Origin of the sequence: Brevibacterium sp. FME17 (assembly GCF_014897515.1) — a bacterium.
Classification (GTDB): domain Bacteria; phylum Actinomycetota; class Actinomycetes; order Actinomycetales; family Brevibacteriaceae; genus Brevibacterium.
In genome coordinates this window covers 346,029-401,307 of record NZ_JABUYD010000001.1, presented here as the reverse complement: position 1 = coordinate 401,307, position 55,279 = coordinate 346,029, and the positions used below count along the sequence as shown (strand labels likewise).

Sequence of the window (55,279 nt, the reverse complement as noted above, 5' to 3'; positions counted from 1 at the left end):
GCATACCTCACACCGGCTTGGCGCATCGTCTCGAATTCGTTGTATTTCCCGACTGCGGCGAAGCCGATGCGGTCGTAGATCTCGGCGATCTTATGCAGCGTCGGTGACGGGTTCTCCGCCAGCATGAGGATGCCTTCGTCGTAGCGCAGAACCACGACCGACCGGCCCCGGGCGATGCCTTTGCGGGCGAAGTCGGCGCGGTCCTTCATCAGCTGTTCGGGTGAGACGTAGAACGGTGCCTGGCTCATGTGAGTGCCTCATTCATGACGGTCATGCCTGTGCTTTCCTTCTCCGCCGGTCGACTACTGCGGTGGCCACCGACATCACGGAAGCGGAGGGGATCTCGACGACGCCGTGTTCCAGGTCGACGGTGAAGATCGTCGGTGCGATCTGCCGAACGAAATCGGGGCCGCCAGTGGCCGAATCATCATCGGAGGCATCGAAGAGTGCTTCAACGGCTACCGACACCGCGGCGTCGGAGTCGAGGTCGGGCTGCCATAGCTTCTTCAGCGCCCCACGGGCGTAGCCGGACCCGGAACCGATCGAATGGAATCGGTGCTCCTCATATTTTCCGCCGGTGACATCGAAACTGAAGATCTGCCCGGCCGGGGTCGCCTCGTCGACACCCGCGAAGAGCGGAACGACCGAGAGGCCCTGCATGGCCAGGTTCAGGTTTCCGCGCAGCATCGACGCCAAACGGTTGGCCTTGCCGCCCAGAGACAGGCGGGCGCCCTCGATCTTCTCGTAGTGTTCGAGTTCGAGTTGGTAGAGGCGGATGAGATCGAGCGCGAGCCCAGCGGTGCCGGCAATGCCGATGACCGAGAAATCGTCGGCAGATCGCACCTTCTCCATGGAGTGGGAGGCGATCATGCTCCCGATCGTGGCACGCCGGTCCCCTGCCATGAGGATGCCCGCGGCAGTGCGGAAACAGATGATCGTCGTCCCCTCCGGAACGTGATTCCCCAGGTCATGCCCGACCGTTGTCGGCAGCGACTCTGGAGCCTCGGCGCGGGCGAGTTCGACGAACGAGTTGCTCGTCGAACTCAGAAATGCAGGAGAGAATCCTGACATCTCATTGGCCGCCCTTCTGGACGAAGTTGCGCACGAACTCCTCTGCGTTGGATTCGAGGACTCCGTCGATCTCATCGAGGATCGAATCCACGTTCTGGGTGTTGATCTGTCCTTGCACAGCCTCCGGCGGTTCAACGGGTGGTTCTCCCCCGCCAGCCGAATGGTCTTTCTGAACCTGTTCCTGCGAACTCATTGCGCACCTCTTTCATCGTTCGTCTTTTTCAGTCTATCCACTCCCAGCGCCTGCAGCAGTCCCTGTGCGTCGTGCACTTGGGCCAGTCTGTCTGCGAGGAGTTCACGGTTGCCCTTGAGCGGTTCACTCATCGGAAGTCGCACGATTCCGTATTCGCCGGCGTCGAGGACTAGCGAGTCCCAGCTGGCTGCGACCAGTGAGTCCGAGAACCGGGTCACCGCCAAGGATCTGAGGTAGGCCCGGGTTCCGTCGGGCGCAGACACGACCGCGTTCTCCACCTCAGCTTCGGTGGTCATCCGGCGAATCCGTCCGGCCTTCTCAAGCTTGTAGAACAGGCCCTTCTCGGGGCGGACATCGTGATATTGGACGTCGATGAGCGCAAGCTTCGGGTGATCCCAGTCAAGGTTCTCCTTCTGCCGGTAGCCTTCGAGCAGGACCCATTTAGCGATCCAGTCGATGGAGTCCGAGAGGCTGCGTGGGTCGGTGGCCAAACCGTCGAGGAGTCTTTTCCATTCGCGCAGAACCTCGGTGGTGTCCGCGTCGTCTCCGACATGTTCGAGGCAGGCCGCGTAGTACGTGTTCTGGATCTCGAGTGCGGTCATCGTGGTGCCGTCGGACATGGGCAGTTTCGTGCTCAAGCTCAGGTCGTGGCTGACATCCCACAGTGCCTGCATCGGGTCGGCGAGTTCGAGTGTGGGCACGATACCCGCCTCGATGAGTCCGAGCACCAGAGAGGTGGAGCCGAATCGGACGAGGGTGGCCGGTTCGGCCATGGTGGCATCGCCGATGATGACGTGCAGTCGACGATATTTGGCAGGATCGGCGTGGGGTTCGTCTCGGGTGTTGACGATCGGTCGGCGCAGAGTGGTCTCGAGCCCGACCTCTGCTTCGAAGAAGTCAGCACGCGAGGAGATCTGGAAGCCGGCGGTCTCGCCTTCGCGTCCGATGCCCACTCGTCCGGATCCACAGAGGATCTGTCTGCTGACGAAGAAGGGGATCAGACCGGCGACGAGGTCATCGAAAGCAACACCGCGGTCGACGAGATAGTTCTCGTGGGTGCCGTAGGACGATCCCTTCGAATCGGTGTTGTTCTTGTAGAGGTTGACGGGTTCATCCGTTGTTTCCAGACTGCGCACCGAGGCCAAGGCCACCAGATCTCCAGCCCTGTCGTAGGTGACGAGATCGCGCGGAGTCAGCACTTCCGGTGATGAGTACTCGGGGTGGGCATGATCGACGTAGTAGCGGGCACCGTTCTCGGTCACGACGTTGGCCAGGTACTGTGCTTCCACAGATTCCTGGGGCATGTGGGTGAGCTGGGAGATGTCGGCGTCGGCGACGTTCATGAAGAAGCCGCGTGCATCGGCTAGGGGTGATTCGGTGGCGAAGTCCCAGAAGTTCTGTGACGACTTCAGTCCGCGTGGTCCTGCATAGGCGTCGACGACGCGCGCCGAGTCACGCATCGGGTTCGCTCCCGGATTGCCGGGCTGGCTCAGTCCGAACTCGGTTTCTGAACCCATGACACGGTGGACACTGAGCATCTGTACTCCCTCTAACGTTTAGACTCGGGGACGTGGCTGCAAAGAAATCTCATCTCCCGATCGCGTTGACCGTCGACCTCGTCCTGGTCGTCCTATTCACCATCATCGGTCATTACACACATTCTCATAATTTCGAACTCCAGGGTCTCATGACCACAGCGTGGCCGTTCCTGGCCGGGCTCGGCATCGCTTGGCTTCTCTCGGCGGTCTGGGACCGCCCGATCTCTCCTTTGGCCACGGGGACCGCGGTGTGGGCGATCACCGTCCTGCTCGGACTCGTGATTCGCGCTCTGACAGGTGAGGGCACCGCTGGACCATTCGTCATCGTCGCCGCGAGCCTCAACCTCATCACCTTGGTCGGTTGGCGCGTCATCGCCACAGCAGTGACCGGCGGCGGCAGCACTGCTCGTCGACGCCGCCGCTGAGCACCATCTCTGACTCAGGATGATTACTGTCTTACTCCGCTGATCGTAGCTCCTGAAGCCGACCGCGTACGGGGCGAATCAGACCAGGTCTGAATTGGGGTACACCTCGGCGATGTCCGATTCCAACGGAACCGCTGGGGCACCTCGCGTCGTGTCCAGGTGCATCATCCGCAGATGCGTCACTCGCTCCCCCTTGCGCCCGGAGATCCGTGCCCACTCGTCAGGGTTCGTCGTATTGGGCAGGTCCTCGTGCTCGCTGAACTCTTCGGCGATGGCCTCTTCGAAGTGCTGGGGCTGGAGTCCGCGTTCGCCGGTTTCCAGCAGCGACTTGATCGCACTCTTCTTGGCCCGGTCCACGATGTTATGAATCATGGCACCGGAGGCGAAGTCTGCAAAGTGGAGTACTTCCTTCGCTCCGTCGGCATAGGTGACCTCGACGAACTCGTTTTCCGGTGACAGCGCATACATGCGGTCGACACAGAATGAGATCAGAGATGACACCGCCTCGGCGGGGGTTTCATGACCGGTCAGCACACTCGGGTGCAGAGGCAGTTCGGCGGTGAGGTACTTCTCGAAGATGTCACGTGCCGCATCAGCATCAGGACGTTCGATGCGGATCTTCACATCGAGACGACCGGGACGCAGAATTGCGGGGTCGATGAGGTCTTCGCGGTTCGAAGCGCCGATGACGATGACGTTGTCGAGCTGCTCGACGCCGTCGATCTCGGTCAGCAGCTGCGGCACGATGGTCGTCTCCACGTCCGAGGATTTGCCGGTACCGCGGGTGCGGAACAGAGATTCCATCTCATCGAAGAAGACGACGACGGGGAACCCTGCTGAGGCTTTCTCCCTCGCACGGGCGAAGATGAGGCGGAGCTGACGTTCGGTCTCGCCGACGTACTTGTCCAGCAGCTCCGGTCCCTTGATGTTGAGGAAGTAGGTTCTGCGGGACTGACCTGCGCCGGTCCGGTCGGCCAGGGAGTTGGCCACGGCTTTCGCGATCAGAGTCTTGCCGCAGCCGGGAGGGCCGTAGAGCAGGATGCCCTTCGGCGGTTTGAGTCCGTGTTCGGTGTAGAGCTGCGGATGTTCGAAGGGCAGCTCCACTGCGTCCTTGATCTGACCGATCTGATCAGCCAGTCCACCGATGTCGGAGTAGGTGATGTCGGGGACCTCTTCGAGCAGCAGCGAAGAGACCTCGGGCTTCTCGACGACCTGGAGCGCATAGTGCGTGCGGGTATCGACGACCACGGCGTCACCGACGCGCAGACCGGCATCGACGAGGTCCTCGCCGAGGATGAAGACCTGCTCGTCATCGCCGGGTGCGCCGACGAGGATCCGGGTGTCGTCGACGAACTCGCGCACGTTGACGACCGAGCCGACCGGGGCGAAGGACCCAGTTCCGATGATGACGAGACCCTCGGAGAGAAGCACGTCGGTACCGGCACGCAGCTGTTTCGGCTCCACCTCGGGTCCGACGGCTACGCGCATGCGGCGGCCGCCGACGATGACGTCGGCGCTCAGCCCCGACTCTTCCACCGCGATGAGGGTGCCCCAGTTGTTGGGCGGCTCCGTCAGTCGACGGGCTTCTTCTTTGATCCTGTTCAGCTCGTCGCGAGCTGTGCGCAGGGTCTTCGACAGAGCTTCATTGCGTTTCCCGGCGCTGAAGAGCTGTTGGCGCAATGACGCTGTGTCCTCGCGCTGACGCTGTGCTTCGGGCGTGGTCTCGGTCATTGGTCCTCCTTCGACCCTGTGGTGTCCGACTCCTGTGTGTCCGACACTTCTGTGTTCGACTCTTGAGTGTTCGACTCTGAGGTCGGCAGTTCTTGATTCAAGCGTTTTCCCGCCTCGCGCATGACGCGGCGCAGCTTCTTTCCCTGCGCCACTCTGGCACCGACCGCTTCATCGGTGACTTCAGGCTTCGTCCAGGCATCAACGTCTTCAGTCGATGCCGGAGCGCCCTGAGGTCGTTTCTTCTTCTCCAACGGGGCCACTCCGGGAGCCATACGTCGAGACATGACAAGGAATCCGGTGTGGGCGATCATCCGGTGGTCGGGACGGACTGCGAGCCCATCGACGTGCCACCCTCTGACCATGGCCTCCATCGACTCAGGTTCGCTGAAGTTCTCCGTGGCGCGCAGGGCTTCGACGAAGCGGGAGAGCTGGGGAACGGTGGCGACGTATGCGATCACGACGCCGCCGGGTACCAGCGCCCGGCTGACGGCGTCCAACGTGTTCCATGGTGTGAGCATGTCGAGGACGACCCGGTCGACGCTGCCGGGGGCATGGGCCTGAGGCAGTTCGTCGGAGAGATCGCCTACGGTGACTGACCAGTTGTCCGGTCGACCGTTGAAGAAGTCTGCGATGTTGCCGGCCGCGATGGTAGCGAATTCCTCGCGGAGCTCGAAGGAATGCAGGGTGCCGGTGGGGCCGACTGCCCGCAGCAGAGCCATGGACAGGGCCCCGGAGCCGACTCCGGCTTCGACGACGGTTGCACCGGGGAAGATATCACCGAGGGTGACGATCAGACCGGAATCCTTGGGATAGACGACCGCAGCCCCGCGAGGCATAGACAGAACGAAGTCCTCGTACCGCGGGCGGAAGACCTGGAAGTCGATTCCTCCTGTGTTCGACACGATGATTCCCTCGGTGCGACCGATGATGGCATCGTGTTCGATGAGTCCCTTATGCGTGTGGAACAGCTCCCCCGGAGCCAGCACAATCGTGTGCATTCGGCCCTTGGGGTCTGTGAGCTGAATCTTCTCGCCGGATTTCAGTGCCCGGTCGGGTTCGGTATGGCTTGCCTCAGTCATGATGCGTCCACTCTACGCTGATGAGAAGTGCCTCAGCACACCTGGTTCACGCTGCGAGAAGCTCGTCGAAGAATTCCTGCAGATCGATCACGCCGACAAGAGTATTCTCGTCCATGACCAGGCTGAACTGCGCTTTGGGCCGGTGGGTCAGTGACTCGAGCAGGTGCGGGGCGGTGATGTCCCTCGGGACTCCGATCCATCCGGCCAGAGGCCTGGCGACCTCGCCTGCCGGGACCTGGTCCAGTGACTCGGCGAGACGCCCAGCCGCTGCATGCCTGTCGACGAGACCGTAGGGCAGGCCCTTCTGGTCGAGGACGACGATAAGGGTGCGTTCCTTCGCGTTGCCCAGTGTGTTCGCGTAGTCGAGAGTGTCGGCAAGATCTGCATCCCAGGTCGCGGCGATGGCCGGCTGGATGACCTGTGAGAGGTCGTAGGTCTCCATCTTCCGCGCCCGCTTCGCGTGGGTCGCGGCATCCCCGGCAGAGAACCAGAGCATGATGGCGATGAGGGACATCCAAGCGACCTGCAGCGGGTTGGGACGATCGCCTGCCAGCAGCGGGGTGATGACCGACCAGCCGATGAAGCCGACTGCGATGACGCGACCGACCCAGCTGGCGACGATAGTTCCCAGGTACTGCGAACCGGTCAATCGCCACATCAGGGCTTGCAGCGCCCACCCGCCGTCAAGCGGAATGCCCGGCAGCAGGTTGATGGCACCGAGTGCGACGTTGGCGAAGGTGACCGCAATGAGCAGGAGCCACGGCACCGAGGCTGGGGAGACTGCGCTCAGGCACCACCAGCCCAGCAACGCCAAAACGATGTTGACGATGGGACCGACGATGGAGATGACGAAGCTGGTGAGAGCGGCTTTGTCCCGCGGATTCTCGACCTGAGGTTCGAAACGGGTGAATCCACCCCAGATATTGAGCTCGATCGCGGCAACCTTGAGTCCATAGAACTGTCCGGCGACGCCGTGCGCCAGTTCGTGGAGGAAGACGGATCCGAATAGCAGCACCGCGTACGCGAACGCGACGAACCAGGCCCAGATGCCGAGATCGGGCCGAACCGTGTTCACCCAGGGAGCGAACAGGATCGTGATGACGATGGCGGCGAGGAACCATGACCATGCCAGGATCACCGGGGCGCCGAGAACTTTCCCCAGGCGTAAGCCCGAAGAGGCACCAGTCTGGTGATTTTTCACGGCCATCGAAGGAGTTCCTCTTGCTTGGGGTCGGGTGACTTCAGCCTAACAGCGACACGGTCATCGACGTGTTCTGACGCGTCGTGTCAGACCAAGTCGTTACAGTGGTGATATGGCCGAGCTGATCAGTCTGTCGCCCTCGCGGGCCAACGACTTCGCACAATGTCCCTTGAAATTTAGATTCCGCAGTATCGACAAGCTTCCGGAACCGCCTTCGCAGGCCGCCTTCCGAGGGACCGTCGTCCATTCTGTACTCGAGAAGCTCTTCGCCCTACCCGCTGCCCAGCGGACTCAGGATGTCGCCGAGTCACTGCTGCGTCCCAGCTGGGACGAACTCGTCGACAAAGACCCGGAAGTGCTCGCGATCTTCGACGAGGAGAGTGAGAAGGAGACATTCTTCACAACGGCCGGCAATCTGCTGCGCTCCTACTTCACGCTCGAATTCCCCGAGCACCTCGAACCGGATGAGACGGAGAAGTACGTCCGGACTCAACTCGACAATGGCCTGGAGCTGCGCGGCTTCATCGACCGCGTCGATGTCGCACCAGGTGGTGAGAAGCGTCTGGTCGATTACAAGACCGGCAAACAGCCCAAGCCCCAGTACGGGCGCGAGGCGAACTTCCAGATGGGCTTCTACGCCCTCGTCGAGTACCGCCTCACGGGTGAGCTCGTGCATACGCTCCAGCTCATGTACCTCGGCTCGCAGAGCATTCTGAAGTCACATCCCACGATGAGTGACATCGAACGCACTCAGTTCGAGATCGAATCGATTTGGAAAGACATCATCGCCTCCGCCGAGGCGGATCGTTGGCGTCCGAAGAAATCGCCCCTGTGCAACTGGTGCACCTTCAAACCGCTGTGTCCGGCCTGGGGCAACACTCCCCCGCCGACCCCCGAGATCACACGGATAGTCGGGACGTGAGTTCTCTCAGGTCAGCCACGGTTCGCCCTTCGAGGCTCGACCACAGGATCCGTCCGGGACGTTCCTCGAGCTGAACCAGGTGAGGAACGCCGATCGCAATCGTTCCCGCTGCCTCTGCGCTGGCAAGGCCGGGCTTCGAATCCTCGAGCGCCACGCAGGCTCTCGGTTCGAGGCCCAGCAGCGCCGCACCTTTGAGGTAGGGCTCGGGGTCAGGTTTTCCGGCGCTGACCTCGTCACCGGAGATGAGACCGACGAAGCTGTTCTCGGGACAGGCCGCAATGACCGCCTCGGCGAGTCGCCGGTAGGACATCGTGACCATCACGCACAGGATGCCGGCGGTAGCGATCGCGTCGAGGAACTCGAGAGCTCCAGGGCGAAACGGCACTGATTCCTCGATCTTCGCCACAACCTCGTCGAGAAGTGTGTCGACGATGACAGCGGCAGGAAGGTCGAGTCCGGCATCCTGCATCATCGCGGCTGAGGTGAGAAGGTCGTTGCCCACGAACTCCAAACCCTGCTCTTCGCTCCAGGCAATGCCGTGCGCGTTCATCAGTTCGGTCTCGGCCCTGATCCAATACGGTTCCGTATCAACCAGTGTTCCGTCCATGTCCCAGAGGACTGCGGCAGGATTCTTCATGATTCCAGCGTAATCTTGAAGCATGACTTTTCTTCCATCAGGGTCCGGGGCACTCGTGTTCATTGCCTTCGAGGGACAGGACGCGGATGCCTCCGAAGCCGCCAGTTCACTGGTCAAGGATCTCATCGAGTCATGGGGACTCAACGACAGTGAGATTTTGGACACCGACGGTTTCTACGAATTCAGATTCTCAGAACCTGAGATCGTCCGAGACGAAACTGGTCGAGCCACGATTGCTTGGCCGGGAATCGAGGTCCATCGGGGGCAACGCCTGAGCACTCCGGTCACCATCATCCAGGGACACGAGCCGGGACTGAAATGGCGCGAGTTCCTCTCGCTCATCCTGTCCCAGATCAGCTCCGACGACAGTGTGGTCCTCCTCGGTGGTCTGCATGCTGAGGTCCCTCACACACGCCCGTTGCCGGTCGTAGCGAACACAGAGAATACGGCGCTGGCCGCGGATCTCAATATCGACGTCAACGGCTATGCGGGTCCGATCGGCATCCTCGGCCTCCTCGGCGTCGCATGCCACAGGCGAGGACTGCAGACGATCAACCTGTGGGTCGGAGTACCCGACTATCTCACCGATTCGCCTTCGCCAAAGGCCGAACTGGCCCTGGCCTCAGCGGTGGAGAAGCACACGGGACTCGAGATCGACATCCCCATCCTCGAAGAGGAGAGCCGAGCCTGGGAGCTTGGTGCCGATGAGCTGGTCGCGCTCAACCCACATCTCGTTGAGCTGCTCAAGGGACTCGAGGAGCTCAATGACTCAACGGAACTGCCCGAAGCCAGCGGCGATGCGATCGCCGCTGAGTTCGAGCGGTATCTGCGCAAGCGCGGCCGAGACAAATAGCCTCAGTCGGCGATCAGGACGTCAGTCGCTCAGGAACATAGGCGTCAGGCGTGAAGGTTGATGCCCAACAGGGCATCAACGGCGTCTGCGACCCGATCTCCGCACACCGGAGCTGTCTCGGCTGCGGCTGAGTCCGCGTAGTGTTCGGCCCATTCATCGAGGATGCCCAGGGCGCGCGGGCTGTCGAGGTCATCGGCCAGAGACTCACGCAGCAGACCGATGATGTGTCCGCGCAGTCCTTCCCGACATTCGGCCTCGCACATTGCTGCATGTTTCCAGGCCTGCAAGCGCGCCGAGGCGGTTTCGAGCAGGTCGTCAGTGAAGACCCAGTCGCTGCGGTAGTGGTTGGACAGGAGCACTGTGCGAATTACCATCGGGTCCACGCCCTGTTCGCGCAGCTTGGAGACCAAGACGAGGTTGCCCTTGGACTTGCTCATCTTCTCACCCTGGTAACCGACCATACCCGTGTGCATATAGGTCCGGGCAAAGGGAGTCTGCTTCCATGCCGCAGCGTGAGCCGCGCTCATTTCGTGGTGTGGGAACACCAGATCGCTGCCACCGCCCTGAACGTCGACCGGCAGTCCTGCATAGTTGTTGGCGATGACGGTGCATTCGATGTGCCAGCCGGGGCGGCCTGGCCCGAGCTTCCCGCCATCCCAGGACGGTTCGCCCTCGCGTGCGGCCTTCCACAGCAGTGGGTCGATCTCATTGTCCTTGCCCGGTGTCTCCGGATCACCGCCGCGTTCGGCGGAGAGTTTGGCCATCGTGGCCCGGTCATCGTGGCTGACGCTGCCGAAGGGCGGGTGGATCGGGGTTGAGACCCGGTAGTACACGTCGCCGTTGTCGAGGGTGTAGGCGGCTCGCGAGTCCACGAGGGCCTCCACCGCTTCGACGATTTGATCGACTGTCTCAACGACGCCGATATAGTCCTGCGGCGGAATCACGCGCAATGAGCTCATGTCCTCGCGGAACAGTTCGATCTGAGATTCGGCAAGCTCACGCCAATCCACGCCCGTGGCGTTGGCTCTCTCCAGCAGAGGGTCGTCGACATCGGTCGTGTTCTGCACATAGGTGACATCGAGCCCCGCATCTCGCCACACCCGATTGAGCAGGTCGAAGGCAACATAAGTTGCCGCGTGACCAAGATGGGTGGCGTCGTACGGGGTGATTCCACATACATAGAGACCGGCCGCCTGGTCACGCCCTTTGAGATTGCGTGGGCTCCGAGTGCCGGTGTCGAAGACTGTCGGCACCTTTCCGGAGCTGGTGAGGCGGGGTAGCTGAGGTTCGGACCATGACTTCACGCAGACCAGCCTAACCGAGTCATAGCAGAACGGCACCTCATGTCTCCGGCGGGTCTGTTCCCGGGCTGCACCCGCCGTGTGCTAGATCGGCGGCCAAGGTATGACGGTCCGGTCCTGGGGCGGGTCGGGGAAGGTACCGGCCTCTCCCAGTTCATCGGCCCGGGCACGCAGGCTCTCGATCTCTGCCTCGTCCAAACACTCATCCAATGCGGCTCGCAGGTCTGCAGGCATTCGGGCCACCTCGTCGAGAGCGTCAAGCTCTTCGACCCGGAATGAGAGGTGAGAGAAACCCCACAGCACGGTGCGGACCTTCTCTTCGGCGTGGAATGTCAGTCCGTTGTCGATGCCGAAGGTGCCGATGCTGCTGGGGCCGGCGCCGGGCAGGTAGCTGCCGGTGATGATGTGGCCCGCCTTCCGGTCGGCGTTGTTCGCGAGGAGGTCGAAGAAGGCGATTGCCCGCAGGCCTTCCCTGGTGTCGTGAGACAGCACCAGATCTGTGCCGTCCTCGGTGCGCAGCGCGAACATCGGGGTGTGATCGGCGGGAATGGCATCGACACCGGTCAGAGCCACAGCGTCATCGTCCCCGGAATCTTCGACATAGGCCTGTAAGGATCCAAGCCCCGCTCCCAGGTCACCACGGAGAACTGTCGGTGGAACCACGTTGAGGTCAAGGTGGGCGCTGAGCCTATAGGACGCGACCTCACGCAACGACAGAGTGTGCGTTGGAAAATCCGCAAGAGGTCGTTCTCCCGAAACAGGTTTGTACACGGCCTTGAGATGCGTGTCGGCGTGATCGACGACCACGAGGCGGGTGTCGTTGCTGGCCCGCGGGATCGCTCCCATGACGGTGCAGGAGCCCAGTTCCAGGGCCTCTTCGGTGAACGCTGAGTGCATCACATGCGCGCGATGCCGTTGGCACGGGGGCACAGGTGCCCTTCGGGCTCCAGCGGCAGCGAACAGAATGGGCAGTCGCCACGACCGGCGGAGACGACCTGGTCAGCTCTGCGAGCGAACTCGCGAGAGCCGGCAGCGTCGAGGACGATGCGAAGCACCTCCCGCTCGACTTCGTCGTCATCGGGCTCAGCGGAGGTGCCTGTCTGAGCATCCTCCTCGGTGAGTTCGAAGCATTCGACAACCAGCTCGTGGGCGACGGTGTCCCAGCCCAAGCTCATGGTCCCCACCCGGAATTCGGGTTCGATCGGAACGTTGAGCCCCGCGTTGTCGATGCGTTCGTCGATCGCAGACTGGGGCACTCGCGCCGCGGGGTCTTTGACCATGACCATGTCGAGGAGCTCGGTGATGCGATCAGAGAGGATCTCCACCTGCTCCTTCTCCACCACCACTGTGGTCAGCGCGGTTCCAGATTTCGCTTGGAGGAGGAACGTTCGCTCGCCGGGCAGACCGATCGTGCCGACAACGAATCGTTCTGGGGTGGGGTGGTCGTACAAAGCTGCCATACCTTCAGCCTAGTTCAAAGACTTACATGTCCGTCTTCACTGGGATACATTTGAGTCATGAGCACTGATCCTCGTGAGGCCCTGGACGCATTCCTCGAAGCAGTGGGTGAGCACTTCGCTGCATCCGCACACCGCAATGGAGACCAAGACCCCCGTGTCGAAGCCGCATACATGGCCCTGGCCGACGCCTTCGAAATCTACGAAGACGCGATCTACACCGCGTTTGACGAGGTCACTCCGTTCGAGCTCTTCGACGATGTCGAAGACGCCAAGGAAGACGACGACGACAACGAACTCGACGGTGACTTCACCGTCGACGAGGACGACGAAGACGACTGAGCCTCCTTCACGACTGCTGAATCACGTCCGCCGAGCCCTCAGGAGATCTGGTCGAGCACCTCGGCGATCTCGGGTTCGAGTTCGACTTCGCTGCTGATCACCTGAGCCAGCTGCTCACTAGTGCGGGCGGAGACCAAGGACGAGGCGACTCCCCGGTGTCTGTTGAACGCCAGTGCGATGTCCGTCGTCGTCACTCCCAGCGCGGCCGCCGCCTTGCGCACTCCCGCCAGCACACGTGTCGATCGTTCGTCGAGGTAGGCACCGACATAGTCGGTGAGTTCTCCCGCGGCAAAGCGTGAATCCTGTGGGGTTCCGCGCCGATATTTGTCGCTCAGCACTCCCCTGCCCAGGCCGGCCCCGGCGATGAGTCCCACACCTGCGTAGTTCGCGGCTGGCAGCAGGTCGTTATCTGCCTCCCTGTTGAGCAGCGAGTATTCGGCGATGGCACAGGAGATGGGTACGCCTGCTCCACGCATCTCTGCCAGCTCCCAACCGGCATGGTGCGACACACCGACGTAGCGGATCTTGCCCAACATCAACAATGTATTGATCGCTGAGGCGGTCTCTGCCCGGTCCACATCGGCGTCGAAGACGTCGAGAATGAGCATGTCGATGTGGGAGCGTCCGGTGGCGCTCAACAGCGCATCCACCTGGTTGAGAATCCGAGCTCGCCCCAGACCCACCTCAATGTGGGATGACTCACTCATGGACACGCCCACGCGGGCAATCAACACGATCTGTTCAGGAAGTTTCAGCTGAGACAGCACCTGGGCCGCGTGCACCCCTGAGCTGGGAAGCTCTATGAGGTTCCCACCAGCACCGACGTATTCATCGACGAGTCGCTGTGCGACCGCTGCGTCGACCCGGTGTCCCCACTCAAATGTGCCGAGACCCACAGCGCTGACTTCAAGACCGGTGCTGGCGAGGCGTTGTTGCTTCATGATTGTTGAGGTTACCTGATTCGGCGACTACCGTGGTTTCGTTCCCACCCCACTTTCTCAAGGAGACGCATGTACGAATGGTTGGTCGCAGCTGTGCTGGGCATCGTTCAGGCACTGACAGAATTTCTGCCGATCTCATCCTCGGCGCACGTGCGCATCGTCGGTGAGTTCCTCTTGCCGGGTGACGATCCGGGCGCATTCTTCACCGCGATCATTCAGATCGGCACCGAAGCCGCCGTCGTCGTCTACTTCTGGCGCGACATCGTCTCCATCATCTCCAAATGGTTCAAGGCCCTGGCCGGCAAACACGATCGGAAGGACCCTGAAGTCCGTCTCGGCTGGCTGATCATCGTCGGTTCGATTCCGATCGTCATCCTCGGCCTGCTGTTTCAAGACGCCATTGAGGGTGCCCTGCGCAGCCTGTGGATCACCGCCACCATGCTCATCGTCTTCGGTCTCATCATCGGCCTCGCAGACTGGGTCGGAAAACGCGAACGCACACTTGAGGACATGACGTGGGGGCAGGGCATCATCTACGGCTTCGCTCAGGCCCTGGCCCTCATCCCCGGCGTCTCACGCTCCGGTGGCACCATTATGGCCGGGCGTTTCATGGGCTTCGACCGTCCTGCTGCCGCCCGCTACTCGTTCCTGCTCGCCATTCCTGCGGTCTTGGGATCGGGCTTCTACTCTGTCTTCCAGACGTTGGGCAGCGCGGACATGGTCATCGGCTGGGGACCGACGATCCTGGCCACCATCATCGCCTTCGGACTCGGTCTCCTCGTCATCCACTGGTTCCTCGGCTATGTGAAGACCAAATCGTTTGCGATCTTCGTCTGGTACCGCGTGGCCTTGGGCATCGTGCTCTACTTCCTGCTGGGCACCGGAGTCCTCGCAGCAACCTGATCGACGCTGGCTGACGCGGCTGGTTCTCGGCACTGCCGGGGCCAGCCCGGTCTCAGCGCAGCCTGCCTCAGCGCAGGTTGCCACCGCCGGGAACGCCGCCCTCGGACAGTCCGGCTGCGGTGACCGACATCGCGGTCATCACCGGCCGCGGCCCCGAGAAGTCGATGACGGTGAACGAGCCCGGAGCAACGCTGAGGCGCTGGAAATCATCGAGCGGCATGGCCAGCGCATCGGCGATGATCGCCTTGATGATGTCGCCGTGGGAGACGAGCATCGCCCACCGGCTGACCGGGCCCGTATCGTCGCTCTTCTGCGTGCGCTGGTCCGCTTCCGTGCGTTCTTCTGTGCGGAGCTCGCCGACTACGGTCCTCACGCGCGACACGGCACGGTCGGCCGCCTCGGCGATGGATTCCCCACCAGGGAAACGCGCCTGAGACGCCTCGTCGATGACGGTCTTCCACAGCTCTTCGCTGCCGAGGTCCTTCAGTCTGCGTCCGGTCCAGTCGCCATAGTCGAGTTCGATGAGGTCATCGACGGCGGCAGCGGAGTCGGCGGAAATCGCTGAGGCTGCGATCTGTGCGGTCTGTTCACACCGCAGCAGCGGCGAATGCAGCAGGCGCGCGAAATGCTGCTGCGGAAGCATCCGCAGGGTGTCGCGCAGGGCACTGACACCTTGGTCGGTCAGCGACACGCCGGGAGCGCGTCCGGCGAGGATCCCTGCCGTGTTCGCGCTGGAGACGCCGTGTCGGAGGAGAACGATGACGGGCATGCGATCAACACTAGCCCAGATCGTTTACAGTGGGCCTATGAAGCGTCAGCGTCCCAGCATGGCCTATGAGTTTCGCAAGGTCTCGTTCTCCAGAGAAACTCCGCGATCTATGAGTCTGCAGGAACTCAATGATGAGGCGGAGTACGGCAAATGGGAACTCGCCCGGACTCGAATCTCTGTTGGCGGCACCAAGACCGTCTGGCTGCGTCGGAAGATCATGCCCCTGACATTGAGCAGCTGACACCGACCCTGTGAAATCCCCTGCCGCACTTCTGCCTGTCCTCTTCGCCGGTCTCGTCACCATCGCGGCCGGCGGTGCCATGTCCCTCCAGGGCCGTGCCAACGGCCTGCTCGGTCCGATCCTGGGTCATTCTGTCTTCGCCGCGCTCGTTTCGTTCTTCATCGGTCTCATCCTCGTGGGCACGACCCTGCTGTGCTCCTCGCGCTCTCGGACCGGTGCCCTGACTCTGATCCGGATGGTCCGGACTCACGCGATGCCATGGTGGATGCTCCTCGGCGGGCTCAGCGGTGGTCTCGTCGTCATCGCTCAGGCGTCGACCGTGCCGATCATGGGCGTGGCGATGTTCACCATGGCATTCGTCTCCGGCCAGGTCACCGGTGGCCTCGCCGTCGACTCCACACGCCTACCACCGGGAGGCAGGCAGCGACTGACGGTCCTCCGAGTCTTCGGTGTCCTCATCGTCATCGCCGCCCTCGTCTACGGAGCCTCGGAGAGACTCAATCTGGGCGTCCCGCTCTGGGCGCTGCTGCTGCCCTTCGTCTCTGGTGCCCTGACCTCCGTCCAGCAGGCGTTCAATGGGCGGATCAAAGCCGCCACAGGCTCGGTCATCGTCGCCACCACTGTGAACTTCGCCGTCGGCTTCCTCGCCCTGCTCGCGGCTGCTGGGGTCATCATGGCATCCGGGGTGACCTGGACAGGATTTCCGACTGAGCCCACTCAGTGGTGGATGCTGCTCGGTGGGGCCTTCGGCGTCGTCTTCATCGGACTGACGGCGCTGACCGTGGCGAAGCTCGGCGTGCTGCTGCTCAGCCTGTTCTCCCTGTTCGGAAATCTACTCGGGGCGCTCCTGCTTGACCTCCTGCTGCCCATGCCCGGATCCCTGGTGAGCACCACGACGGTCATCAGCGCCGCCCTGGTGCTCCTCGGGATCGCGATTACGATTATGCCTTCATCAGGAAATCGCCCAGGACCCTCGCCCCGAACTTGAGAGCCGAGATCGGAACCCTCTCGTCGACGCCGTGGAACATGGCCGGAAAGTCGAGGTCTCCGGTCAGCTGCAGCGGTGCGAATCCGTAGCCGGTGATGCCCAGCTCAGCCATGGACTTGTTGTCAGTGCCGCCCGAGAGCGTGTACGGCAGCACCTTCGCGGTGGGATCGTCATCGAGCAGACTCTTCTGCATCTGCGCGACAAGTGGGGTGTCGAAGGGCGCCTCCAGGGCATCGCCCTCGTCATTGGCCTCGATGTCGATGCCTTCGCCCGCGAGTTCCTTGATCTTGAGCATCACGTCCTCGTGCTGACCCGGCAGGGTGCGGCAGTCGACGTATGCGGTGGCCGTTCCCGGGATGACGTTATGTTTGTAGCCGGCGTTGAGGAATGACGGATTCGAGGTGTTCTGCAGGGTCGGTGCCACAAACTTCTCAACCGACCCGAGTTCAGCCAGCAGCTCTCCGATCGTATCGGCCCGGAATTCGATGCCAGTGATCTCCGCGACTCCTTCGAGGAGCTGCCGGGTCGCGACCGGGATCTCCTGTGGCCAGGGATATTCGCCGATGCGGGCGATGGCGGCGGCCAGGCGCGTGACGGGGTTGTCGTCGTTGCGCTGGGAGCCATGACCCGCGGTGCCGTGGGCGATGAGGTTGAGCCAGGCGAGGCCCTTCTCAGCGGTCTGAACGAGGTACACGCGCTGGCCACGGACGTCGACGGAATAGCCGCCGACCTCGGAGATCGCCTCGGTGGCTCCGGCGAAGAGTTCTGGGTGGTTGCGCACCATGTAGCGGGCACCGTAGTTGCCGCCGGCCTCTTCATCGGCGAAGAAGGCGATGATGAGGTCTCGGCGCGGACTCAGACCCTGACGGAGCATGTCCCGGACCGCGGCGATGATCATCGCGTCCATATCCTTCATGTCAACGGCTCCGCGGCCCCAGAGCAGCCCGTCCTTGATCACGCCGGCAAAGGGGTCGACGCTCCAGTCCTCGGCCGCTGCGGGGACCACGTCGGTGTGGCCGTGGACGACGAGCGCATCGGCTTCGGGATCGGTTCCCTTGATGCGAGCGACCAGGGAGGCCCGTCCCGGTGCGGATTCGATGATGGTCGACGTCAGCCCCACCTCGTCGAACCAGGAGGCGATGAGGTCCGCTGCCGGCCGTTCGGGGTTGACCTTGTTGCCGCCCCAGTTCTGGGTGTCGATGCGGATGAGCTGCTGGCACAGCGAAGTGACCTCGGCCTCGGCGGCGCTGAAATCGTACACGGTGTCTCCCGTCGGATAGGTGCGAAGATGCTGACGTGATCTACGTTATAGCAACTGTGTCGCCGCGACCTGCGATGTCCGAATTCAGGGGTGAATGAGAAATGGCCTCCGGATCAGATCCGGAGGCCATTTCCTCTGTTGTGCGCGAAGGGGGACTTGAACCCCCACGCCCGATAAGTTGGGCACTAGCACCTCAAGCTAGCGCGTCTACCAATTCCGCCACTCGCGCTGGCAACAGAGATTACTTTACACGCGACTTTCGGCCGTGCAAAATCAGATCGGCCGATTGTGACACACGGCACTTACAGAATTCTCTGTAGCTCCGCGCATCACCGCGCGCAGGCTCATTCGGCCAGCTCAGACACCTCGGAGAGGATGTGCGGTTTGCCGGACTTGAGGTCGAAGACGGCGAACTTCGCGGCCTCATGCCGACGCCCCTCGGTGATGGCGAAGCCAACGGTCGACGGCAGCAGCACAGGTTTCGCGAACGCCACATCCCAGCGATAGGCATCGAGCCTCGTGTCGACCGCGGACAGGGAACGCGAGGCGCCGTACATACCGTGTGCGATGAGACGCGGGAAGCCGAAGCCCTTGGCCGCCAAGCCATTGAGGTGGATCGGGTTGTAATCTCCCGAAGCATGGGCATAGCGCTGGCCGATGATCGGATCGAGTCGCCACAGGGCAGTCGGGGTCGGAGCTGTGAACTCCTCCCGTTGCGGTTGCGGCTTCGCTTCAGCATTGGGCAGCTTCTTGCCCTTGGCCAGGTAGGTCGTGGTCTCGAGCATGCGCAGGGAACCGTCAACCTTCGCCTCGACGATGACCTCGATCGTGGTCCCTGCCGAATGTTGGAACGGACCAGCCAGCTCCACATGGAAATCGACACTGTCACCGACATACACGCGACCGAGTGTGTCAATCCTGTTGTGGATGTGGACCATGCCCATCATCGGCAACGGCACCTCGGGATCGCTGAGCAGCTGCATGCTCAGCGGGAAGGCGAGGACGTGCAGGTAGCCCGGATGGACGATATTGCCCAACCCGGCTTCGATGACACCGGTGAAACCGGCGTAGGCAGCGGCCTCGATGGGCATGCTGCGGTCCAGTGCTCGGTTGGGAAGGTCAGGGCTTGTGCGTGTGCCCAACGGCAGAGCCTTGAGCACAGCCTTGGCGTAGAGCGGCAGCATTGAATCCTTGGCCATCATGCACCGACCATGTTCTGGCCGCACACGCGCAGCGTCAGCCCGTTGATCCCTCGGGCTCCCGCCGAGGCGAGGAATCCGATGGTCTCGGCCACGTCGACCGGCTGTCCCCCCTGCTGGAGGCTGGAGAGCCTGCGGGCGACCTGCCGGGTCAGGGTCGGCATCTTGGCCGTCATATCGGTTTCGATGAACCCGGGAGCCACAGCATTGATCGTTCCTCCGCGTTTGGCGAAGTCCGACGCCGAGGCAGCGGTGAGTCCGACGACTCCGGCCTTCGAGGTCGCGTAGTTCGTCTGGCCGCGGTTGCCTGCGATGCCCGAGGTCGAGGCCAGTGAGACCACCTGTGCACCTTCGGCGAGCAGATCCTGAGCCTTCAAGTAAGCGTTGATCCTAGCCTGGGAGGCGATGTTGACGGCAATGACAGAGTCCCATCGGGAGGCATCCATATTCGCCAGCATCTTGTCTCGGGTGATTCCCGCATTGTGGACGAGGATATCCACGGGACCACCGACCGCCTCGGCGATCTTCTCAGCCGCCGTGTTCGTGGTGATGTCGAGTTGGAGGGATCGACCGCCGACCTCATTCATCACCTCGGCTAGGGCCTGTCCGGCCTGCGGCATGTCGACGCCGATGAGGTCTGCGCCGTCACGGGCCAGGTTGCGCGCAATCGCCGCTCCGATCCCGCGGGCGGCACCGGTCACGACTGCGGTTCGTCCGGCCAGCGGGCCAGCCTCACCAGTGGACAGGAACTCCTTCATCCCGATCGGAGTGCCGGCCTGAGTGGAGACGGTGATGAACTGTCCCGAAACATAGGCTGATTTGCCTGAGAGCAGGAACCACAGCGCGGTGGCCACAGAGGGAGCCTGCATGTCGACGCCGTCGAGGAGTATGCCGTTAGCGGTTGCTCCTCGGCGCATCTCGTGAGCCATGGACCGTGTCAGGCCGGTGATTCCCTGAGCGGCTGCAGCGAGCTCGGGACCCTGCTGCGACGGGTTGGGGGACGGTGAAACTGTAATGACGCGACCGCAGCGGGCCAGTGAGCGCAGAGCCGTTCCGATCTCGAGCACTGTCTCCGACAAGTCGCCGGGCGCTGTGACTTCGTCGAAGACTGCGATGATCGCGCGCAGGGACTCCCCCGCGTTGGCATGGCGGCGCACTTCGAGGCCGTTGCCCAACAGCAGGTCGGCCAGCTTCTGTGCTTCCGGTCCGGACCCGAGGACGAGGACCGGTTTGCGGCGATAGTCAGCTGGGGTCGAGTCGAAACGGTGCAGTTCGACGGGCTGGGGCAGGCCGAGTGTCTTTGCGACCTGCTTCAGTGGGCCGTTGACCAAGCCCAGGTAGGTGTCTTTCATGCTGCCTCCACAATCGCTGTGAGTCCCTGGCCGCCTGCTGCGCAGATCGAGACCAGTGACCTCTTCTTGCCAGTGAGCTTGAGGTACTTCGCGGTGGAGGCGATGATGCGTCCACCGGTCGCTGCGAACGGGTGTCCGGCGGCGAGGCTTGACCCCAGTGGGTTCAGCTTGGCCCGATCGATGGAGCCAAGTGCTCCGTCGAGGCCGGCCTTCTCACGGCAGAACTTCTCTGATTCCCATGCCGCCAGGTGGCTGAGCACGGTCGACGCGAATGCCTCATGGATCTCAAAGGCATCGAAGTCTTCGAAGGTGAGGCCGTTGCGGGCTAGAAGGCGTGGGACTGCGTAGGCCGGAGCCATGAGCAGACCCTCGGCACCGTCGACGAAGTCGACCGCTGCTGCTTCGGCATCGACGAGGCGAGCCAGGGGTGTGAAGCCGTGTTCGGCCGCCCAATCTTCGCTGCCGAGCAGGACGGAGGACGCTCCGTCTGTCAGCGGAGTCGAGTTGCCGGCAGTCATCGATGCCGGAGTATTCAGGTTCTTGCCAAACACGGGCGACAGCTTAGCCAGGGATTCGGCGGAGGAATCCGCCCGCATGTTGGTGTCGCGGCTGACTCCAAGGTACGGGGTCGAGAGGTCATCGAAGAATCCCTCGTCCCAGGCACGGGCGAGATTGTGGTGAGAGGCCAGGGCTAGTGCGTCCTGCGCCTCGCGGGTGATCTTCCACTCGGCGGTGGTGATCGCCTGGTGCTCACCCATGCTCATGCCAGTACGTGGCTCACCCGTCGACGGAGCCTGAGGCGCCAGGTAGGCCGGACGGATCTGTGCGGCGATCTTCGCCCGCTGAGCAATGGTCTTGGCTCGCGTGAGTTCGAGCAGAATCTCACGCATCGAGTCGTTGATGACGATCGGCGCATCCGACGCGGAGTCCACGCCAGACGCGATGCCGGACTCGAGCTGACCGGCATTGATCTTGTTGTTGAGGCTGACCACGGTCTCGAGACCGGTGGCACAGGCCTGCCCGACATCAAACGCGGGAGTCGTCGGCGACAGGGCGGAACCGAGAACCGCCTCACGAGTGAGGTTGAAATCCTTCGAATGTTTGAGGACTGCGCCGCCGGCGACTTCGCCGATGCTCTCACCGGCCAAGCCGAAGCGGGCCACGAGTCCGTCGAGGGCGCTCGTGAGCATATCGAGATTGCTCGCCTTGGAATATTGCTTGTTCGAACGAGCGAACGGAATACGGTTACCGCCAAGGATGACGGCACGCTGATTGGGAGTGGACATTTGCACCTCCGGTATGTGGATTTAACTGTTACCGACAGTACCTGATACCGTCTGTCACATGAAATCGCTCACAGATGGTCGGTCCACTCGGTGGCAGCAGCATCGCGACCTCAGGCGCCACGAGCTGCTGCGCGCCGTCCGGCACGTCGTTGATGAGCACGGAGACGAGCTGTCGATGGAGCAGATCTCCGAGCATTCGGGCACCACCAAGTCCGTGCTCTACAGATATTTCACGGATCGCGCGGGTCTGCAGGCGGCCATGGGCGAATGGGCGATGAATGTCATCTCCAAGTCACTCGATGACGCAACAGCAACCTCGGCACAGGACGCACTGACCAAAATGATCCGTGCGTTCGTCGCGCTCGCCGCAGAATCACCGAACATCTACCGATTCTGCGATACGGCAGTCAACCGCTTCGCACCGACGGAGACCGGCGGATTCTTCAATTCAATCGCCAGCCTCCTCGCCGATCGGCTTGTCCTTGAGGGTACTCAGGGACAGCTGTGGGCAGCAGGCGCAATCGGTTTCGTGCGTGCCGCGACCGAAAACTGGCTGGCCGATCCCAGCCGTCCCGATGAATTCGCCACCGCAATCAGTCAATGGCTCTGGGCCTCGTTGCCCGCAAAACTAGGAGTAGACGAATGAAGCTTTCCCTTGATCCACAGGCGATCAACGACGCCCTCGACGGCCGGTGGGCCGAGGCACGACGCCAGGGGCGCACCCTGGCACTCGACGAGATCACTCATGAGGATCCTGCCGATGACCTTGAAACCACACGGGCAAAGACGCTGACCGGTGTGGGCATCATGGCCGACACCGGTCTGACCATGACGAGCCTGCCCACATCACTGGGCGGCCTCAACCAACACGCGACTAACGTCGCCGGCTTCGAGGAGACCGTCACTGCCTCCCCCAGCCTCCAGATCAAGGCCGGGGTCCAGTTCGGGCTCTTCGGCGGAGCGATCCTTCACCTGGGCAACTCCGAACAGCACCAGGCCTGGCTGCTGGATGCTCAGAAGGGCAAACTTCTGGGCTCATTCGCGATGACGGAGATCGGCCACGGATCCGATGTCGCCGCGGTCGGAACCACCGCGACGTATTCGGCTGAGGACGAGGAATTCGTCATCAACACGCCCTTCCGCGCCGCAACCAAGGAATACATCGGCAACGCAGCGCGTGATGCACGCGCTGCCGTGGTCTTCGCCCAGCTCATCACCGCTGGAGTCAACCATGGTGTGCACGCGTTCTTCGTCCCGATCCGTGATGAAGACGGTGAAGTGCTGCCGGGTATCACCATCGAAGACGACGCTTTCAAGGGCGGACTCAAAGGCGTCGACAACGGACGGATCATCTTCGACGAGATCCGCATTCCACGATTCAACCTCCTCGACCGCTATGGTGCGGTGACCGCCGATGGCACGTATTCCTCCCCCATCGACTCCCCGGGACGCCGCTTCTTCACGATGCTCGGCACCCTGGTCCAGGGACGTGTCTCCCTCGACGGCGCCGCCATCGTCGCATCGAAGCTGGCACTCGACATCGCCGTTCGCTACGGTCTCGAGCGCAAGCAGTTCACCTCGGTCGATGACATCAACGAGACCACACTCTTGGATTACCAGCAGCACCAGCGTCGCCTGATGCCGGCCATCGCCTCCGTCTACGCCTCGGCCTTCGCACACGAGAAGCTGCTCACCTCATTCGAAGAGGTGTTCTCCGGCGCCGATGAGAGCGATGAGAATCGCGCGCTGCTCGAGACTCGGGCCGCAGCGTTCAAGGCCGACACCACCTGGATGGCCCTCGACGTCATCCAGGAAAGCCGCGAAGCCTGCGGCGGTGCCGGGTTCATGGCCGAGAACCGTCTTGTGGGACTGCGCGCAGACCTCGACGTCTACGCCACGTTCGAAGGTGACAACACTGTGCTCCTGCAGCTGGCAGGCAAGCGCCTCCTCGGCGACTATGCCAAAGAACTCGCACATATCGATGTCGGTGGGGCCGCCCGCTTCATCGGCACCCAGGCCGCCGAGCACACGCTCTACCGAACCGGCATCGCCAATGCGGGCCTCGCGATCTCCGACGTCTTCACACTGAACCTGAACGAGAAGCGGATCCGTTCCGGGAAGCTGCAGCGTTCGCTGCTGGAGACCAGGCTCGAGGTCATGCTCTCGAACCTCGCCCAAGCACTGCGTCCTGCCGCTAAGATGTCGCAGGCCGATGCGGCTGGAGTCTTCAACGACAACCAGCACGAGTTCATCGAGATGGCGCGCGCCTACGTCGAGCTGGAGAAGTGGAAGGCCCTCGACGAAACGATGAGGGAACAGACAGACCCGGACCAGAGCAAGCTCTTCCGCCGTCTGCGCGATACTTACGGCCTGACTCTCATCGAGAAGCACGTCGGCTGGCATCTTATGTACGGTCGTCTCCCGATGTTGCGTGCCCGCCAGCTCAACGAGACGCTCAACCGTCTGTGTGCGAAGCTGTCCGCCAACGCCTTGGACCTCGTGGACGCCTTCGGCTACGGCGATGATCACCGCCGCGCAACGATCGCGACCGGCATCGAGGCCGAGCGTCAGACCGAAGCTGCCGACTACTTCCGTCACTCCCGTGCACAGGAGAACTACCCTGTGGAGGAGAAACAGCTGCGCAAGGCCGCGAAAGCTGCGCAGAAGGCGGCCAACAAGGGCGGACGTAAGGCGAAAGCCAGCAAATAACTGATAGCTAGATAGATAGCCCAGAAGATGTGGGAGGGGCCGTGCAGCTTGATTGCTGCACGGCCCCTCCCACGTTCGTCTCGTCTGTGATTGTCTCGTCTGTGACTGTCTGACTAGCATCGGCCGCAGACTGGCTCGTGTGCGCCGGTCGCAGGCCAGCTGCATGGACTCAGGTGTCTGTTTGCCTGATCGCAGACGTCTGCCTGCGCTCAGGCGTTGAGGAAGTCCTTCAACGCCGCCGAAATCGCGGCAGTCTCTGTGAGGAAGCCGTCATGCCCGACGTCGGATTCGATGACGTGATGGGTCACGGCTCCGGGCAGACTCTGGGCGAGCAATTCGACCTGTGCGGGCGGAAACAGCCGATCCGAGGAGACCGAGACGACGAGGTTGTCGGTGCAGCTGTCGGCCAATGATGTCGCCAGGTCGTGTGAACGACCGATGCGCACATCGTGGTCGCGCAGGGCACGGGTGAGCACGACGTAGCTGTGTGGGTCGAACCGGGCGGTGAGCTTCTTCGCCTGGTGATCGAGATACGAGGTGACCTCGTAGTAATCAGGTGATCTGCGCCGTCGGGAGAACCGGTGGTTGAGCTCCGCATCATTGCGATAGGTCAGGTGCGCGATCTGCCGGGCAAGTCCCAGGCCCTGGGCAGGGAAAGCGCCGACCGCGGTGTAGTCACCGGAGTAGTAGTCGGGGTCGAGTTCGATGGCGCGTTCCTGCATCATCGCCCAGGCGATCTGGTCGGCTTCGGAGAAGGCTGGTGCGGCGATGATCGCGCATTTCTTCACCTTGCGTTTGTCGAGGAGAGAGAATTCGAGGGCTCTGGCTCCACCCATCGACCCGCCGATGACGGCATGCCAGGAGTCAATTCCGAGGATCTGTGCGAGATTGTGTTCCAAGCGGGCCATATCGCGGATCGTGACCGTAGGAAATCTGGACCCATAGGGCAATCCGTCGTCATAGACGGACTGGGGTCCAGTGGTACCCGAGCACCCGCCGAGAGAATTCGCACACACCACGAAGTATTCGTTCGTGTCGATCGCCTCGCCCGGGCCGACGACGCCCGCCCACCATTCGGTGACGCTGGTGTCGCCGGTCAGGGCGTGTTCGATCAGAACCGCGTTGCTGCGGTCCGAGTTGAGTGTGCCAAAGGTTTCGTAGGCGACCTCGACAGTTCCGAACGTGTGTCCGGATTCTGTGACGAAGCCCAGAATTCGCTCGACGGAAGTGCTCTGGGTAGTCATGTCAGGCGGCGGCCGATGCAATCGCTGCGGCAGCGGCGAAGCCCTTGTCGATGTCGGCGATGATGTCCTCGCTGCCTTCGAGCCCCACGGACAGACGCACGAGGGCCGGATTCACACCGGCAGCAGCCTGCGCATCTTCGCCGAGCTGCGAGTGAGTCGTCGATGCCGGGTGGATGACCAAGGAGCGGACGTCGCCGATGTTGGCCACGTGTGAGTGCAGTTCGAGCGCATCGACAAAGGCCACAGCGGCGTCGAAGCCGCCGATGATGTCGAAGGACAGGACCGAGCCGACTCCGTTGGGCAGGTACTTCTTCGCCTTGTCGTGCCATGGGCTGGACTCGAGTCCGGCGAAGGCGACGCGGCTGACCTGCTCGTGGTTTTCGAGGTAGGAGGCAATTGTGTTCGCATTCTCGACATGGCGGTCGATGCGCAGGCTCAGAGTCTCAAGTCCCTGGGCGATGAGGAAGGCATTGAACGGGCTGGCGGCCGGTCCGAGATCACGCAGACCCTGCACACGGGCCTTGAGGCCGAAGGAGACGTTGGCACCGAACGGCGAATCCGCGCCGAGGTCGCGGGCATAGACCAGACCGTTGTAGGACTCGTCCGGGGTGTTGAAGCCGGGGAACTTCTCCGGCTGTGTGCCGTAGTCGAAGTTTCCGCTGTCGACGACGACACCGGCGATCGAGGTGCCGTGTCCGCCGAGGTATTTGGTGGCTGAATGGAGAACGACGTCGGCACCGTGTTCGATCGGGCGCACCAGGTAGGGGGTGGCCAGGGTGTTGTCGGTGAAGAGCGGAACACCGGCCTCGTGGGCGATGTCGGCCACTGCCGAGATGTCGAGGACATCGGAGCGAGGATTGGACACAACCTCGGCGAAGAAGAGCTTCGTATTCTCCTGCGCCGCGTTCTTCCACGCATCGAGGTCATCGACGTCGACGAACGTGGTCTCGATGCCGAGCTTGCGCAGGGTCACGTGGAGCAGGTTGTAGGTTCCGCCGTAGAGGCTGGAGCTGGCGACGATGTGATCACCGGCTTCGGCGATGTTCGTGATGGCCAGCAGGGCTGCTGACTGTCCCGATGCCGTGAGCACAGCGTGGACTCCGCCTTCGAGGTCGGCGATGCGGTTCTCCACGACCTCTGTGGTCGGGTTGGTGATGCGGGTGTAGATGGGGCCGAGTTCGGTGAGTGCGAAGCGGTTGGCCGCGGTCTCATTGCTGTCGAAGACGAATGAGGTGGTCTGGTGGATGGGCAGTGCCCTGGAGCCGGTGGTCGGGTCCGGTGTCTGGCCGGCATGGATCTGTCGCGTTTCAAATGACTGCGTCATGATGTCTCCTTCGAGTACGGTTGATTCGCCCGTGGTGGTCCGCGCGAGTGAATTGGTGATGTCACTACTGTCATCGACTCTCAGGCCGCAAGCATGCGATCTCGTCATGTTTATGTCACCTGGCGTCATGTTTCGTCACACCACTTGCACCGTCCGGGTCTATATCGACGCGCACTCATGTCGGCGTTCGCAGTCGTGGTCTCAGCGGAAATTGCGGGCCTTGGTCGGCAGCTGCACCTCGAGCGGAATGAGCTTGTGGGCGTAGAGACTCACGACCTCTCCCCCGCGTTGGATCAGCCCGGTGACCACGAGGGCGTTGCGCGAGGTTGCGATCGGCCGGAACCGTTTCATCAGCCCGGCCGTGGCCACGACGTTGAGCATCCCGAATTCGTCCTCGAGGTTGATAAATGTGATTCCCGAGGCGGTGGCCGGGCGCTGTCGGTGCGTGACGATGGCGGCCACCGTCATCCGGGTCCCGTCGGCAGCCGCCGCGGCATCCGCCGTCGAAGCGTAACCGCGTTCGATCAGGGACGCTCGCAGGATCTCGGTCGGGTACCCGTCGACGGTGATCCCGGTGGAGAAGAGTTCGGCCAAGGTCGTGTCGAAGGCGTCCATGGTCGGCAGGGTCGGCGCCGAGGAGATCGTGGCGGTTCCCGGCAGCACTCCCGGGTGTGCTCCCGCGACCCCGCCGGCCAGCCACAGTGCCTGTCTGCGGTCAAGATCGAAGCAGCTCAGCGCCCCCGCGGTAGCGAGTCCTTCGAGTGCCTGCTTCCCGATCCCTGTCCTTTCAGCTAGGTCCGCCACCGAGGTGAATGGTGCGTTCTCACGTTCGGTCACGATCACCTCGGCGAAGGACCCCACATGGGCCACCGAATCCAGGCCCAACCGGATCCCGAACTCGCCCGAGACTCCGGTGTCATCGGTCTCGAGGCGCTCCAGGTCGCTGCCGGACATCGAATGGCGAATGTCCACAGGCAGGATTCTCACACCGTGGCGGCGGGCGTCGGCGACGAGCGACTGCGGTGAGTAGAAGCCCATCGGCTGACTGCGCAGCAGGCCCACTGTGAAGGCCGCATGGTGGTGGTATTTGAACCAGGCCGACTGGTAGACGAGATTCGCGAAGCTGATCGCGTGAGATTCAGGGAACCCGTAGTTGGCGAACGCGGCAATCGTGGAGAAGATGGACTCCGCGGTCTCCTCGTCGACTCCTTTGGCGGCCGAACCGGTCTGGAATTTCTGCGCCAGTTCGGTCATCCGCTTCTCTGACCGTCGCGATCCCATCGCCTGCCGCAGCTGATCGGCATCGGCACCGGTGAAACCGCCGACGTCGATGGCCATCTGCATGAGCTGCTCTTGGAACAGCGGCACCCCGTAGGTCTTGGCCAGGGACTTGCGCAGCAGAGGGTGGAGGTATTCCACGTCGTCAAGTCCTTGCCGTCTGCGGATGTAGGGGTGGACAGATCCGCCCTGGATGGGGCCGGGCCTGATCAGGGCGACCTGAACGGCGAGGTCGTAGAATTTCTCGGGTTTGAGGCGCGGCAGGGTCGCCAGCTGAGCCCGGGACTCGACCTGGAAGACTCCCACCGCATCGGCCTTCTGCAGCATCTTATAGACCGCCTCGTCCTCGTCGTCGATGTGGGCGCGTTCGATGAGTTCGCCCGTGTGCCGGTGGACCAGGTCGACCATCTCGTGGAGTGCGGTGAGCATGCCCAGTCCCAGCAGATCGAATTTCACCAGGTCCATGGCCGCACAGTCATCCTTATCCCATTGGACAACGGTGCGATGACCCATTGTGGCCTTCTCGATCGGCACGACCTCACCGATGGGACGATCGGCGAGGATCATGCCGCCGGAGTGGATGCCCAGGTGCCGGGGTGAGCCGAGAAGGTCATCTGCGATGCTGAGCACCGGGGCCGGAACTGGGGAGTCCTCCGCTTCGGGCAGGGTTGACCAGCGGTTGCTGGCTTTTGAGAACGCATCCTGCTGACCCGGTTCGTAGCCCAGGCTGAAGGCCGCGTCGCGGATCGCTGACTTCGCCCGGTAGGTGATGACATTGGCGACCTGGGCGGCCCGTTCACGGCCGAAATGATCATAGACATATTGGATGACCTCTTCGCGCCTGCCCGATTCGATGTCGATGTCGATGTCCGGGTAGCCCTTGCGATCGGGTGAGAGGAAGCGGTCGAAGAGGAGTTCGTGCTTGACCGCGTCGACGGCGGTGATGTCGAGGACATAGCAGACTGCGGAGTTCGCCGCCGAGCCTCTCCCCTGGCAGAAGATGGACACCCGATGGCAGAACTCGGTGATGTCGTAGACGATGAGGAAGTATCCGCAGAACCCCAGTTCCGCGATCATGTTCATCTCCCGATCCAGCTGTGCCCAGGCCTTCGGATTCACGCTCCGGGATCCGTAGCGCTTGGCGCCGCGATCTTCGATGAGCTCACGCAGATATTCCTCGGCGCCCCTGGCATCGGGCATCGGGGCACGCGGCAGATCCGGACGCGCCGAGTTCAGAACGAAGGAGCACTCTTTGCCGATGGCCACGGCGTTCTCCAGAGCCTGACGAGGGAAGCGTGCGGCCATCTCCTCCCCTGTGTGGATCCGGGCATTCGCCGTCGCAGGCAGCCACCCGGCCAATTCGTCGAGGGACAGCCGAGACCTCACCGAGGCTCTCACCTGCGCTGACTTCCACTGCGCCCGGGTAGCAAAGTGCACACTGTTGCTGGCTACGACCGGCAGATTCGTTCGCTGTGCAAGCTCGCCGAGGTGGCGCAGCCGTTCATCATCGTCTGGAGTCCCATCCCGGCTGAGTTCCACCGCGATCCGTTCGGCTCCGAAGAGCGCGATGAGGTTCTGCAGGGCGCCGAGTCCACCATCTGGGTCGTTCAGGGCTCGACGCAGGGGACCTTTGCGGCAGCCGGTGAGGATCGTCCAGTCCCCGCTCATCGCGGCCAGCTCTTCGAGACCGAAGACCGGTCGGTTCTTCTCCCCGGCCAGGTTGGCCTCGGTGATGGCCATCGACAGTCTGTGGTAGCCCTCGACCCCGCGGGCGAGGACCAGAAGGTGGGTGGCATCGGGGTCGGTCTGGCCGGGGATCTTCTCCTCCAACCCCACGGACAGCTCCGCGCCGAAGACTGTGGGCAGACCCACCTCGGCGGCGGCATAGGCGAACCGCACCGCACCGTAGAGACCGTTGTGATCGGTCAGCGCCAAGGACGTCAGCCCTGCTGCGGCGCCTGCGGTCACGAGTTCCTCCGGGTCGGAGGCCCCATCGAGGAAACTGAACTGGGAGTGCACATGCAGCTCGGCCCACTCGACCGTGGAGGTCCGCAGAAGGGGCCCCTGCCCAGGACCCGAATACCGACCGGTGCCATCGGAGCCGCCGGGACCCACCGACACCTGATGACGGTCGGGTCGGGAGAAGGCAGGAGCATCGGACCCATCGGCGTGTTTGCCTTCCAACCGCTGGGCCAGCTGGGACCAGGGGGTGCGCGGATTCGAAAAGCCCATCAGCGGTACCGTCCGGTTATGTACCACTGGCCGTTCTCTTTGCTCAGCAGCAGCGCCTGCCCCGAGCCGGTGACGACCTGCAGGCGGGTCCGATAGATGGCTTTCGCCGGATCCCACCAACCGGATTCCACGGGCCAGGAACCTGAATAGTCAGCGATCTCCTCGGTGGTCCCGGTGGGAAAGCGGATCGCATACGGTGCCGATTCCAGACCTGCGGGACGAGCCCCCACTGGTCGCCCTCCTGCGGCGAGCACATCGATGGGCAGATGTTCGACCGTCGTGGGTCGGGGTGCGTGCAGTGCCCCGGGCCAGGGAGCTCCGGGGCTGCGCACAGGCGATGCCGCCTGCTGCCACGGTGTCCACAGGTTGGTCTCGGCCGGATCCCATCCGCCCTGCAGACCCGGGACCAGGACCGAGTCGGGGCCGAACAGTCCCTGCAGCCGCTCCAGCGTGTGAGTGACCTGCCCGGTGTTCTCATCGAACAGACTCCTCGTCGCGCCGATGGGAGTGGTCAGCTCCGCGGCCACAAGGCCCACAGCGATGATGCCCTCCTCGGAGAAGTCCTCCGGATCGGGGCCGGGATCGTCGGGAGCCGTTCCGATCTGAGGAGCCGACCCGGCCTGGGCCTGTGGTCCGGATCCGGTCTGTGGTCCGGTTCTGGCAGCGGCTGGTCCCTGTCGAGTGGCTCCGGCCAACCATCCCTCTGCCTGCCACCGCAGACGGTCGGCGATGGTGTTCTCGTTCATGTCTTCGATCCGCCAGGTCCGCTTCGAGAACTGTCCCGAGACGGCGATGAGCTCGATCGTGATCTGTGTGCACACGAGTCCTCGGCTGCGCACGGCGGTCAGGAGCTCGGCGGCAAGCTGGCGGGTCAGGAATCCCAAAGTGTCACTGCGAGTCGTCGGCGTGTCCAGACCGAGTTCGACATTGAGTCGTTCTTCCCGGACATGATCGCTCAGAGGCGTCCACTCGACTCCCGTGGCCAGGTCGTGCGCACGCTTGCCCAGCGCCCCGAATCGTGAGTTCACGTCCCGTGCGTCGAGCGCGGCCAGATCCCCCAAGGTTCGCAGGCCCAACTGGGTGAAGGTATCGATGAGTTCGGTCGCACCTGCCCCGGCATATTCGAGGGTGCTGACCGGCTGCACAGCTAGGAACTCCGCAGTCTCGCCTGGTTCGACCCGGCGTGCCTGCCCCGCGGCAAGGACTGCTGCGAACACGGTGCCGGCAATGCCGGGGAAGAACTCCCACCCGGTCGCCGATACGAGTGCTGAGATCAGAGCCTCAACGGCGCTGGGCTCATCGGCATAGCCGTGTTTGAGCGAGTCCAGGGGAATGGCGAGCGTGCCGGGACTGAGCAGAGTGAACCGTGCCACGAGTTCCTCGAGCGCTCCGACTCCGGCAGAAAAGTGTCTGTTGTCTGCTTCCTCGTCCCAAGCGACCACATGTGCTTCGGGGCAGCGGTATCCGACCGCCCGCTTGTTGTTGCCCAGAGCGATTCCGGCCGCGCGAGCAGGAGCATTGGCCGCGACCACCTGGCCTCCGCTGAGCACCGCCACCGGAGTACGAGGACTGAGATCATGTTCGGTCGCAGCAGCCACCGCGGACCAGTCGGGAACGCTGAGAACGAGTGTGCGATGGTCATCGATGCGCACAGCGGTGGATTCGGCAGCGACGTCAGCTGACACTGCGGATCACCGGCCGTTCGAATATGCCCTCCGCCGGGGTGGGCGCTGGTGCTTCGGCAGGAGTCCCTTCCGGTCCCGGCAGCAGGAACCGGTGGACGCCGGTCTGTGATCGGGCCTGCACGAGGCAGGAGCGAAGACGTCCATGACCGCGTTCTGTGCCCGACCACTGCGTGTCGGTGATCTCGATCTGCTCCGTGCTTCCGGGCATCGATGTCAGGCTGATGAAGCTGATCTTGCGTTCGCGCACCTTCGCCAGCAGCCGAGCGCGCTCCCCAGCACTGGGCAGAAACCCCGGGTCGACGACGAGGACGTCGAAAGATTCGATGAGGATTGAGACCACACGCAGCCAGTCCTCGGCCGGGGTGACGAGGTTGACGAAGTGGTCGAGGTCAACACCCAGATCGGCAATGGATGACACGGCAGGTTCGCCGAGTCCGATACCGGCACACCATTTCTGCTCCCGGGTTGCGACGGCGATCGTGGCGAGGGCACAGCTCAACGATTGGCCCCCGATCAGTGTCACGATCTCCCCTCGGGGAAGGCCGCCTCGGCGAAACATCGGTGCCAACACCGGATCCACGGTGCGAGGGGCAAGCCCATCGAACAGAGCGGCGGCCGTGGAGATACCCATCTCCCGGCTGAGCTGTTCAACGAGTGGCACTGCAGACATGACATCCATTATCGAACTAGTGTTCTAAATAGGCAAGATTTACGCAGCGACATTGTTCGCCCGGGCGTGTCTCCATTCCGCCTCGAACATCCACGCAATGCAATAGTCCAGGCTGAAGCCGTACCCGCCGCCGACGGTCCTCGGATCCGCTTCCGCGACCGCCTCCTCGGCGACCTTGACCAGCCGTGCCGTGTCGAAGACGATGCGCCCGCGCTTCCCCTCTTCAAGCGGAAGCAGCTGCGAACCGCCGGGCAGGAAGAAGGCGAATGCCGCCTGCCCGCCCAGAGTTCCGGCGAAGGGAGCTGAGGTCCGTGAGATATTCAACTCATATCTGTGCACCGCCGTGTGGTGGGTGCGGCAGAGCAGGATGAGATTGTCCAGGTCCGTCGCTCCGCCCTGTGACCAGGGGCGGATGTGGTGTGCGTCGCACCTTCTGCGGGCACGGCAGCCGGGGAACTGGCATCCCATGTCCCGTGCGCTCAACGCTAGGCGTTGGCGTCTGCTCACCAGCCTCTTCGACCGTCCGAGCATGAGTACGTCTCCATCGGCGTCCTTGATCGTTCCGCTGATCAGAGCTTCGCAGCTCAGCCGTTCCGCCGTCGCCGAGGTGATGCCGCCGAAGCCATCGATTCGACAGGTCAGGTCTGTCTTTTGATCCGCAGACGTCCCCGCGGGGACGTCGTCGAGGGCTTCGGCACGGGAGCCGGATCGGGTCACCACCTCGGCGGAGGCATGGACGAGCATGCGGGCGCGGTCAACGTCAACGGTTCCAGGCGACGCTGCCTGCGGAAACGCATGCACGATCTCCATCAGGCACATGACCTGCGAGATCGGCTCATACGATGGCTCATCCTCCTGCCCTTCGCCGCCGGCGTCATCCGCAGAGGACGGCTGTTCGAGAACATGCCGAGCGGCGTCGAGCATCGAGGAGAATTCCGCGGCCTCATCCTCGCCCAGGTCGATCGTGATGCGAGTCCGTCCAGGCCCGATGGTCCGTATACTCACGCTGTCGCTCGGAAGGGCGCAGGGAGCTTCCCCGCCCTCGTTCCCGCCGGACAGTTGGAGGTAGTTGCGAGCGATCACGCCGATCTGGCTTCCGGTGGAGACATCGGCCAGTCGCAGCGCCTCTTCATCGGGGATCCGCCCCACCAGCCTGGTGACCTCACGCACCTTGGAAAAGCTGACGTTGCCCTCCCCCAGGCTCTTCTTCACCTTCGGCATTTCGCGCAGCGCCATCATCACTCGGACGTATTCCCGTGCAGTGTGTGCGCTCACCGCCGCAATGTGCATGACCCACTGGGGCAGCGACGTCACGCCCACCCACTGCGCCCACAAGCCTCTGCGCTCGACCTCGTCGATGAGCGCAATGACACGGGCATGGCAGAACGCGATGCACGAGATGTTGCGCTGGATGTCGGCAACCAGCTCTTCGGACGTGAGATCACCCAGCCTCGCGCCAGCGCCCACGTCGGCACTTGACTCGGTCTGCAGAGACTCGGCGGTATCCGACTGCGCCTTCGAATCTCCGCCGTAGTCATCAGGATCGACACTCATCGCTGTGAGCAGCTCCGACCTTGCGAATGGATCCGGATAGTCCGCAAACGGATCTGCAGCCGTGTTCTCGACCATGGTTCCCACCTTTCCCCTTTCGACCTCTGCGGCCGTTCGGTTCGTGAGTCCCCATGACCTCGAACCGTGCTTTCACCATACGAGGCGCCACTGACATAAGATCGGAATCGTAATGATCCAGTCGAGTGAATGAATGATCTGCTTTCGAATCGGATTCGCCGTAAAGATCCATGTGTACTATACGGAGCTCTCTTTGTTCTATACACGTGGAATCGCACTATCACCAAAGCGTCCCCGCGGGGACGCCGACGCTGAATCCGAACCTCACACCGTAGGCTGAGTTCATGAACGATGGGACGACCGATGACGCGGCAGAACTCCCCGTGGAAGGGGCGCGGGAATCAGCCAGAGAGGCAGCCACTCGGGCCTCCTACGATGCGATCGCTGAGACCTATACGGACTGGATCGCCGCCGAGCTCACAGCCAAGCCACACGATCGTGCCGTCCTCGCAGCCTTCTCCGAACTCGTGCTCTCCACCGGGAAACCCAAGGCCCTTGAGATCGGGTGCGGCCCAGGGCGGATCACAGCTTTCCTTGCCGCCTTGGGTCTGGCCCCCTCCGGCCTCGACCTCTCTCCCGCCATGATTGCCCTGGCATCTCGTCTCTACCCGAATCTCGATTTCACCACCGGATCGATGACGGCACTGCCCTATGAGGACAACAGCTTTTCCGGACTCGTCGCGTGGTACTCCATCATCCATGTTCCCGATGCGTCCCTGGACACCGTCTTCTCCGAGGCTGCTCGAGTGCTGCGGCCGGGTGGATGGTTCCAGCTGGCCTTCCAGCTCGGCGACCGTATCGATCACCAGTCCGAGGCGGCCGGCTTCGACGTCGATCTCGACTTCCACCGCCGCTCGATCGATCAGGTTCTGACGTTTCTTCACAAACATGGGTTCGCACCCGCGACTCGGCTCGAACGCGAGCCGGACCTGGCCGGCCAGTTTCCGGAGAGGACACGGCAGGGCTATCTGCTCGTCCGCCTGGAGGCCACCACAACCACTACGACTGCACCCGGGGAACGGGCAACGGCCGAACAGTGACAAAATAGGTGTCATATGAACATCGACATCGTCTTCCACACGCCCGAGATCCCCGGCAACACCGGCAATGCCATTCGCCTGGCCGCAGTCACGGGTGCCCACCTCCATCTCGTCGAACCTCTTGGCTTCGACCTCTCCGATGCGAAGCTGCGTCGTGCGGGACTGGATTATCACGATCTTGCCCACGTCACGGTCCATACGTCTTTGACGGATCTGTGGAACCACCTCGGCGAGCGTCGGGTCATCGCGTTCACCACCCATACGGATCAGTCCTTCGCCGAGGTGGGCTACCGTGATGGTGATGTCCTCCTCTTCGGTCAGGAGTCGACGGGTCTGCCCGATTCCGTCGTCGAGGATGAGCATGTGGATCTGTCCGTGCGCATCCCGATGCTGCCTTCCAGGCGTTCGCTCAACCTCGCCAATTCCGCATCGATTGCAATCTATGAGGCCTGGCGGCAACAGGGATACGCCGGGGCCTGAACGCGCGTAGACTTCTGCCCGACAGTAATTTCGAAAGGACCACCATGACTTCCAAAGTGCTCACAATCGCCGGTTCCGATGTCTCAGGCGGAGCCGGCCTCGAAGCCGACCTGAAGATGTTCGAAGAATACGGCGCATTCGGCACCGCCGCCGTGACCTGCATCGTCACCTTCGATCCGGCCGATGGCTTCAGCCACGTCGTCGAATTCATCGACCCCGAGGTGGTGACCAGGCAGCTCGAATCGACCTTGGCGGTGCACAAGTTCGACGCGATCAAGTCGGGCATGCTCGGGTCCGTGGACTCGGCATTCGTGCTGGCCGAAAAGCTCAAGACGAACGAGCTGCCCTATGTCTTCGACCCTGTCCTCGTGTGCAAGGGCGCGGGCACCATGGTCGATCTCAAGGATCTCTTCGTCGACAACCTCGTGCCCTTGGCCACCGTCATCACCCCGAACCTCGAGGAGGCCGCAACGTTGGCCGGCCTCGATCCGATCGATTCGGTTGAGGGCATGATCGAGGCCGCGAAGATCATCCACGGTCAGGGTGCTAATAACGTCGTCGTCAAGGGCGGTGCGCGCCTGGCCGGTGACGACGCGATCGACATCCTCTTCGACGGTCAGAAGGTCACGACGCTGCGCTCACGCAAGGTCAATGAGAAACTCGTCAACGGTGCAGGCTGTTCATTCGCCTCCTCCATCGCCGCTGGCATCGCCACCGGTCTCAGCATCGAGGACGCGGTCGTCTCAGCGAAGGAGAAAGTCGCCCACGGCATCGCGAACTGCCTCGACAATGCCACCGGCGTGGCCTCGCTGTTCCATCCGGCGGCTCGCACCCAGCCCTCGCCCGATATCCGCGTCAGCGTGGACTGAGGCTCCAAAGCAGATAGAAAAGGAACTGCCCCGCACACCATCTCAGGCGTGCGGGGCAGTTCGCATAAGTCATGCGTGACGGTCGGAACCGTCGGGTCGGCCGAAACCGACTGGGGTTCAGCGCTTGCCGAAGCCCTTGTAGCGATCCTTGAACTTCTCGACGCGGCCTGCGGAGTCGAGGATGCGCTGCTTTCCGGTGTAGAACGGGTGCGATGCGCTCGAGATCTCAACGTCGATGACGGGGTAGGTGTTGCCGTCTTCGAATTCGATCGTCTTGTCGCTCTTCGCGGTCGAACGGGTCAAGATCTTGGTTCCCGACGACAGATCGTTGAACACGATCGGTGCGTATTCCGGGTGGATGTCCTTTTTCATATTCTTACCTTTGCTGAATCCGCTCAGGCGCCTGGTATGGGTCGACCCATCCGCCAGTGCCCGAATTCGTCTGCTGGACACGCCTCGAACCGTAGGAACCGGACACGAAGCGACAGCTCAGTCTATCTGATGGACTGGCTCAAAGCGATTCCCGCACTGTCTCCTAAACTGTGGCCATGAACACCAAGGAACGCATTTCCGCGCAATTCGACCTCACGCCCGCAGCATCTGCTCCCGAACTCATGGCCGCATCCACCGCCGAGGCGATCTCTTCGATCACCGGCGACGTCGATGCGTTCGCCATCGATCCGCAGATCGCAGACACAGCGGCCCTGCTCGATGCCACCGGTCTCGGACCCGAAACCTCGGCTAACTGTGTTCTCGTGGCCGGTGCGCGCTCCGGTGAGGAACGAATCGCTGCCTGCATGGTCCTCGCCAATACCCGTGCCGATGTGAACAAGCGGGTGAAGAAGCTCCTCGACGTGCGCAAGGCCTCGTTCCTGCCCATGGATCGCGCGGTCGGCGAATCGGGGATGGAGTACGGCGGCATCGGACCCATCGGTCTGCCTGCCGACTACCGGATCCTCATCGACTCACGTGTGGCCGAGGCCGACGAGCTCATCATCGGTTCGGGGATCCGTGGTTCCAAACTCATGCTCTCCGGCGCGGCGCTGGCATCGCTTCCCACTGCCGAGGTGGTCGAGGGGCTCGCAAACGAGATCGACTGAGGTCCTCGGTCAGCTCAGTCCTGCCTTGTCGAGGACATAGGAGATGAGCGGTTCGTAGAGGTAGGGCACGACGTCGTCATCGAGGGGAACGGTGACCTCGATGGCTCCTTGAGCCTCAGCGACGAAGAGTGCCGGATCGTTGCAGTCGGCATAGCCCAACGTGCGCAGCCCACGGCTCGAGGCCGCACCGGCCCACCCATGATCGGCCACGATCAGATCTGGGGTCTGGCCGCCTCGGCGGGTGATGTCGTCAAGAAGTGCATGCATGGGTTCGGCGAGGTGTGTGTGCGGGGTCCCGCCATGCTGATGCCAGGTCCACACACGGTTGATCTGTCGGCAGTCGCCGCCGAGGCCCGGGACGTCAACGGCGTTGGCCTGGTGCGTGATCCGCGCACCGTGGGACTCGGCTGCGGCGGCCATCGCCATGTGCACAGGAAGCAGCCCGGCCGGGTGGCCCGTGGCGAAGAGGATCTCTCCCCCAGCTCGGGTGACCGCGCCGATGGCGGTGGCTAACTGTTCGAGTGCGTCGATGCAGCGTTGCGTCGAAATCGTGTCGATGCCCTCGACGAAATCGGGTTCCGGGCGCAGCCCGCACCGGTCGACCATAAGCGCGAACACGGAGTCATAGTCCCAGTCTCGGGTCAGATCGACGCCGAAGTCGAACTGCTTCTCCTGTGCCAGGAAACGATGGATGTGTGAGAGGTTGTTCTCTCGGGGTGTCCCCACCTCACCGGTGATGCGAGCTGCTTCCAGGGCGTGGGCGAGTGTGGTGCGGTCCACTGTGGTCCTCTCAGTCTCAGGTGCTGCAGTTGTCGCAGATTTTGCGACAACTGATGCATCGGCAAACTCTTCGCGTAATGCATTGGCTGCGTGCTTGCCGATAGTCTTCGCGTCTCTGCCCTACAGCGTGGCAAGTTGCTGCCTTGTGGACCTCTGACACGAGGTCAGTCTTCCTGCAGGGCGAAGCAGGCCACCGCCGAGGCGGCTGCGACGTTAAGCGAGTCGACTCCCCCAGACATCGGGATCATGACAGTCGAATCGCAGGCGGCAATCGTCGATCGGCGCAGACCGTCACCCTCGGTGCCGAAGACGATCGCGGTGCGTTCGGGAGCGTCGGCGGCGAAATCGCGGATGGCCACAGAATCCTGTTCGAGAGCCAGCGCAGCGACGTGGAAACCGAGCTCACGCAGGGCATCAACCCCTGCCGGCCAGGACTCGATCCGAGTCCATGGGACCTGGAACACGGTGCCCATGGAGACACGAATCGAACGACGGTAGAGCGGGTCGGCGCACCTGGGCGTCACCAGGACGGCATCGACGCCGAAGGCTGCGGCTGACCGAAAGATGGCGCCGATGTTCGTGTGGTCGACGACGTCCTCGATGACGACGATGCGCTGAGCATCGGTCACGAGCTCGGCGACGCTGGGAAGCTGCGGTCGGTGCATCGCGGCCAGAGCACCTCGGTGAAGGTGGAAGCCGGTGAGGGATTCGACTGCGGCATCGGTGCCGATGAAGATCGGGGCATCATTGGCGGCGATGAGGTCGGCTAGGTCGAAGAGCCATTTGGGGCTGGTCAGGTACGACCGGGGAACCATGCCTGCGGCGTGGGCACGGCGGATGATCTTCGAGGATTCGGCGATGAACAGGCCCTCGGCCGGTTCGCGAACACTGCGCAGGCCGACATCGGTCAGCTGAGTGTAGTCGTGGAGGTCGGCCGGAGAGGCCCCAGCGCCTGTGGCATTGTCGGTGGCCACCGTTCCCTCATCGAAGAACCGTAGACGCTCGGCAGTGATGCCGAGTTCGGCGGCACGGTCGATGACCTGTTGCTGTGTCAGTGGTGCCTTGGCCGGTGTATTCATACGATCACAGGGTGAGGATGCGCCAGATGGCGACGAGTCCGAGGATGACGATGACGGAGCGCAGCAGGACGGGCGAGAATTTCCGTCCCACCCTGGCACCGAAGTAGCCGCCGATGAGGGAGCCGATGGCGATGCAGATGACGGCGATCCAGTTGATCCGGTCGTGGCCGACGATGATGTAGGTGCTGGCCGAGACCGTGTTGACGACGAGGACCAAGACGTTCTTCAGTCCGTTGAGACGCTGCAGGTCATCGGGGAGGAGGAGGCCGAGCAGAGCGATCAGGATGATCCCCTGGGCGGCGGCGAAGTAGCCCCCGTAGATCGCGGTGAGGAAGACGACGACCAGGACGAGGATATAGCGGCCGGTGGTCAGCGTGTCACCGACCGAGGCCGGCACATGCTCCTTGCCCGCCTTTTCGGCGCGGCGCACGGAACGGTTTTTGAGGTGGCGGGAGAGTGCAGGCTGACCCACGACCATGATGAGGGCCACGACGAGGAGGACCGGGACGATCGTCTCGAAGGCGTCTTCGGGCAGGTGGAGCAGCAGATAAGCACCGGTCAGCGAGCCCAGGATGGAAGCAGGCACGAAGCCTAGGATCCGCCGCCATTGGCCCTTCAGCTCTTCCCGATAGCCGAAGGACGAGGCAATATTGCCGGGGATAAGTCCGACCGCGTTGCTCATCGTCGACACGACCGGTGGCACACCGAAAGCCACGAGTACCGGGAAGGTGATGAGAGTGCCGGAGCCGACGACGGCGTTGATTCCGCCCGCGGCGATTCCGGCGAGGACGATCAGCGCAATCTGCCACAGTTCCATTCCGAGAACTGGGTCCATGCTCAGTACTGGGATCGGGCGTGGAAACGCTGCCCGTCGCGGGTGAGCTTGACGTCGATACCGAAGGTCGCAGAGAGGTTGTCGGCCGTCAGGGTCTCATCGATGGGCCCGGCAGCCATATCAGTGCCCTCGGCCAGCAGCAGCACGTGCGTGATGCCGACAGGGATCTCCTCGACGTGGTGGGTGACCATGATCGTCGCCGGGGCCCATTTCGAGGACAGAATCTCCGTCAGTGCTGCCAAGAGCTCTTCACGTCCGCCTAGGTCGAGCCCAGAAGCGGGCTCGTCGAGGAGCAGCAGCTCAGGGTCCGTCATCAGCGCACGTGCGATCTGCACACGCTTGCGCTCGCCCTCTGACAGGGTGCCGAAGGTGCGATCTGCCAGGTGGCTGATGTTGAACGCTCCGAGGAGGTCCTTGGCCCGTTCGATGTCATCGGTTTCGTATTCCTCGACCCAACGACCGGTGACGCCGTAGGCGGCGGTCAGGACCGTGTCGAGGACAGCCTCGGCCAGAGGAATGCGGTTGGCCAGGGCCGTCGAAGCATAGCCGATGCGCGGACGCAGCTCGAAGACGTCGACGCGCCCGAGGCGCTCCTCGAGGATTCCGACGGAACCGGTCGTCGGGTGCATTCGTCCTGCGGCCAATTCCAGCAGCGTCGTCTTCCCGGCGCCGTTGGGTCCGAGGACGGCCCAATGCTCACCTTCGGAGACGGTCAGGGAAAAATCTTGGAGGAGGAAATTGGCTCCTCGGCGCACGGAAACAGAATCCAAAGTCAGGACATCACTCATATCAGCCAACTCTATCGCAGGCTCGGCGTCTATTCTGGTTCGACATGGACTTGACTACCGACTCACTGCTGCTGACCCTGGCGATGAACCATCGCCTGCACTCCAGCCTCGCCCCAGACGAGGTCAGTGCCGCCTTTCTCGACGACGATCGTGATGTCCCTCTCATCGTCGCCGACGAAGTTTTCGGCACCTCGCCACCGACCGGACTGCTGCTCTTCACCGCCGAGGCTGCGGCGGCCGGGATCACGCATGCCCGGCTGGCCCTGCACCATCCTTCACTGCCGCATACGACGCCTCCCGTGGACAAGGTCGACCGGCTCAGGGTCGGTCGCCACAGTGCCCCGATCGTCCTCCATTCCGGCTCCCACCAGGTTGCGGTGGCCCTCCTCGGCGCCGAGGCGAACATCGAGGTCATCGCCTGCCGGGACACGGTCTTTCGCCCGGTCACGGTCGGAACACCCGCCGAGGCGCTGCGCCGCCTGCGGCTGCTCGTCATGGAGGGTCTGAACCTCATCGAAACGATCGAGGTTCCGGCCGACTGGAGGGAGGGGCCGTGGCGGGATTGGCAGGAGGAGCTGAGCATGCACCACCCGATCTCGAGGCTCATCCCGTCCGTCGCCGACGCTCGAGCCATCTATGCCTCCCTCGACATCCACGAGAGGATGCGCACTGTGCTGGCTCCAGCCACAGTGGCGCCACCAGCCTTCGGCGATCTGCTCTCACGCCTTCACCCTGCGGCCGCCGACTACATCATGGCTGTCGCTACGATGAAGGGGTGAATGACTCAGACTCCGCAACCCCGATGCCAGAGAACTCAATCCAGCTGCTGGTCATGGACGTCGATTCGACGTTCATCAATGAGGAGGTCATCGACCTCATCGCCGTCCACGCGAATGTCGGCGACCAGGTGGCCGAGATCACGGAACGTGCCATGGCCGGCCAGTTGGACTTCGCCGCTTCCCTGGCCGAGAGAGTGGCCCTGCTCAACGGCCTGCCGGTGACCGTTCTCGACGAGGTGCGCGCACAGATCACGCTGACCCAGGGCGCTCGGGAAGTGGTGGCCGCCGTCCAGTCCGACGGTGGCGTCGTCGCCTTGGTCTCCGGCGGCTTCACTCAGATCATCGCCCCTGTTGCCAAGAGCCTGGCCATCACCGAGGTGTTTGCCAACGGACTCGAGTCCGAGGACGGCCGGTTGACCGGAGCCACAAGCGGTCGGGTCATCGATCCGAGTGCGAAGGCCGAGATCTTCGGACAGCTCGCACAAAAATATGACTGCGATCCGAGACGAACCGTGGCCATCGGCGACGGCGCCAACGACATCGGAATGATCCAGGCGGCGGGTCTGGGTGTGGCCTTCTGTGCGAAGCCGGCCCTCGTGGCCGCCGCCGACGCTGCGGTGAACAAGCGTGATCTGCGTGAGGTGCTGACCCTCATCGAGGAACGCGCTCAGGTGTGATGTGAAAAAGAACCAGGTGCCTGAATCTCGTTGAGGCACCTGGTTCTTCGCCTGTGTAGGCGTTCACACGCCGAGGAAGACCCGCAGTTCGGGTGCGGGGTAGTTCCCAGGCTCGACGTCCCAGCTCTCGAGGTCGAAGATCGCGAGCGAGGAGGGACGGAACGCATCCGGAACCCCGGTGGCGGGGCTCAGGTGGCCGAGCACCTCGGCGACGGTGGGCTGATGGCCCACGATATAGGCGCACTGAGAATCGGCCGGGATCGAGTTGATCGCGTCGACCCAGTCATCGACTCCTCCGTTGTAGAGGGACTCGTCCTGGCGCAGTTCGAGGCCGACACCCGTTTCGGGTTCCCCGTTGTGCCGGTTGACGGCTTCGACCACGGCCTGTCCCGTCTGGACGGTGCGCCTGGCCGCCGAGGCGATGGCCACGTCTGGTGACCAGCGCTCGGCGATCTCGGCTCCGGCTTCGACAGCTTGAGCCAGACCGTTGGCACTCAACGAGCGTTCGAAGTCCGTCGGGCCCTCGGCCTCGGCCTTCGCATGGCGGGCGAGAATGAGCACAGGCATCGTCATCGTCTCCGGTTCGGTGGGTGGCTCAGGCGCCGGTGGAGTGGAATCCGCCGTCGACGTGGACCATTTCGCCGGTGGTGGCGGGGAACCAGTCGGAGAGCAGGGCGACGATCGCCTTGCCCGCAGGGGTGGTGTCCTTCTGGTCCCAGCCCAGCGGTGCGCGGTCGCCCCACATGTCTTCAAGCGTTCCGAAGCCGGGGATCGAGGTGGCGGCGGTGGTCTTCAGCGGTCCGGCCGAGACGAGATTGACGCGGATTCCGTCCTCGCCGACGTACTTCGCGAGGTAACGGGCAGTCGACTCGAAGGCGGCCTTGGCCACACCCATCCAGTCGTAGACCGGCCAGGAGATGGTCGCGTCGAAGGTCAGTCCGACAACACCGGCTCCCTTGTTGAGCACGGGCTTTGCGGCGACCGTGATGGCCTTGAGCGAGAACGCGGAGACCTGGATCGCTGCGGACACGGAGTCCCAGGGGGTGTCGAGGAACACGCCGCCGAGCGCGTCCTTGGGGGCGAAGGCGATGGCGTGGACGATACCGTCGATGTTGCCTTCGAGGCGCTCGGGCAGTGCCTCGAGGTCCTCTTCGTTGGTGGCGTCGAGCTCGATGACCTTGGTGGGCTCGGGCAGACGTTCGGATATCACCTGGGTGATCTTCATCTGGCGGCCGAAGCTGGAGAGGATGACTTCGGCACCCTGCTCCTGTGCGATGCGGGCGGCGGCGAAGGCGATGGATGCCTCGGTCAGAACGCCGGTGACGAGGATGCGCTTTCCGTCAAGAATTCCCATTGTGGTCCTTTCAAACTGTTCAAACGTGGGTGAAATCGTTGTCGTCGACGCCTTTGGAGACGCCGTCCTTGGTGTGAAGTCTAGATGTTGACGGGGCTCAGTGCCCCATCCCCAGTCCGCCGTCGACGGGAATGACGGCACCGGAGATGTATGCGGCCTCGTCCGAGGACACCCAGCGCACGACCTTCGCGACCTCGCTCGCCTCGGCGAATCGCTTCGCGGGAATCGTCGCGAGGTATTCCTTCTGCTGCTTCTCCGGCAGCTCATCCGTCATGTCTGTGCGGATGAAGCCCGGGGCAACGACATTGGCGGTGATGCCGCGCGATCCCAGCTCACGGGTGACCGAGCGGGCCAGACCGACAAGTCCGGCCTTCGACGCCGAATAGTTCGCCTGACCGGGGACTCCGTAGAGTCCGGACACGGAGGAGATGAGCACGATGCGGCCCTTCTTCGCCCGGATCATTCCGGTGATGGCACGCTTGATGGTGCGGAAGGTTCCGGTGAGGTTGGTGTCGACGACCGCTTCGAACTCCTCATCGCTCATGCGCATGAGCAGATTGTCGCGGGTGATGCCGGCGTTGGCCACGACCACCTCGACAGGGCCGAGCTTCTCTTCGATCTCTGCGAAGGCCGCATCGAGGGAAGCTGTATCGGTGACGTCTGCGGACACGGCCAGAGCACCTTCGGGTGCGTCTCCGTTGCGGGAGGTTACGGCGACTTTGTCGCCCTGAGCGAGGAATTCCTCGGCGATGGTGCGGCCGATTCCGCGGTTTCCTCCGGTCACGAGGACTATGCGTGGTTCTGACACGAATCTCTCCTGTTGGTGGACAATACAGATTGATCGACTCTTGAGATCAAACTTACCGTCACTAACCTATCGTGAACCGACGGGTGTCGATACGACTCACACAAACGAAGAGTATGATTTTGTAGGAGTAATCGAGCGAAGAAGGTTATGTCTAAGCACCCGCAGCAGATCACCACGGCAGACACCGCCCTTGATGACGACATGAAGTCGCGGATCATCAAATATTCGATCACCATGGGGATTCGAACGTTCTGCTTCGTGGCCGCCTATTTCATGTTCCGGGCGGATCTGACGGTGCTGATGTGGATCTGCGTCGGCGGTGCTGTCATCCTCCCCTACCCTGCCGTGATCTTCGCCAACGCCGGCCGGGAACGCACCAACGATGACGCCGCCGCACTGCTTGACGGGGCACCGATGCCCGAGCTGCCGCCGGCAACCGGAGAGACCATCTCCAGTGACACGATCTCCGGGGAGACGATCCCTGGGGACACGATTCCCGGTGAGGCCGATGACGCTGCGTCAGCCGAAGAGACCGGGGCAGCCGATGAAACACCACATGCAGACCCGACTCGAGGTGATGAGACTTGACCGAGAAGCTCCAGTGCTCGGCGAAGGCATGCAGGGCAGATGCCACCCGCGCAATCCTGTGGAACAATCCCAGCCTGCACATGCCCAAACGCCGCAAGACCTGGCTGGCGTGTGAAGAACATCTCGACTATCTGCGTGAGTTCCTCACCCTGCGCAGCTTCTACATCAGCGACGTTGACATCAACGACATCCCGGAGGATGCCGGTTGATGTCTCGCTATTCCTTCCTCTTCAGCGCACGCTGGCTGAAGTATATCGCCATGACGATCATCGTCGTCATCGCCTGCGTCTTCCTGGCCCTGTGGCAGAAGGACCGTCAGGACCAGAGGCAACACGAGATCGCCACGGTCAATGCGAACTATTCGTCCGCACCAGTCGACATCACGAGCATCCTGGGCTCCACCTCGGCGCACCTCGATGAGGACGATGAGTGGCGTCAGGTGTCCCTGACCGGCCACTATCTGGAATCCGATACCGTCTTCGCTCGCAACCGCACGGTCAATGACAAGGTGGGCTTCTACGCCGTCGTTCCCTTCGAACTCACAACCGGAGAAACGATCGCAATCGTGCGGGGCTGGGTCTCCGAACCCGAAGACGCCCCGCCGGCCCCCACCGGAGAACAGACCATCAAAGCCCGCCTGCAACCTGCTCAAGACGGATCCAAGGACAACAATCCGGACGGGCTGATCAAGGCGATCGATCCCGCCCGCATCCCGGGCATGGACTCAGCGTACGACAACGTCTATGCGGAGGCCGTGCACACCGGGAGCGGCCAGCCCGACGAGAACGGCCTGATGCCTCTGCCCGCACCCGACCTCGATCCGGGCAACCACCTGTCCTACATGCTCCAGTGGTTCACCTTCGGCATCATGATAATCATCGCCGTGTCGATCTCCGCTAGGAGAGAACGACGAGCCGACGCCGAGGCGGCCCAGAAATTCACCGGCGACGTCGAGTACGTCGTGGTCGACAAGGCGGCTCTGGGTGCGGGTGCGAAGATCTCCCAACCCGGCAACCGCTACGGGCGCAACCGCTTGGGATCGGCGAAGATCTACGGTCACGATGAGGCTGAAGAGGACGCGTTCATCGAGGACCGGTTCAGGCACAGCTGAGCGAGGAATCACATGAAAACGGCCCCCTGAGCGCAATGCTCAGGGGGCCGCGACATTCAACGTCAGGCCAGTTGATTCCGTGTCAGGCAAGCGTGACGAGGTCCAGGTAGGTGTCGTTCCACAGATCTTCGTCGCCATCTGGAAGCAGCAGCACACGATCGGGGTCGAGCGCGGAGACCGCGCCCTCATCGTGTGTGACGAGGATGATGGCCCCCTCATAGCGGCGAATCGCCGAGAGGATCTCCTCATGAGAGGCCGGGTCAAGGTTGTTCGTCGGCTCATCGAGGAGGAGGACGTTGGCGCTGGAGACCACGAGAGTGGCCAGCGCCAGACGAGTCTTCTCACCACCGGAGAGCACCTTCGAAGGCTTGTGCACGTCATCGCCGGAGAACAGGAACGAACCGAGCACATTGCGCACAGCGGTGTCATCGAGGTGCGGAGAATTGCGCTTCATGTTCTCCAGCACGCTGCGGTCCAGGTCGAGCGTCTCATGTTCCTGCGCGTAGTAGCCGAGCTTAAGACCGAAGCCGGGGACGACCTCACCCGAGTCGGGTTCGTCGAGACCGGCCAGCAGGCGCAGCAGCGTTGTCTTACCTGCACCGTTGTAGCCGAGGATGACCACGCGTGAGCCTTTGTCGATAGCCAGGTCGACGCCGGTGAAGACCTCTGTAGACCCGAAGCTGCGAGATAGGCCCTCCGCCGTCAGTGGCACCCGTCCACAGTCGGCTGGGGCTGGGAACCGCAGGTTTGCGACCTTCTCTGAACTGCGTTCGGCATCGAGTCCCGATAGCAGACGGTCGGCGCGCTTGGCCATCTGCTGGGCGGCCACGGTCTTCGTCGCCTTCGCCATCATCTTGTTCGCCTGGGCGTGCAGGGCAGACGCCTTCTTCTCGGCATTGGCGCGCTCACGACGGCGTCGACGTTCGTCGTCTTCGCGCTGCTTGAGGTAGAGGCGGTAGCCCATCGAGTAGATGTCGATCGTCTGCCGGGTCGCGTCGAGGAAGAACACCTTGTTGACGACTTCGTCGATGAGGTCGAGGTCGTGACTGATGATGATGAGCCCGCCGGAGTAGCCCTTGAGGTAGTCGCGCAGCCACAACACGGATTCCGCGTCGAGGTGGTTCGTCGGCTCATCGAGGATCATCGTGTCCGGGGCTGAGAAGAGGATGCGGGCGAGTTCCACACGGCGCCTCTGACCACCCGAGAGGGTGCCGATCTCCTGGTTGATGAGATCTTCGTCGAGGCCGAGGTTGGCAGCGATCGCGTAGGCCTCAGACTCCGCCGAGTAGCCGCCGGCAGCCATGAATGCGGCTTCGATGCGCGGGTAGCGATCGAGAGCCTTCGTCGAAACATTCTCGTCAGGAGAGGCCATCTGGTTCTCTGCCTTGCGCAGACGCTTGACGAGAACGTCGAGCTCGCGAGCAGAGAGGATCCGCTCCATGCCGGTGGCTTGTGGGTCACCGCTGCGGGGATCCTGAGGCAGGTAGCCCACCGACCCGGACACGGACACGCTGCCCTTCGCGGCGCTGTGGCCACCCATGATCACCTTCGTCAGGGTGGTCTTGCCCGCCCCGTTGCGTCCGACGAGGCCGACCCGGTCGCCCTTATCAACGCGGAAGGAGACCTCGGACATCAGCGTACGGGCGCCGACGTTGACTTCGAGGTCGGATGCCTGAATCATTCATTCTCCAAACTGCGACCGATGATATCGGCCAAGAATTCTTGCGGGTGGATTCCCTGAGACTGTGCCCGCTTGACGAGTTCGTCTGCAATGTAGGTGGGTACTCGACAGGAGACGAGCGTGGTCGCCGCCGCCGAACCCTCGGCTGCCGGAGCCTCGGCGTCTCGGCTCCCTTCGGCGGCCCGGTCCTTTACGCCGTTCCGGTCGTCTTCCGCGATCAGTGCCGCGGGTGCGGAAGACACTGGTGCGGAGGGTGCGGTGATCGACTCCGTCGTCCCCACGGGGACGTATCCGGGTCCGGCCGGCACCGAGGTGTTCTTCTGATACGAGGTGGCTGCGGCCCGCGCGCGGTCGTCTGCCGCTTCGTTCATGGCGTGGTTGGAGTGGCCTTTCACCCATTCGAATTCGACCTCGCGGCCCTTGAGCGCGGAGTCGAGCTGTTCGAGGAGGTCCTTGTTCAGCACATCCTTGCCGTCAGCCTTCTTCCACCCCTTGCGCTTCCAGCCGGGCATCCACTTCGTGAGTGCATTGATGACGTACTTGGAGTCGCAGAAGACTTTGAGGTCCTCATCGGCTTCCGCTGTGGAGTTCAGGAGGTCGAGGACGGCCATGAGTTCACCACGGTTGTTCGTCGACTCTTTCCACCCGCCGGCGTGCCAACAGTCGTCGTTGACGTACCAGGCCCAGCCTGCGGGTCCGGGGTTGCCGAGGGCTGACCCGTCTGCGGCCGCGATGATCGTCAATGGTTCTCCTAGGAAAGTCGGCTTTCATTCTTTCATGCCGAGCGTGAGCCCCTGCATTCAGGGCAGGTGATCTCCACAACCCCCTACGGTCCCGCAGGCGAGGGACCCCGTCATGAACATCGCCGAGGTGGGGGCACCGGAATCGGCGCTCCCACCTCGGCGAGGTGAGGGTGTGACGTCCCCGCGGGGACGTCGGCAGCAATCAGAAGCTCAGATGTTGAAGCCCAGGGCACGCATCTGTTCGCGTCCGTCCTCGGTGATCTTGTCGGGACCCCACGGCGGCATCCAGACCCAGTTGATCCGGTAGGCCGGCACGATGCCCTCGAGGCACTGAGCGGTCTGGTCTTCGATGACATCGGTCAGCGGGCAGGCCGCAGACGTCAGCGTCATTTCGACAACGGCGGTGCCGTCGTCTTCGACGGAGAGTCCGTAGACGAGTCCGAGGTCGACGATGTTGACGCCGAGCTCAGGATCCATGACGTCCATCATCGCTTCGCGCACCTCGTCGATGCTGGCATTCTGCGGTGCGTCTATCACTTCGGGCATTCTTACTCCTTCAGAGACGTTTGGGCTTGGTTGAGTGCGTCCTTGAACGCGACCCAGGACAGGAGCGCGCACTTGATCCTGGCCGGAAACTTGGACACTCCGGAAAACACCGCAGCGTCGCCGAGTATTTCCTCATCTCCCGCCATTGTTCCACGAGAATGCATGAGTTCGTGGAATTTCGCTTCGATGTCGAGCATGCCCTCGACACTGTTCTCCGCAGCAAGCTCTGTCAGAACAGAGGCCGAGGCCATGGAGATCGAGCATCCGTCACCGGTCCAGCGCACGGCGATTCCGCCGTCTTCGCCGATCTCGGTCTCGAGTTCGATCTCGTCGCCACAGGTGGGGTTGATCTGGTGCGAGGAGCCGTGTGCCCCAGCAGCACTGTCGCCGAGTAAATCGGAGTTGCCAGCACGCTCCCGGGAATGATCGAGGATGACCTGTTGGTAGAGCTGTTGCATCTGAGTGCTCATGAAACGTCCCTCACTCGACTCCGAAGAAGCCGCGGACTTCGCCCAGGGCGTGCAGAAACTGTTCGCAGTCCTCGGTGTTGTTGTACAGGTAGGTGCTCGCCCGTGTCGTGGCAGTGACGCCGAAGCGTCGATGCAGAGGCTGCGCGCAATGATGCCCGACCCGCACTGCGACTCCGTGGGAGTCGAGGTACTGACCCACATCGTGGGCGTGGACTCCGTCGACGTCGAAGGCCACAGTCCCGATCCTGTTCTCGGCGGACCCGAGAACCGTGATACCGGGGATCTCGGCGATTCCATCGAGCAGTACGGTGGCGAGTTCGCGCTCATGATCGAAGATATTCTGCAGACCCACCTCGGCAAGGTAATTGACCGCGGTGGTAAATGCCGCGACCTCGGCCACAGGTTGTGTGCCCGCCTCGAAACGCTGCGGAGCATCCATGAACTCTGACCCTTCCATGGTCACCGTGGTGATCATGGAACCGCCGGTCAGCACGGGCGGCAGTGAATTCAGCAGCTCCGATCTGCCCCACAGGGTGCCGAGACCGGTGGGTCCCAGCGCCTTGTGGGCGGAGAAGGCGGCGAAGTCGACGTCGAGGTCGACGAAGTTCACGGGCATGTGCGGGACGGATTGGCAGGCGTCGAGAACGACGAGCGCTCCGACCTGCCGGGCCCGAGCGACGAGCGTGTCGACCGGGTTGATGGTGCCGAGCACATTCGACACGTGGGTGAAGGCGAAGACCTTGGTGGTCTCGTCGACGATGGAATCCAGGTTACTGAGATCGAGTTCCCCGGAATCCGTGACCGGAAGCCAACGGATTTGGGCGCCAGTGGACTGTGCCAGCTGCTGCCAGGGGACGAGGTTCGCGTGGTGTTCCATCTCGGTCACGACGATGGAGTCACCGGGTCCCACTGCGAAACGCTGTGCGGCCTGTCCCCCGAAGCCATGGCTGGCTCGGTCGATGCCCAGCGCGACCACATTGAGTGCCTCGGTGGCGTTCTTCGTCCAGATCACCTGTTCCGGTGTTCCGCCGACGAGGTTCGCCACTGCTTCCCGGCCTGCCTCGAATGCGTCGGTGGCCATCACCGCGAGCGAATGAGCTCCACGGTGGACGGCGGCATTGCGCTGCGAGTAGTACTCGGTGAACGTGTCGATGACGCACTGCGGCTTCTGGGAAGTCGCGCCCGAGTCGAGATAGCTCAGGGACGACTCCCCGATCCTGGTGTCCAGGATCGGGAAGTCGTTCCGCAGGCGAGAGAACATCAGGCTGGGGCCTGCAGGAAGCGGTCGTAGCCTTCGTTCTCGAGGCGCTCGGCCAGCTCTGGTCCGCCTTCTTCAGCAACCTTGCCCTTGATGATCACGTGGACGTGATCGGGCTTGACGTAGCTGAGAATGCGGGTGTAGTGGGTGATGAGGAGAACGCCGACATCCGTCGTTTCGCGCACCCGGTTGATGCCCTCGGAGACGATGCGCAGGGCATCGACGTCGAGACCGGAGTCGGTCTCGTCGAGAACGGAGAACTTGGGCTTGAGCATCTCCATCTGCAAGATCTCGTGGCGCTTCTTCTCGCCGCCGGAGAATCCTTCGTTGACGTTGCGGCTGGCGAACTCGGGATCCACGCGCAGCTTCTCCATCGCGGACTTGAGGTCCTTCGTCCAGTGACGCAGCTTCGGAGCTTCACCGTCGATGGCGGTCTTGGCCGAGCGCAGGAAATTCGTCACGGTCACGCCGGGGACCTCGACGGGGTACTGCATGGCGAGGAAGAGTCCGTGCTTAGCGCGCTCGTCGACGGACATCGCGAGGACGTCTTCTCCGTCGAGGGTGACCTCGCCGGAGGTCACCTTGTACTTCGGGTGACCGGCCAGGGAGTAGGCCAGAGTCGACTTGCCGGAGCCGTTGGGGCCCATGATGGCGTGGGTCTCGTTGGAGTTGATCTCCAAGTTGATGCCGTTGAGGATCGGCTTGGGACCGGTTTCGGTTTCGACGCTGACGTGCAGGTCGGTGATCTTCAGAATGGACATGTCAATCCTTTTCAGTTCAGGGTAAGCGTGGTGATCAGTTGAGCGTGCTGGTCAATTGAGCACTGTGCTCGGGTCAAGCAGGATGCGGCCTGCGATCTCCTTGCAGTCATAGACTGCGACGGGCTCGAAGGCCGGTGGGCTCAGTGGTCGGCCGGTGGTGAGGTCGAACTGGGAGCCGTGGAGCCAACATTCGATGGCGCAGCCCTCCACTTCGCCCTCGGCCAGCGACACTTCGCCGTGGGTGCAGACATCGTCGATGGCATGGATCGTGCCGTCGGAGTCGCGGGCGATGCAGATCTCGTAGTTGTCCACTTCGATTCGCATCGTCGCGCCCGCGGCCACCTCGGAGGCGGCCGCAACGTCGATCATGGTCACAGAACGCTCCGGGAGAGTTCTTCCTCGATTCGCTCATTGAGGACTTCTTCGATCTCGGGCACCTGGATCTTCTGGATCACTTCGTTGAAGAATCCGCGGACCACGAGCTGACGGGCGACTTCCTCGGGGATGCCGCGACTCATCAGGTAGAACAGGTGCTCTTCGTCGAAACGGCCGGTCGAGGAGGCGTGTCCGGCACCGGCGATGTCGCCGGTCTCGATCTCCAGGTTCGGCACCGAGTCAGCACGTGCCCCATCGGAGAGGATGAGGTTGCGGTTGAGCTCGTAGGTGTCGATGTCGAGGGCCTCGGGGCGGATGAGCACATCGCCGATCCAGACGCTGCGTGCGTCCTTGCCCTGAAGAGCGCCCTTGTAGTGGACGTTCGACGTTGCTTTAGGCGTGTTGTGGTCGACGTAGGTGCGGTGCTCGAGGTGCTGACCGGCATCGGCGAAGTAGAGTCCAAGCAGTTCGGCCTCTCCCCCGGCTGCCGAGTAGCGCACGTTCGTGTTCAGGCGCACGATGTCACCGCCGAGGGTGATGACGATGTGCTTGAACTTCGCATCCTTGCCCACGATCGCGTCGTGCTGGCCCAGGTGCTGGGATTCGTCATCCCAGAGCTGCAGGGACACAAAGGTCACGTTTGCACCATCACCGATGACGAGGGACACGAGCTCGGAGAACCGAGCCGATCCTTCGTGTTCGACGACGATGGTCGCCTTCGCGTTCGCTCCGACGGAGACGACGGTATGCCCGTGCGAGATGTCGTTGCCGGTGCCGTCGGCGTGGATGATCACAGCGCCATCGATCTCAGTTCCGGCGGGAACCGAGTAGTGGGTCACGGCGGGAGCACGGTTGGCTGCCACTACGGCGGCCCGGTCCTCGGGCTCGAGGATGCCCAGCTCCTGTGCGGCCTCCAGCGAGATCTCCTCAACGGAGATCCCCTCTGGCAGTTCGCCCTTCGTGGTCAGCTTCGCCCCGGAAGCAGCATCGGTGAAGAAATCACTGAGCTTGCGCACCGGTGAGAAGCGCCATTCCTCTTCGCGTCCGTTCGGGACGGAGAAGTCGTCGACATCGAAGCTGCGTGTGCGTGCGTCCCGCTTGGAATCGGGGACATGAACGTCGGCGCCATGAGAGTGCTCATCGAGGCCCAACGGATTGGTGGTATCAGTCACTTAGAAAACTCCTTAAGCAGTCGGTGGCAGGCTGGATCAGCCCACGCCACCTTCCATCTGGATTTCGATGAGGCGGTTGAGCTCGAGGGCGTATTCCATCGGCAGCTCACGTGCGATGGGTTCGACGAACCCGCGCACGATCATCGCCATGGCCTCGGTCTCTTCCATGCCGCGGCTCATGAGGTAGAAGAGCTGATCCTCACTCACCTTCGACACGGTGGCCTCGTGACCGAGGGTCACGTCGTCCTCACGGATGTCGATGTATGGGTAGGTGTCCGACCGGGAGATGTTGTCGACCAGGAGCGCGTCACAGAGCACATTGTTCGACGAGCCCTTGGCTCCAGGGTGCACGTGGACGAGTCCACGGTAGCCGGAGCGTCCGCCGCCGCGAGCCACGGACTTCGCCACGATCGAGGAGTGCGTGTTCGGAGCCGAGTGGACCATCTTGGCACCGGTGTCCTGGTGCTGGCCCTCGCCGGCGAATGCCACGGACAGGGTCTCTCCGCGTGCATGCTCACCGGTGAGCCAGATCGCCGGGTACTTCATGGTGACCTTGGAGCCGATGTTGCCATCGACCCATTCCATGGAAGCGCCCTCTTCGGCGATGGCACGCTTGGTGACGAGGTTGTAGACGTTGTTCGACCAGTTCTGGATGGTCGTGTAACGGACCTTCGCATCCTTCTTGGCCACGATCTCGACGACCGCCGAGTGCAGCGAGTCGGTCTTGTAGATCGGTGCGGTGCAGCCCTCGACGTAGTGCACGGACGAGCCTTCGTCGGCGATGATGAGGGTGCGCTCGAACTGACCCATGTTCTCGGTGTTGATCCGGAAGTAGGCCTGCAGGGGGATCTCGACGTGGACGCCCTTGGGGACGTAAACGAAGGAGCCGCCGGACCAGACTGCCGTGTTCAGTGCCGAGAACTTGTTGTCACCGGAGGGGATGATCGACCCGAAGTACTCTTCGAAGATCTCGGGGTACTCACGGAGACCGGTGTCGGTGTCCATGAAGATGACGCCCTGCTTCTCGAGCTCTTCGTTGATCTGGTGGTAGACGACCTCAGACTCGTACTGGGCGGCCACACCGGCAACGAGACGCTGCTTCTCTGCTTCGGGGATGCCGAGGCGATCGTAGGTGTTGCGGATGTCCTCTGGCAGATCTTCCCAGGACGTAGCCTGGCCCTCTGTCGAGCGGACGAAGTACTTGATGTCGTCGAAGTGGATGCCGGTGAGGTCAGCACCCCAGCTGGGCATCGGCTTCTTCTCGAACAGCTTCAGCGCCTTGAGGCGGCGCTGGAGCATCCAGTCCGGTTCGTCCTTGAGCTTCGAGATGTTGCGGACGACGTCTTCCGAGAGACCGCGCGCAGCGAACTCGCCTGCGTCGTTGCTGTCGTGCCAACCGTATGCGTACTGCCCGAGGTCTTTGAGCTCGGGGTTAGCATCGATGATCCGATTGCCTGTGTCAGTCATCGTGAACCTCCTTGAGGTCGATCATTGCTGTGGATGAGTGGTCTGGTGAGTTCCGAG

General features: G+C 62.8%; 59 protein-coding genes and 1 tRNA gene (2 of these 60 only partly in view). 18 read left to right on the top strand and 42 right to left on the bottom strand.

What is annotated here, in order from left to right; all coding sequences use genetic code 11:
- The 4 genes in view from prcA to dop are tightly spaced (at most 22 nt apart) and all read right to left on the bottom strand, a layout consistent with a single transcriptional unit that may run on beyond the window.
- Positions 1-248, bottom strand: the start of a protein-coding gene (gene prcA / locus INT40_RS01765; protein ID WP_101574441.1) for a proteasome subunit alpha. 442 nt of this gene lie to the left of the window's left edge; the window shows 248 of its 690 coding nt (coding positions 1-248); its start codon is at positions 246-248; its stop codon lies off the left edge, out of view.
- 22 nt (positions 249-270) lie between these two features.
- On the bottom strand, positions 271-1,071 hold the full coding sequence (prcB, locus tag INT40_RS01760; RefSeq protein WP_193095346.1) for a proteasome subunit beta: 801 nt from the start codon (positions 1,069-1,071) through the stop codon (positions 271-273).
- Position 1,072: 1 nt separating this feature from the next.
- Positions 1,073-1,264, bottom strand: coding sequence for a ubiquitin-like protein Pup (locus INT40_RS01755; RefSeq protein WP_101574443.1), 192 nt, complete (start codon positions 1,262-1,264; stop codon positions 1,073-1,075).
- Positions 1,261-2,802 (bottom strand): depupylase/deamidase Dop, encoded by a 1,542-nt coding sequence (dop, locus tag INT40_RS01750; protein WP_193095345.1) that lies wholly within the window; start codon positions 2,800-2,802, stop codon positions 1,261-1,263. Before dop ends, INT40_RS01755 begins: the two co-directional genes overlap by 4 nt.
- A gap of 32 nt (positions 2,803-2,834) precedes the next feature.
- On the opposite strand from dop, the gene INT40_RS01745 reads away from it, so the two are divergent.
- Entirely contained in the window at positions 2,835-3,227 is a 393-nt protein-coding gene (locus tag INT40_RS01745) for a DUF3054 domain-containing protein (protein ID WP_193095344.1), read from the top strand.
- Between the two features lie 78 nt (positions 3,228-3,305).
- Here the strand turns inward: INT40_RS01745 and arc are convergent, their stop codons facing one another.
- Genes arc through INT40_RS01730 form a run of 3 tightly spaced genes read right to left on the bottom strand, consistent with a single transcriptional unit; the run spans position 3,306 to position 7,244 of the window.
- On the bottom strand, positions 3,306-4,958 hold the full coding sequence (arc, locus tag INT40_RS01740) for a proteasome ATPase (RefSeq protein ID WP_193095343.1): 1,653 nt from the start codon (positions 4,956-4,958) through the stop codon (positions 3,306-3,308).
- A complete protein-coding gene (locus tag INT40_RS01735; RefSeq protein ID WP_226830505.1) occupies positions 4,955-6,037 on the bottom strand; it encodes a tRNA (adenine-N1)-methyltransferase in 1,083 nt (360 codons plus the stop codon). Before INT40_RS01735 ends, arc begins: the two co-directional genes overlap by 4 nt.
- A gap of 46 nt (positions 6,038-6,083) precedes the next feature.
- On the bottom strand, positions 6,084-7,244 hold the full coding sequence (locus tag INT40_RS01730; RefSeq protein WP_193095342.1) for a site-2 protease family protein: 1,161 nt from the start codon (positions 7,242-7,244) through the stop codon (positions 6,084-6,086).
- A gap of 106 nt (positions 7,245-7,350) precedes the next feature.
- Here INT40_RS01730 and INT40_RS01725 point away from each other — a divergent pair, with 106 nt between their 5' ends.
- Positions 7,351-8,160, top strand: a complete 810-nt coding sequence (locus tag INT40_RS01725) for a RecB family exonuclease (RefSeq protein WP_193095341.1) — start codon at positions 7,351-7,353, stop codon at positions 8,158-8,160.
- Here the strand turns inward: INT40_RS01725 and INT40_RS01720 are convergent.
- Positions 8,138-8,797 carry an HAD family hydrolase gene (locus INT40_RS01720; RefSeq protein ID WP_226830504.1) on the bottom strand — a complete coding sequence of 220 codons (660 nt, stop codon included), beginning with the start codon at positions 8,795-8,797 and terminating at the stop codon, positions 8,138-8,140. The two genes, INT40_RS01725 and INT40_RS01720, sit on opposite strands and share 23 nt — an antisense overlap.
- Positions 8,798-8,819: 22 nt before the next feature.
- Here INT40_RS01720 and INT40_RS01715 point away from each other — a divergent pair, with 22 nt between their 5' ends.
- Positions 8,820-9,650 (top strand): proteasome assembly chaperone family protein, encoded by an 831-nt coding sequence (locus tag INT40_RS01715; protein ID WP_101574450.1) that lies wholly within the window; start codon positions 8,820-8,822, stop codon positions 9,648-9,650.
- Positions 9,651-9,694: 44 nt separating this feature from the next.
- Here the strand turns inward: INT40_RS01715 and mshC are convergent, their stop codons facing one another.
- The 3 genes from mshC to INT40_RS01700 all read right to left on the bottom strand — a co-directional run bounded on the left by mshC (position 9,695) and on the right by INT40_RS01700 (position 12,411).
- Positions 9,695-10,954, bottom strand: coding sequence for a cysteine--1-D-myo-inosityl 2-amino-2-deoxy-alpha-D-glucopyranoside ligase (gene mshC, locus INT40_RS01710; protein WP_101574451.1), 1,260 nt, complete (start codon positions 10,952-10,954; stop codon positions 9,695-9,697).
- Between the two features lie 81 nt (positions 10,955-11,035).
- On the bottom strand, positions 11,036-11,848 hold the full coding sequence (locus INT40_RS01705; RefSeq protein ID WP_193095365.1) for an SCO1664 family protein: 813 nt from the start codon (positions 11,846-11,848) through the stop codon (positions 11,036-11,038).
- Complete coding sequence (locus INT40_RS01700; protein ID WP_101574453.1) at positions 11,848-12,411, bottom strand: DUF3090 domain-containing protein; 564 nt, start codon at positions 12,409-12,411, stop codon at positions 11,848-11,850. The genes INT40_RS01705 and INT40_RS01700 overlap by 1 nt, the downstream gene beginning before the upstream one ends.
- A gap of 57 nt (positions 12,412-12,468) precedes the next feature.
- Between INT40_RS01700 and INT40_RS01695 the strand changes: the two genes are divergently transcribed.
- Entirely contained in the window at positions 12,469-12,750 is a 282-nt protein-coding gene (locus INT40_RS01695; protein ID WP_101574454.1) for a hypothetical protein, read from the top strand.
- Positions 12,751-12,788: 38 nt separating this feature from the next.
- Here INT40_RS01695 and INT40_RS01690 read toward each other — a convergent pair whose 3' ends face one another.
- A complete protein-coding gene (locus INT40_RS01690; RefSeq protein ID WP_193095339.1) occupies positions 12,789-13,691 on the bottom strand; it encodes an aldo/keto reductase in 903 nt (300 codons plus the stop codon).
- A gap of 69 nt (positions 13,692-13,760) precedes the next feature.
- Between INT40_RS01690 and INT40_RS01685 the strand changes: the two genes are divergently transcribed.
- The gene (locus INT40_RS01685; protein WP_193095338.1) at positions 13,761-14,594 is read left to right on the top strand and encodes an undecaprenyl-diphosphate phosphatase; all 834 of its coding nucleotides are present in this window, start codon (positions 13,761-13,763) and stop codon (positions 14,592-14,594) included.
- Positions 14,595-14,661: 67 nt separating this feature from the next.
- Here the strand turns inward: INT40_RS01685 and INT40_RS01680 are convergent, their stop codons facing one another.
- On the bottom strand, positions 14,662-15,363 hold the full coding sequence (locus INT40_RS01680) for a histidine phosphatase family protein (protein WP_193095337.1): 702 nt from the start codon (positions 15,361-15,363) through the stop codon (positions 14,662-14,664).
- A 37-nt stretch (positions 15,364-15,400) separates the two neighbouring features.
- Between INT40_RS01680 and INT40_RS01675 the strand changes: the two genes are divergently transcribed.
- Positions 15,401-15,604, top strand: a complete 204-nt coding sequence (locus INT40_RS01675) for a DUF5703 family protein (RefSeq protein ID WP_226830503.1) — start codon at positions 15,401-15,403, stop codon at positions 15,602-15,604.
- A gap of 10 nt (positions 15,605-15,614) precedes the next feature.
- Positions 15,615-16,592: a DMT family transporter gene (locus tag INT40_RS01670; RefSeq protein WP_193095336.1), complete on the top strand. Its 978-nt coding sequence runs from the start codon at positions 15,615-15,617 to the stop codon at positions 16,590-16,592.
- Here INT40_RS01670 and INT40_RS01665 read toward each other — a convergent pair.
- The 5 genes from INT40_RS01665 to INT40_RS01645 all read right to left on the bottom strand — a co-directional run bounded on the left by INT40_RS01665 (position 16,546) and on the right by INT40_RS01645 (position 21,690).
- Positions 16,546-17,853, bottom strand: coding sequence for a M20/M25/M40 family metallo-hydrolase (locus INT40_RS01665; protein ID WP_101574460.1), 1,308 nt, complete (start codon positions 17,851-17,853; stop codon positions 16,546-16,548). The genes INT40_RS01670 and INT40_RS01665 overlap by 47 nt on opposite strands.
- Before the next feature lie 141 nt (positions 17,854-17,994).
- A tRNA-Leu gene (locus INT40_RS01660) sits at positions 17,995-18,082 on the bottom strand.
- Between the two features lie 115 nt (positions 18,083-18,197).
- Complete coding sequence (locus INT40_RS01655; RefSeq protein ID WP_226830502.1) at positions 18,198-19,055, bottom strand: MaoC family dehydratase; 858 nt, start codon at positions 19,053-19,055, stop codon at positions 18,198-18,200.
- Complete coding sequence (locus INT40_RS01650) at positions 19,052-20,404, bottom strand: 3-oxoacyl-ACP reductase (RefSeq protein ID WP_193070525.1); 1,353 nt, start codon at positions 20,402-20,404, stop codon at positions 19,052-19,054. The genes INT40_RS01655 and INT40_RS01650 overlap by 4 nt, the downstream gene beginning before the upstream one ends.
- Complete coding sequence (locus INT40_RS01645) at positions 20,401-21,690, bottom strand: acetyl-CoA C-acetyltransferase (protein WP_101574462.1); 1,290 nt, start codon at positions 21,688-21,690, stop codon at positions 20,401-20,403. Before INT40_RS01645 ends, INT40_RS01650 begins: the two co-directional genes overlap by 4 nt.
- A 58-nt stretch (positions 21,691-21,748) precedes the next feature.
- On the opposite strand from INT40_RS01645, the gene INT40_RS01640 reads away from it, so the two are divergent.
- Positions 21,749-22,336 carry a TetR/AcrR family transcriptional regulator gene (locus INT40_RS01640; RefSeq protein ID WP_101574463.1) on the top strand — a complete coding sequence of 196 codons (588 nt, stop codon included), beginning with the start codon at positions 21,749-21,751 and terminating at the stop codon, positions 22,334-22,336.
- The gene (locus INT40_RS01635; protein ID WP_101574464.1) at positions 22,333-24,399 is read left to right on the top strand and encodes an acyl-CoA dehydrogenase family protein; all 2,067 of its coding nucleotides are present in this window, start codon (positions 22,333-22,335) and stop codon (positions 24,397-24,399) included. Before INT40_RS01640 ends, INT40_RS01635 begins: the two co-directional genes overlap by 4 nt.
- Positions 24,400-24,608: 209 nt before the next feature.
- On the opposite strand, the gene metX is transcribed toward INT40_RS01635, so the two are convergent.
- The 6 genes from metX to INT40_RS01605 all read right to left on the bottom strand — a co-directional run bounded on the left by metX (position 24,609) and on the right by INT40_RS01605 (position 34,461).
- Positions 24,609-25,643 carry a homoserine O-acetyltransferase MetX gene (metX, locus tag INT40_RS01630; RefSeq protein WP_101570230.1) on the bottom strand — a complete coding sequence of 345 codons (1,035 nt, stop codon included), beginning with the start codon at positions 25,641-25,643 and terminating at the stop codon, positions 24,609-24,611.
- Position 25,644: 1 nt separating this feature from the next.
- Positions 25,645-26,967: an O-acetylhomoserine aminocarboxypropyltransferase/cysteine synthase family protein gene (locus INT40_RS01625; protein ID WP_193095335.1), complete on the bottom strand. Its 1,323-nt coding sequence runs from the start codon at positions 26,965-26,967 to the stop codon at positions 25,645-25,647.
- A gap of 201 nt (positions 26,968-27,168) precedes the next feature.
- The gene (locus INT40_RS01620; RefSeq protein ID WP_193095334.1) at positions 27,169-30,477 is read right to left on the bottom strand and encodes an error-prone DNA polymerase; all 3,309 of its coding nucleotides are present in this window, start codon (positions 30,475-30,477) and stop codon (positions 27,169-27,171) included.
- A complete protein-coding gene (locus INT40_RS01615; protein ID WP_193095333.1) occupies positions 30,477-32,162 on the bottom strand; it encodes a Y-family DNA polymerase in 1,686 nt (561 codons plus the stop codon). The genes INT40_RS01620 and INT40_RS01615 overlap by 1 nt, the downstream gene beginning before the upstream one ends.
- Positions 32,152-32,832, bottom strand: coding sequence for a DNA recombination/repair protein RecA (locus INT40_RS01610; protein WP_226830501.1), 681 nt, complete (start codon positions 32,830-32,832; stop codon positions 32,152-32,154). Before INT40_RS01610 ends, INT40_RS01615 begins: the two co-directional genes overlap by 11 nt.
- A 39-nt stretch (positions 32,833-32,871) precedes the next feature.
- Positions 32,872-34,461, bottom strand: coding sequence for an HNH endonuclease signature motif containing protein (locus INT40_RS01605; RefSeq protein ID WP_193095331.1), 1,590 nt, complete (start codon positions 34,459-34,461; stop codon positions 32,872-32,874).
- Positions 34,462-34,745: 284 nt separating this feature from the next.
- On the opposite strand from INT40_RS01605, the gene INT40_RS01600 reads away from it, so the two are divergent.
- Genes INT40_RS01600 through INT40_RS01590 form a run of 3 tightly spaced genes read left to right on the top strand, consistent with a single transcriptional unit; the run spans position 34,746 to position 36,850 of the window.
- Positions 34,746-35,501, top strand: coding sequence for a class I SAM-dependent methyltransferase (locus INT40_RS01600; RefSeq protein WP_193095330.1), 756 nt, complete (start codon positions 34,746-34,748; stop codon positions 35,499-35,501).
- Between the two features lie 15 nt (positions 35,502-35,516).
- Entirely contained in the window at positions 35,517-35,981 is a 465-nt protein-coding gene (locus INT40_RS01595; RefSeq protein WP_193070517.1) for a tRNA (cytidine(34)-2'-O)-methyltransferase, read from the top strand.
- Between the two features lie 44 nt (positions 35,982-36,025).
- A complete protein-coding gene (locus INT40_RS01590) occupies positions 36,026-36,850 on the top strand; it encodes a PfkB family carbohydrate kinase (RefSeq protein ID WP_193070516.1) in 825 nt (274 codons plus the stop codon).
- A gap of 117 nt (positions 36,851-36,967) precedes the next feature.
- Here INT40_RS01590 and INT40_RS01585 read toward each other — a convergent pair whose 3' ends face one another.
- Complete coding sequence (locus tag INT40_RS01585) at positions 36,968-37,222, bottom strand: type B 50S ribosomal protein L31 (protein ID WP_101570239.1); 255 nt, start codon at positions 37,220-37,222, stop codon at positions 36,968-36,970.
- A 176-nt stretch (positions 37,223-37,398) separates the two neighbouring features.
- Here INT40_RS01585 and INT40_RS01580 point away from each other — a divergent pair, with 176 nt between their 5' ends.
- Positions 37,399-37,950, top strand: a complete 552-nt coding sequence (locus INT40_RS01580) for a YbaK/EbsC family protein (protein WP_101570240.1) — start codon at positions 37,399-37,401, stop codon at positions 37,948-37,950.
- A 9-nt stretch (positions 37,951-37,959) separates the two neighbouring features.
- Here INT40_RS01580 and INT40_RS01575 read toward each other — a convergent pair whose 3' ends face one another.
- From INT40_RS01575 to INT40_RS01560, 4 genes are all read right to left on the bottom strand, one after another.
- Positions 37,960-38,730 (bottom strand): phosphatase, encoded by a 771-nt coding sequence (locus INT40_RS01575; protein WP_193095329.1) that lies wholly within the window; start codon positions 38,728-38,730, stop codon positions 37,960-37,962.
- Positions 38,731-38,894: 164 nt separating this feature from the next.
- Entirely contained in the window at positions 38,895-39,809 is a 915-nt protein-coding gene (locus INT40_RS01570) for a TrmH family RNA methyltransferase (protein WP_193070514.1), read from the bottom strand.
- A gap of 4 nt (positions 39,810-39,813) precedes the next feature.
- The gene (locus INT40_RS01565; RefSeq protein WP_193070595.1) at positions 39,814-40,626 is read right to left on the bottom strand and encodes a sulfite exporter TauE/SafE family protein; all 813 of its coding nucleotides are present in this window, start codon (positions 40,624-40,626) and stop codon (positions 39,814-39,816) included.
- A gap of 20 nt (positions 40,627-40,646) precedes the next feature.
- Entirely contained in the window at positions 40,647-41,432 is a 786-nt protein-coding gene (locus INT40_RS01560) for an ABC transporter ATP-binding protein (RefSeq protein WP_193095328.1), read from the bottom strand.
- A gap of 44 nt (positions 41,433-41,476) precedes the next feature.
- Between INT40_RS01560 and INT40_RS01555 the strand changes: the two genes are divergently transcribed.
- Entirely contained in the window at positions 41,477-42,211 is a 735-nt protein-coding gene (locus tag INT40_RS01555; RefSeq protein WP_193095327.1) for a hypothetical protein, read from the top strand.
- Positions 42,212-42,234: 23 nt separating this feature from the next.
- Positions 42,235-42,888: a phosphoserine phosphatase SerB gene (gene serB / locus INT40_RS01550; RefSeq protein ID WP_193095326.1), complete on the top strand. Its 654-nt coding sequence runs from the start codon at positions 42,235-42,237 to the stop codon at positions 42,886-42,888.
- A gap of 63 nt (positions 42,889-42,951) precedes the next feature.
- Here serB and INT40_RS01545 read toward each other — a convergent pair whose 3' ends face one another.
- From INT40_RS01545 to INT40_RS01535, 3 genes are all read right to left on the bottom strand, one after another.
- Positions 42,952-43,461, bottom strand: coding sequence for a SixA phosphatase family protein (locus tag INT40_RS01545; protein ID WP_226830500.1), 510 nt, complete (start codon positions 43,459-43,461; stop codon positions 42,952-42,954).
- 22 nt (positions 43,462-43,483) lie between these two features.
- Complete coding sequence (fabI, locus tag INT40_RS01540) at positions 43,484-44,242, bottom strand: enoyl-ACP reductase FabI (protein ID WP_193095325.1); 759 nt, start codon at positions 44,240-44,242, stop codon at positions 43,484-43,486.
- Between the two features lie 97 nt (positions 44,243-44,339).
- Positions 44,340-45,050 carry a beta-ketoacyl-ACP reductase gene (locus INT40_RS01535; RefSeq protein WP_101570247.1) on the bottom strand — a complete coding sequence of 237 codons (711 nt, stop codon included), beginning with the start codon at positions 45,048-45,050 and terminating at the stop codon, positions 44,340-44,342.
- A gap of 147 nt (positions 45,051-45,197) precedes the next feature.
- Between INT40_RS01535 and INT40_RS01530 the strand changes: the two genes are divergently transcribed.
- The 3 genes from INT40_RS01530 to INT40_RS01520 are packed head-to-tail and all read left to right on the top strand — an operon-like array spanning position 45,198 to position 46,749.
- Complete coding sequence (locus tag INT40_RS01530; RefSeq protein ID WP_193095324.1) at positions 45,198-45,638, top strand: DUF3099 domain-containing protein; 441 nt, start codon at positions 45,198-45,200, stop codon at positions 45,636-45,638.
- A complete protein-coding gene (locus INT40_RS01525) occupies positions 45,635-45,847 on the top strand; it encodes a hypothetical protein (protein WP_193095323.1) in 213 nt (70 codons plus the stop codon). The genes INT40_RS01530 and INT40_RS01525 overlap by 4 nt, the downstream gene beginning before the upstream one ends.
- Positions 45,847-46,749 (top strand): SURF1 family protein, encoded by a 903-nt coding sequence (locus tag INT40_RS01520; protein WP_193095322.1) that lies wholly within the window; start codon positions 45,847-45,849, stop codon positions 46,747-46,749. The genes INT40_RS01525 and INT40_RS01520 overlap by 1 nt, the downstream gene beginning before the upstream one ends.
- 82 nt (positions 46,750-46,831) lie before the next feature.
- On the opposite strand, the gene INT40_RS01515 is transcribed toward INT40_RS01520, so the two are convergent.
- The 10 genes from INT40_RS01515 to INT40_RS01470 all read right to left on the bottom strand — a co-directional run.
- Complete coding sequence (locus INT40_RS01515) at positions 46,832-48,430, bottom strand: ABC-F family ATP-binding cassette domain-containing protein (RefSeq protein WP_193095321.1); 1,599 nt, start codon at positions 48,428-48,430, stop codon at positions 46,832-46,834.
- Positions 48,427-49,173, bottom strand: a complete 747-nt coding sequence (locus tag INT40_RS01510; RefSeq protein ID WP_193095320.1) for a ribonuclease H family protein — start codon at positions 49,171-49,173, stop codon at positions 48,427-48,429. The genes INT40_RS01515 and INT40_RS01510 overlap by 4 nt, the downstream gene beginning before the upstream one ends.
- Positions 49,174-49,383: 210 nt before the next feature.
- Positions 49,384-49,719 (bottom strand): metal-sulfur cluster assembly factor, encoded by a 336-nt coding sequence (locus tag INT40_RS01505; protein WP_101570253.1) that lies wholly within the window; start codon positions 49,717-49,719, stop codon positions 49,384-49,386.
- Positions 49,720-49,721: 2 nt separating this feature from the next.
- Positions 49,722-50,189 (bottom strand): Fe-S cluster assembly sulfur transfer protein SufU, encoded by a 468-nt coding sequence (gene sufU, locus INT40_RS01500; RefSeq protein WP_101570254.1) that lies wholly within the window; start codon positions 50,187-50,189, stop codon positions 49,722-49,724.
- Between the two features lie 10 nt (positions 50,190-50,199).
- Positions 50,200-51,450, bottom strand: coding sequence for a SufS family cysteine desulfurase (locus tag INT40_RS01495; protein WP_193095319.1), 1,251 nt, complete (start codon positions 51,448-51,450; stop codon positions 50,200-50,202).
- A complete protein-coding gene (gene sufC, locus INT40_RS01490) occupies positions 51,450-52,208 on the bottom strand; it encodes a Fe-S cluster assembly ATPase SufC (RefSeq protein ID WP_101570256.1) in 759 nt (252 codons plus the stop codon). The genes INT40_RS01495 and sufC overlap by 1 nt, the downstream gene beginning before the upstream one ends.
- A 51-nt stretch (positions 52,209-52,259) precedes the next feature.
- A complete protein-coding gene (locus INT40_RS01485; protein ID WP_101570257.1) occupies positions 52,260-52,583 on the bottom strand; it encodes a non-heme iron oxygenase ferredoxin subunit in 324 nt (107 codons plus the stop codon).
- A complete protein-coding gene (sufD, locus tag INT40_RS01480; RefSeq protein ID WP_101570258.1) occupies positions 52,580-53,755 on the bottom strand; it encodes a Fe-S cluster assembly protein SufD in 1,176 nt (391 codons plus the stop codon). Before sufD ends, INT40_RS01485 begins: the two co-directional genes overlap by 4 nt.
- Positions 53,756-53,791: 36 nt before the next feature.
- Positions 53,792-55,222, bottom strand: a complete 1,431-nt coding sequence (gene sufB, locus INT40_RS01475; protein ID WP_101570259.1) for a Fe-S cluster assembly protein SufB — start codon at positions 55,220-55,222, stop codon at positions 53,792-53,794.
- Positions 55,219-55,279, bottom strand: the end of a protein-coding gene (locus INT40_RS01470; RefSeq protein WP_193070508.1) for a helix-turn-helix transcriptional regulator. Its footprint extends 659 nt past the window's final position; 61 of the gene's 720 nt are visible here — the last part of the coding sequence; its start codon lies off the right edge, out of view; it ends in the stop codon at positions 55,219-55,221. Before INT40_RS01470 ends, sufB begins: the two co-directional genes overlap by 4 nt.

Excerpts from the sequence above, each read along its gene's own strand:
- prcB (WP_193095346.1), bottom strand. The coding sequence starts at position 1,071 with ATGTCAGGATTCTCTCCTGCATTTCTGAGTTCGACGAGCAACTCGTTC.
- INT40_RS01755 (WP_101574443.1), bottom strand. The coding sequence starts at position 1,264 with ATGAGTTCGCAGGAACAGGTTCAGAAAGACCATTCGGCTGGCGGGGGA.
- dop (WP_193095345.1), bottom strand. The coding sequence starts at position 2,802 with ATGCTCAGTGTCCACCGTGTCATGGGTTCAGAAACCGAGTTCGGACTG.
- arc (WP_193095343.1), bottom strand. The coding sequence starts at position 4,958 with ATGACCGAGACCACGCCCGAAGCACAGCGTCAGCGCGAGGACACAGCG.
- INT40_RS01735 (WP_226830505.1), bottom strand. The coding sequence starts at position 6,037 with ATGACTGAGGCAAGCCATACCGAACCCGACCGGGCACTGAAATCCGGC.
- INT40_RS01730 (WP_193095342.1), bottom strand. The coding sequence starts at position 7,244 with ATGGCCGTGAAAAATCACCAGACTGGTGCCTCTTCGGGCTTACGCCTG.
- INT40_RS01725 (WP_193095341.1), top strand. The coding sequence starts at position 7,351 with ATGGCCGAGCTGATCAGTCTGTCGCCCTCGCGGGCCAACGACTTCGCA.
- INT40_RS01720 (WP_226830504.1), bottom strand. The coding sequence starts at position 8,797 with ATGAAGAATCCTGCCGCAGTCCTCTGGGACATGGACGGAACACTGGTT.
- INT40_RS01715 (WP_101574450.1), top strand. The coding sequence starts at position 8,820 with ATGACTTTTCTTCCATCAGGGTCCGGGGCACTCGTGTTCATTGCCTTC.
- INT40_RS01705 (WP_193095365.1), bottom strand. The coding sequence starts at position 11,848 with ATGCACTCAGCGTTCACCGAAGAGGCCCTGGAACTGGGCTCCTGCACC.
- INT40_RS01700 (WP_101574453.1), bottom strand. The coding sequence starts at position 12,411 with ATGGCAGCTTTGTACGACCACCCCACCCCAGAACGATTCGTTGTCGGC.
- INT40_RS01695 (WP_101574454.1), top strand. The coding sequence starts at position 12,469 with ATGAGCACTGATCCTCGTGAGGCCCTGGACGCATTCCTCGAAGCAGTG.
- INT40_RS01690 (WP_193095339.1), bottom strand. The coding sequence starts at position 13,691 with ATGAAGCAACAACGCCTCGCCAGCACCGGTCTTGAAGTCAGCGCTGTG.
- INT40_RS01685 (WP_193095338.1), top strand. The coding sequence starts at position 13,761 with ATGTACGAATGGTTGGTCGCAGCTGTGCTGGGCATCGTTCAGGCACTG.
- INT40_RS01680 (WP_193095337.1), bottom strand. The coding sequence starts at position 15,363 with ATGCCCGTCATCGTTCTCCTCCGACACGGCGTCTCCAGCGCGAACACG.
- INT40_RS01675 (WP_226830503.1), top strand. The coding sequence starts at position 15,401 with ATGAAGCGTCAGCGTCCCAGCATGGCCTATGAGTTTCGCAAGGTCTCG.
- INT40_RS01655 (WP_226830502.1), bottom strand. The coding sequence starts at position 19,055 with ATGATGGCCAAGGATTCAATGCTGCCGCTCTACGCCAAGGCTGTGCTC.
- INT40_RS01650 (WP_193070525.1), bottom strand. The coding sequence starts at position 20,404 with ATGAAAGACACCTACCTGGGCTTGGTCAACGGCCCACTGAAGCAGGTC.
- INT40_RS01645 (WP_101574462.1), bottom strand. The coding sequence starts at position 21,690 with ATGTCCACTCCCAATCAGCGTGCCGTCATCCTTGGCGGTAACCGTATT.
- INT40_RS01640 (WP_101574463.1), top strand. The coding sequence starts at position 21,749 with ATGAAATCGCTCACAGATGGTCGGTCCACTCGGTGGCAGCAGCATCGC.
- INT40_RS01635 (WP_101574464.1), top strand. The coding sequence starts at position 22,333 with ATGAAGCTTTCCCTTGATCCACAGGCGATCAACGACGCCCTCGACGGC.
- metX (WP_101570230.1), bottom strand. The coding sequence starts at position 25,643 with ATGACTACCCAGAGCACTTCCGTCGAGCGAATTCTGGGCTTCGTCACA.
- INT40_RS01625 (WP_193095335.1), bottom strand. The coding sequence starts at position 26,967 with ATGACGCAGTCATTTGAAACGCGACAGATCCATGCCGGCCAGACACCG.
- INT40_RS01620 (WP_193095334.1), bottom strand. The coding sequence starts at position 30,477 with ATGGGCTTTTCGAATCCGCGCACCCCCTGGTCCCAGCTGGCCCAGCGG.
- INT40_RS01610 (WP_226830501.1), bottom strand. The coding sequence starts at position 32,832 with ATGTCTGCAGTGCCACTCGTTGAACAGCTCAGCCGGGAGATGGGTATC.
- INT40_RS01605 (WP_193095331.1), bottom strand. The coding sequence starts at position 34,461 with ATGGTCGAGAACACGGCTGCAGATCCGTTTGCGGACTATCCGGATCCA.
- INT40_RS01600 (WP_193095330.1), top strand. The coding sequence starts at position 34,746 with ATGAACGATGGGACGACCGATGACGCGGCAGAACTCCCCGTGGAAGGG.
- INT40_RS01595 (WP_193070517.1), top strand. The coding sequence starts at position 35,517 with ATGAACATCGACATCGTCTTCCACACGCCCGAGATCCCCGGCAACACC.
- INT40_RS01590 (WP_193070516.1), top strand. The coding sequence starts at position 36,026 with ATGACTTCCAAAGTGCTCACAATCGCCGGTTCCGATGTCTCAGGCGGA.
- INT40_RS01585 (WP_101570239.1), bottom strand. The coding sequence starts at position 37,222 with ATGAAAAAGGACATCCACCCGGAATACGCACCGATCGTGTTCAACGAT.
- INT40_RS01580 (WP_101570240.1), top strand. The coding sequence starts at position 37,399 with ATGAACACCAAGGAACGCATTTCCGCGCAATTCGACCTCACGCCCGCA.
- INT40_RS01570 (WP_193070514.1), bottom strand. The coding sequence starts at position 39,809 with ATGAATACACCGGCCAAGGCACCACTGACACAGCAACAGGTCATCGAC.
- INT40_RS01565 (WP_193070595.1), bottom strand. The coding sequence starts at position 40,626 with ATGGAACTGTGGCAGATTGCGCTGATCGTCCTCGCCGGAATCGCCGCG.
- INT40_RS01560 (WP_193095328.1), bottom strand. The coding sequence starts at position 41,432 with ATGAGTGATGTCCTGACTTTGGATTCTGTTTCCGTGCGCCGAGGAGCC.
- INT40_RS01555 (WP_193095327.1), top strand. The coding sequence starts at position 41,477 with ATGGACTTGACTACCGACTCACTGCTGCTGACCCTGGCGATGAACCAT.
- serB (WP_193095326.1), top strand. The coding sequence starts at position 42,235 with ATGCCAGAGAACTCAATCCAGCTGCTGGTCATGGACGTCGATTCGACG.
- INT40_RS01545 (WP_226830500.1), bottom strand. The coding sequence starts at position 43,461 with ATGACGATGCCTGTGCTCATTCTCGCCCGCCATGCGAAGGCCGAGGCC.
- fabI (WP_193095325.1), bottom strand. The coding sequence starts at position 44,242 with ATGGGAATTCTTGACGGAAAGCGCATCCTCGTCACCGGCGTTCTGACC.
- INT40_RS01530 (WP_193095324.1), top strand. The coding sequence starts at position 45,198 with ATGTCTAAGCACCCGCAGCAGATCACCACGGCAGACACCGCCCTTGAT.
- INT40_RS01520 (WP_193095322.1), top strand. The coding sequence starts at position 45,847 with ATGTCTCGCTATTCCTTCCTCTTCAGCGCACGCTGGCTGAAGTATATC.
- INT40_RS01515 (WP_193095321.1), bottom strand. The coding sequence starts at position 48,430 with ATGATTCAGGCATCCGACCTCGAAGTCAACGTCGGCGCCCGTACGCTG.
- INT40_RS01505 (WP_101570253.1), bottom strand. The coding sequence starts at position 49,719 with ATGCCCGAAGTGATAGACGCACCGCAGAATGCCAGCATCGACGAGGTG.
- sufU (WP_101570254.1), bottom strand. The coding sequence starts at position 50,189 with ATGAGCACTCAGATGCAACAGCTCTACCAACAGGTCATCCTCGATCAT.
- INT40_RS01495 (WP_193095319.1), bottom strand. The coding sequence starts at position 51,450 with ATGTTCTCTCGCCTGCGGAACGACTTCCCGATCCTGGACACCAGGATC.
- sufC (WP_101570256.1), bottom strand. The coding sequence starts at position 52,208 with ATGTCCATTCTGAAGATCACCGACCTGCACGTCAGCGTCGAAACCGAA.
- sufB (WP_101570259.1), bottom strand. The coding sequence starts at position 55,222 with ATGACTGACACAGGCAATCGGATCATCGATGCTAACCCCGAGCTCAAA.